General features: G+C 70.2%; 66 protein-coding genes (2 of these 66 cut by a window edge). 52 read left to right on the top strand and 14 right to left on the bottom strand.

Going from position 1 to position 54839, the window contains the following annotated elements; genetic code table 11:
• Positions 1 to 393: the 3' end of a UDP-N-acetylmuramate dehydrogenase gene (locus tag G6N31_RS18510; RefSeq protein ID WP_098000861.1), read on the top strand. The gene continues 657 nt to the left of window position 1, outside the view; only the last 393 of its 1050 coding nucleotides appear in the window; the start codon falls outside the window, past its left edge; it ends in the stop codon at positions 391 to 393.
• Between the two features lie 15 nt (positions 394 to 408).
• Complete coding sequence (locus G6N31_RS18505) at positions 409 to 1698, top strand: L,D-transpeptidase (protein ID WP_098000859.1); 1290 nt, start codon at positions 409 to 411, stop codon at positions 1696 to 1698.
• Here G6N31_RS18505 and G6N31_RS18500 read toward each other — a convergent pair.
• Positions 1695 to 2453 (bottom strand): SDR family oxidoreductase, encoded by a 759-nt coding sequence (locus G6N31_RS18500; protein WP_098000857.1) that lies wholly within the window; start codon positions 2451 to 2453, stop codon positions 1695 to 1697. The two genes, G6N31_RS18505 and G6N31_RS18500, sit on opposite strands and share 4 nt — an antisense overlap.
• A gap of 98 nt (positions 2454 to 2551) precedes the next feature.
• Here G6N31_RS18500 and mshA point away from each other — a divergent pair, with 98 nt between their 5' ends.
• The 5 genes from mshA (at position 2552) to G6N31_RS18475 (ending at position 7200) form a co-directional block, all read left to right on the top strand.
• Positions 2552 to 3877, top strand: coding sequence for a D-inositol-3-phosphate glycosyltransferase (gene mshA, locus G6N31_RS18495; RefSeq protein WP_098000855.1), 1326 nt, complete (start codon positions 2552 to 2554; stop codon positions 3875 to 3877).
• Positions 3874 to 4398, top strand: a complete 525-nt coding sequence (locus G6N31_RS18490) for a type III secretion system chaperone family protein (RefSeq protein WP_098000853.1) — start codon at positions 3874 to 3876, stop codon at positions 4396 to 4398. Before mshA ends, G6N31_RS18490 begins: the two co-directional genes overlap by 4 nt.
• A 26-nt stretch (positions 4399 to 4424) precedes the next feature.
• The gene (locus G6N31_RS18485; RefSeq protein WP_098001097.1) at positions 4425 to 5177 is read left to right on the top strand and encodes a phosphoglyceromutase; all 753 of its coding nucleotides are present in this window, start codon (positions 4425 to 4427) and stop codon (positions 5175 to 5177) included.
• 150 nt (positions 5178 to 5327) lie between these two features.
• Positions 5328 to 6506 (top strand): sensor histidine kinase, encoded by a 1179-nt coding sequence (locus G6N31_RS18480; protein ID WP_098000851.1) that lies wholly within the window; start codon positions 5328 to 5330, stop codon positions 6504 to 6506.
• 7 nt (positions 6507 to 6513) lie between these two features.
• Positions 6514 to 7200 (top strand): winged helix-turn-helix domain-containing protein, encoded by a 687-nt coding sequence (locus G6N31_RS18475; RefSeq protein WP_098000849.1) that lies wholly within the window; start codon positions 6514 to 6516, stop codon positions 7198 to 7200.
• Between the two features lie 4 nt (positions 7201 to 7204).
• Here G6N31_RS18475 and G6N31_RS18470 read toward each other — a convergent pair whose 3' ends face one another.
• Positions 7205 to 8005, bottom strand: coding sequence for a DUF3109 family protein (locus G6N31_RS18470; RefSeq protein ID WP_098000847.1), 801 nt, complete (start codon positions 8003 to 8005; stop codon positions 7205 to 7207).
• A gap of 12 nt (positions 8006 to 8017) precedes the next feature.
• On the opposite strand from G6N31_RS18470, the gene G6N31_RS18465 reads away from it, so the two are divergent.
• The 9 genes from G6N31_RS18465 to G6N31_RS18425 all read left to right on the top strand — a co-directional run bounded on the left by G6N31_RS18465 (position 8018) and on the right by G6N31_RS18425 (position 15712).
• Positions 8018 to 9016: a Ppx/GppA family phosphatase gene (locus G6N31_RS18465; protein WP_163722253.1), complete on the top strand. Its 999-nt coding sequence runs from the start codon at positions 8018 to 8020 to the stop codon at positions 9014 to 9016.
• A gap of 27 nt (positions 9017 to 9043) precedes the next feature.
• Positions 9044 to 10183 (top strand): Rv0497 family membrane protein, encoded by a 1140-nt coding sequence (locus tag G6N31_RS18460; RefSeq protein WP_098000843.1) that lies wholly within the window; start codon positions 9044 to 9046, stop codon positions 10181 to 10183.
• A gap of 24 nt (positions 10184 to 10207) precedes the next feature.
• A complete protein-coding gene (locus tag G6N31_RS18455; RefSeq protein WP_098000841.1) occupies positions 10208 to 11053 on the top strand; it encodes a sugar phosphate isomerase/epimerase family protein in 846 nt (281 codons plus the stop codon).
• A 24-nt stretch (positions 11054 to 11077) separates the two neighbouring features.
• The gene (locus tag G6N31_RS18450; protein WP_098000839.1) at positions 11078 to 11923 is read left to right on the top strand and encodes a thioesterase family protein; all 846 of its coding nucleotides are present in this window, start codon (positions 11078 to 11080) and stop codon (positions 11921 to 11923) included.
• A gap of 25 nt (positions 11924 to 11948) precedes the next feature.
• Positions 11949 to 12833: a pyrroline-5-carboxylate reductase gene (proC, locus tag G6N31_RS18445; RefSeq protein WP_098000837.1), complete on the top strand. Its 885-nt coding sequence runs from the start codon at positions 11949 to 11951 to the stop codon at positions 12831 to 12833.
• A 139-nt stretch (positions 12834 to 12972) separates the two neighbouring features.
• The gene (locus G6N31_RS18440) at positions 12973 to 13239 is read left to right on the top strand and encodes a helix-turn-helix domain-containing protein (RefSeq protein ID WP_098000835.1); all 267 of its coding nucleotides are present in this window, start codon (positions 12973 to 12975) and stop codon (positions 13237 to 13239) included.
• 130 nt (positions 13240 to 13369) lie between these two features.
• Positions 13370 to 13471 carry a 30S ribosomal protein bS22 gene (locus G6N31_RS18435; protein ID WP_003402602.1) on the top strand — a complete coding sequence of 34 codons (102 nt, stop codon included), beginning with the start codon at positions 13370 to 13372 and terminating at the stop codon, positions 13469 to 13471.
• 29 nt (positions 13472 to 13500) lie between these two features.
• Positions 13501 to 14601 (top strand): SDR family oxidoreductase, encoded by a 1101-nt coding sequence (locus tag G6N31_RS18430; RefSeq protein WP_098000833.1) that lies wholly within the window; start codon positions 13501 to 13503, stop codon positions 14599 to 14601.
• A gap of 49 nt (positions 14602 to 14650) precedes the next feature.
• The gene (locus G6N31_RS18425) at positions 14651 to 15712 is read left to right on the top strand and encodes a lysophospholipid acyltransferase family protein (protein ID WP_163722250.1); all 1062 of its coding nucleotides are present in this window, start codon (positions 14651 to 14653) and stop codon (positions 15710 to 15712) included.
• Positions 15713 to 15727: 15 nt separating this feature from the next.
• On the opposite strand, the gene G6N31_RS18420 is transcribed toward G6N31_RS18425, so the two are convergent.
• Together G6N31_RS18420 and G6N31_RS18415 are read right to left on the bottom strand one after the other, a co-directional pair.
• Positions 15728 to 16267 (bottom strand): FAS1-like dehydratase domain-containing protein, encoded by a 540-nt coding sequence (locus G6N31_RS18420; protein ID WP_098000831.1) that lies wholly within the window; start codon positions 16265 to 16267, stop codon positions 15728 to 15730.
• A 90-nt stretch (positions 16268 to 16357) separates the two neighbouring features.
• The gene (locus G6N31_RS18415) at positions 16358 to 17236 is read right to left on the bottom strand and encodes an HAD family hydrolase (RefSeq protein WP_098000829.1); all 879 of its coding nucleotides are present in this window, start codon (positions 17234 to 17236) and stop codon (positions 16358 to 16360) included.
• Positions 17237 to 17293: 57 nt separating this feature from the next.
• Between G6N31_RS18415 and G6N31_RS18410 the strand changes: the two genes are divergently transcribed.
• From G6N31_RS18410 to G6N31_RS18275, 28 genes are all read left to right on the top strand, one after another.
• Positions 17294 to 17548, top strand: coding sequence for a glutaredoxin family protein (locus tag G6N31_RS18410; protein ID WP_098000827.1), 255 nt, complete (start codon positions 17294 to 17296; stop codon positions 17546 to 17548).
• Positions 17549 to 17631: 83 nt separating this feature from the next.
• Complete coding sequence (locus G6N31_RS18405; RefSeq protein ID WP_098001095.1) at positions 17632 to 19020, top strand: glutamyl-tRNA reductase; 1389 nt, start codon at positions 17632 to 17634, stop codon at positions 19018 to 19020.
• A gap of 25 nt (positions 19021 to 19045) precedes the next feature.
• The gene (hemC, locus tag G6N31_RS18400; RefSeq protein WP_098000825.1) at positions 19046 to 19984 is read left to right on the top strand and encodes a hydroxymethylbilane synthase; all 939 of its coding nucleotides are present in this window, start codon (positions 19046 to 19048) and stop codon (positions 19982 to 19984) included.
• A complete protein-coding gene (locus G6N31_RS18395; protein ID WP_098000823.1) occupies positions 19981 to 21654 on the top strand; it encodes a bifunctional uroporphyrinogen-III C-methyltransferase/uroporphyrinogen-III synthase in 1674 nt (557 codons plus the stop codon). The genes hemC and G6N31_RS18395 overlap by 4 nt, the downstream gene beginning before the upstream one ends.
• Positions 21655 to 21665: 11 nt before the next feature.
• On the top strand, positions 21666 to 22646 hold the full coding sequence (gene hemB, locus G6N31_RS18390; RefSeq protein ID WP_098000821.1) for a porphobilinogen synthase: 981 nt from the start codon (positions 21666 to 21668) through the stop codon (positions 22644 to 22646).
• On the top strand, positions 22643 to 23083 hold the full coding sequence (locus G6N31_RS18385) for a hypothetical protein (RefSeq protein ID WP_098000819.1): 441 nt from the start codon (positions 22643 to 22645) through the stop codon (positions 23081 to 23083). Before hemB ends, G6N31_RS18385 begins: the two co-directional genes overlap by 4 nt.
• A gap of 20 nt (positions 23084 to 23103) precedes the next feature.
• Complete coding sequence (locus G6N31_RS18380) at positions 23104 to 23550, top strand: hypothetical protein (protein WP_098000817.1); 447 nt, start codon at positions 23104 to 23106, stop codon at positions 23548 to 23550.
• Positions 23547 to 24038, top strand: a complete 492-nt coding sequence (mce1N, locus tag G6N31_RS18375) for a transport-regulating membrane protein Mce1N (RefSeq protein WP_098000815.1) — start codon at positions 23547 to 23549, stop codon at positions 24036 to 24038. Before G6N31_RS18380 ends, mce1N begins: the two co-directional genes overlap by 4 nt.
• Positions 24035 to 24277 (top strand): hypothetical protein, encoded by a 243-nt coding sequence (locus G6N31_RS18370; protein ID WP_098000813.1) that lies wholly within the window; start codon positions 24035 to 24037, stop codon positions 24275 to 24277. Before mce1N ends, G6N31_RS18370 begins: the two co-directional genes overlap by 4 nt.
• 123 nt (positions 24278 to 24400) lie before the next feature.
• Complete coding sequence (locus G6N31_RS18365; RefSeq protein WP_098000811.1) at positions 24401 to 25258, top strand: SDR family NAD(P)-dependent oxidoreductase; 858 nt, start codon at positions 24401 to 24403, stop codon at positions 25256 to 25258.
• Positions 25259 to 25260: 2 nt separating this feature from the next.
• Complete coding sequence (locus tag G6N31_RS18360) at positions 25261 to 25713, top strand: hypothetical protein (protein WP_098000809.1); 453 nt, start codon at positions 25261 to 25263, stop codon at positions 25711 to 25713.
• Between the two features lie 52 nt (positions 25714 to 25765).
• Positions 25766 to 26638 carry an oxygenase MpaB family protein gene (locus G6N31_RS18355; RefSeq protein WP_098000807.1) on the top strand — a complete coding sequence of 291 codons (873 nt, stop codon included), beginning with the start codon at positions 25766 to 25768 and terminating at the stop codon, positions 26636 to 26638.
• Positions 26625 to 27218, top strand: a complete 594-nt coding sequence (locus tag G6N31_RS18350; RefSeq protein ID WP_098000805.1) for a TetR/AcrR family transcriptional regulator — start codon at positions 26625 to 26627, stop codon at positions 27216 to 27218. The genes G6N31_RS18355 and G6N31_RS18350 overlap by 14 nt, the downstream gene beginning before the upstream one ends.
• A gap of 37 nt (positions 27219 to 27255) precedes the next feature.
• Positions 27256 to 27594 (top strand): hypothetical protein, encoded by a 339-nt coding sequence (locus tag G6N31_RS18345; RefSeq protein WP_098001093.1) that lies wholly within the window; start codon positions 27256 to 27258, stop codon positions 27592 to 27594.
• A 34-nt stretch (positions 27595 to 27628) separates the two neighbouring features.
• Entirely contained in the window at positions 27629 to 28114 is a 486-nt protein-coding gene (locus G6N31_RS18340) for a pyridoxamine 5'-phosphate oxidase family protein (protein WP_234815141.1), read from the top strand.
• Complete coding sequence (locus tag G6N31_RS18335) at positions 28099 to 29475, top strand: cytochrome P450 (RefSeq protein ID WP_098000803.1); 1377 nt, start codon at positions 28099 to 28101, stop codon at positions 29473 to 29475. Before G6N31_RS18340 ends, G6N31_RS18335 begins: the two co-directional genes overlap by 16 nt.
• Before the next feature lie 121 nt (positions 29476 to 29596).
• Positions 29597 to 29980: a nitroreductase/quinone reductase family protein gene (locus G6N31_RS18330; protein ID WP_098001089.1), complete on the top strand. Its 384-nt coding sequence runs from the start codon at positions 29597 to 29599 to the stop codon at positions 29978 to 29980.
• A gap of 55 nt (positions 29981 to 30035) precedes the next feature.
• On the top strand, positions 30036 to 30563 hold the full coding sequence (locus tag G6N31_RS18325; RefSeq protein WP_098000801.1) for a hypothetical protein: 528 nt from the start codon (positions 30036 to 30038) through the stop codon (positions 30561 to 30563).
• A 106-nt stretch (positions 30564 to 30669) separates the two neighbouring features.
• Positions 30670 to 32247: a PepSY-associated TM helix domain-containing protein gene (locus G6N31_RS18320; RefSeq protein WP_098000799.1), complete on the top strand. Its 1578-nt coding sequence runs from the start codon at positions 30670 to 30672 to the stop codon at positions 32245 to 32247.
• A gap of 11 nt (positions 32248 to 32258) precedes the next feature.
• On the top strand, positions 32259 to 32780 hold the full coding sequence (locus G6N31_RS18315) for a copper chaperone PCu(A)C (protein ID WP_098001087.1): 522 nt from the start codon (positions 32259 to 32261) through the stop codon (positions 32778 to 32780).
• Positions 32773 to 33981, top strand: a complete 1209-nt coding sequence (locus tag G6N31_RS18310; RefSeq protein ID WP_098001085.1) for a Dyp-type peroxidase — start codon at positions 32773 to 32775, stop codon at positions 33979 to 33981. The genes G6N31_RS18315 and G6N31_RS18310 overlap by 8 nt, the downstream gene beginning before the upstream one ends.
• A gap of 290 nt (positions 33982 to 34271) precedes the next feature.
• Complete coding sequence (hemL, locus tag G6N31_RS18305) at positions 34272 to 35576, top strand: glutamate-1-semialdehyde 2,1-aminomutase (protein WP_098000797.1); 1305 nt, start codon at positions 34272 to 34274, stop codon at positions 35574 to 35576.
• The gene (locus G6N31_RS18300) at positions 35573 to 36202 is read left to right on the top strand and encodes a histidine phosphatase family protein (RefSeq protein WP_098000795.1); all 630 of its coding nucleotides are present in this window, start codon (positions 35573 to 35575) and stop codon (positions 36200 to 36202) included. The genes hemL and G6N31_RS18300 overlap by 4 nt, the downstream gene beginning before the upstream one ends.
• Positions 36199 to 36801: a TlpA disulfide reductase family protein gene (locus G6N31_RS18295; protein WP_420090000.1), complete on the top strand. Its 603-nt coding sequence runs from the start codon at positions 36199 to 36201 to the stop codon at positions 36799 to 36801. The genes G6N31_RS18300 and G6N31_RS18295 overlap by 4 nt, the downstream gene beginning before the upstream one ends.
• On the top strand, positions 36798 to 37574 hold the full coding sequence (locus G6N31_RS18290) for a cytochrome c biogenesis CcdA family protein (protein WP_234815139.1): 777 nt from the start codon (positions 36798 to 36800) through the stop codon (positions 37572 to 37574). The genes G6N31_RS18295 and G6N31_RS18290 overlap by 4 nt, the downstream gene beginning before the upstream one ends.
• A 2-nt stretch (positions 37575 to 37576) precedes the next feature.
• Entirely contained in the window at positions 37577 to 39250 is a 1674-nt protein-coding gene (locus G6N31_RS18285) for a cytochrome c biogenesis protein ResB (RefSeq protein ID WP_098001079.1), read from the top strand.
• Positions 39247 to 40218, top strand: a complete 972-nt coding sequence (ccsB, locus tag G6N31_RS18280; RefSeq protein ID WP_098000793.1) for a c-type cytochrome biogenesis protein CcsB — start codon at positions 39247 to 39249, stop codon at positions 40216 to 40218. Before G6N31_RS18285 ends, ccsB begins: the two co-directional genes overlap by 4 nt.
• A 102-nt stretch (positions 40219 to 40320) precedes the next feature.
• The gene (locus G6N31_RS18275; protein ID WP_098001077.1) at positions 40321 to 41394 is read left to right on the top strand and encodes a MinD/ParA family ATP-binding protein; all 1074 of its coding nucleotides are present in this window, start codon (positions 40321 to 40323) and stop codon (positions 41392 to 41394) included.
• Here the strand turns inward: G6N31_RS18275 and G6N31_RS27065 are convergent.
• Entirely contained in the window at positions 41379 to 41543 is a 165-nt protein-coding gene (locus tag G6N31_RS27065) for a hypothetical protein (RefSeq protein WP_098000791.1), read from the bottom strand. The genes G6N31_RS18275 and G6N31_RS27065 overlap by 16 nt on opposite strands.
• 48 nt (positions 41544 to 41591) lie before the next feature.
• Here G6N31_RS27065 and G6N31_RS18270 point away from each other — a divergent pair, with 48 nt between their 5' ends.
• Both G6N31_RS18270 and G6N31_RS18265 read left to right on the top strand, forming a co-directional pair.
• Positions 41592 to 41942 (top strand): DUF4229 domain-containing protein, encoded by a 351-nt coding sequence (locus G6N31_RS18270; protein ID WP_098000789.1) that lies wholly within the window; start codon positions 41592 to 41594, stop codon positions 41940 to 41942.
• Positions 41943 to 42170: 228 nt separating this feature from the next.
• Positions 42171 to 42482: a nuclear transport factor 2 family protein gene (locus tag G6N31_RS18265; RefSeq protein ID WP_308207650.1), complete on the top strand. Its 312-nt coding sequence runs from the start codon at positions 42171 to 42173 to the stop codon at positions 42480 to 42482.
• Here the strand turns inward: G6N31_RS18265 and G6N31_RS18260 are convergent.
• From G6N31_RS18260 to G6N31_RS18230, 7 genes are all read right to left on the bottom strand, one after another.
• Positions 42479 to 43186, bottom strand: coding sequence for a hypothetical protein (locus G6N31_RS18260; RefSeq protein WP_163722246.1), 708 nt, complete (start codon positions 43184 to 43186; stop codon positions 42479 to 42481). The two genes, G6N31_RS18265 and G6N31_RS18260, sit on opposite strands and share 4 nt — an antisense overlap.
• A complete protein-coding gene (locus G6N31_RS18255; RefSeq protein WP_098000785.1) occupies positions 43183 to 44103 on the bottom strand; it encodes a vWA domain-containing protein in 921 nt (306 codons plus the stop codon). The genes G6N31_RS18260 and G6N31_RS18255 overlap by 4 nt, the downstream gene beginning before the upstream one ends.
• On the bottom strand, positions 44100 to 45053 hold the full coding sequence (locus tag G6N31_RS18250; protein WP_234815137.1) for a hypothetical protein: 954 nt from the start codon (positions 45051 to 45053) through the stop codon (positions 44100 to 44102). Before G6N31_RS18250 ends, G6N31_RS18255 begins: the two co-directional genes overlap by 4 nt.
• Positions 45053 to 45526 carry a hypothetical protein gene (locus tag G6N31_RS18245; RefSeq protein ID WP_098000781.1) on the bottom strand — a complete coding sequence of 158 codons (474 nt, stop codon included), beginning with the start codon at positions 45524 to 45526 and terminating at the stop codon, positions 45053 to 45055. Before G6N31_RS18245 ends, G6N31_RS18250 begins: the two co-directional genes overlap by 1 nt.
• On the bottom strand, positions 45516 to 46382 hold the full coding sequence (locus G6N31_RS18240) for a DUF58 domain-containing protein (protein WP_098000779.1): 867 nt from the start codon (positions 46380 to 46382) through the stop codon (positions 45516 to 45518). The genes G6N31_RS18245 and G6N31_RS18240 overlap by 11 nt, the downstream gene beginning before the upstream one ends.
• Before the next feature lie 7 nt (positions 46383 to 46389).
• Positions 46390 to 47394 carry an AAA family ATPase gene (locus G6N31_RS18235; protein WP_098000777.1) on the bottom strand — a complete coding sequence of 335 codons (1005 nt, stop codon included), beginning with the start codon at positions 47392 to 47394 and terminating at the stop codon, positions 46390 to 46392.
• A gap of 79 nt (positions 47395 to 47473) precedes the next feature.
• The gene (locus tag G6N31_RS18230) at positions 47474 to 48346 is read right to left on the bottom strand and encodes a 1,4-dihydroxy-2-naphthoate polyprenyltransferase (RefSeq protein WP_098000775.1); all 873 of its coding nucleotides are present in this window, start codon (positions 48344 to 48346) and stop codon (positions 47474 to 47476) included.
• A gap of 42 nt (positions 48347 to 48388) precedes the next feature.
• Between G6N31_RS18230 and G6N31_RS18225 the strand changes: the two genes are divergently transcribed.
• Genes G6N31_RS18225 through G6N31_RS18205 form a run of 5 tightly spaced genes read left to right on the top strand, consistent with a single transcriptional unit; the run spans position 48389 to position 52414 of the window.
• Positions 48389 to 48592 (top strand): hypothetical protein, encoded by a 204-nt coding sequence (locus tag G6N31_RS18225; RefSeq protein ID WP_098000773.1) that lies wholly within the window; start codon positions 48389 to 48391, stop codon positions 48590 to 48592.
• A gap of 3 nt (positions 48593 to 48595) precedes the next feature.
• Entirely contained in the window at positions 48596 to 49372 is a 777-nt protein-coding gene (locus G6N31_RS18220) for an S-methyl-5'-thioadenosine phosphorylase (RefSeq protein WP_098000771.1), read from the top strand.
• Entirely contained in the window at positions 49369 to 50400 is a 1032-nt protein-coding gene (locus tag G6N31_RS18215) for an NAD-dependent epimerase/dehydratase family protein (protein WP_098000769.1), read from the top strand. Before G6N31_RS18220 ends, G6N31_RS18215 begins: the two co-directional genes overlap by 4 nt.
• A 9-nt stretch (positions 50401 to 50409) precedes the next feature.
• Positions 50410 to 51234: an alpha/beta hydrolase gene (locus tag G6N31_RS18210; RefSeq protein WP_420090045.1), complete on the top strand. Its 825-nt coding sequence runs from the start codon at positions 50410 to 50412 to the stop codon at positions 51232 to 51234.
• A gap of 49 nt (positions 51235 to 51283) precedes the next feature.
• Entirely contained in the window at positions 51284 to 52414 is a 1131-nt protein-coding gene (locus tag G6N31_RS18205) for an NAD(P)H-dependent flavin oxidoreductase (protein ID WP_098000765.1), read from the top strand.
• A gap of 79 nt (positions 52415 to 52493) precedes the next feature.
• Here G6N31_RS18205 and G6N31_RS18200 read toward each other — a convergent pair whose 3' ends face one another.
• A complete protein-coding gene (locus tag G6N31_RS18200; protein ID WP_098000763.1) occupies positions 52494 to 53516 on the bottom strand; it encodes a sensor histidine kinase in 1023 nt (340 codons plus the stop codon).
• On the bottom strand, positions 53503 to 54207 hold the full coding sequence (locus G6N31_RS18195) for a response regulator transcription factor (protein ID WP_098001076.1): 705 nt from the start codon (positions 54205 to 54207) through the stop codon (positions 53503 to 53505). Before G6N31_RS18195 ends, G6N31_RS18200 begins: the two co-directional genes overlap by 14 nt.
• 103 nt (positions 54208 to 54310) lie before the next feature.
• Here G6N31_RS18195 and G6N31_RS18190 point away from each other — a divergent pair, with 103 nt between their 5' ends.
• Positions 54311 to 54839 carry the 5' portion of a glycosyltransferase family 2 protein gene (locus tag G6N31_RS18190; RefSeq protein WP_098000761.1) on the top strand. It continues 128 nt past the right edge of the window, so the window shows 529 of its 657 coding nt (coding positions 1-529); its start codon is at positions 54311 to 54313; the stop codon falls past the right edge of the window.

Raw genomic sequence — 54839 nt, 5'->3', positions numbered from 1 at the left:
CTCGCATTGCGCGGCGGCAAGGGCATGGTGCTCGACGAGGCCGACCACGACACGTGGAGCGTCGGATCGTTCTTCACCAACCCGGTGGTGTCGCAGGCCGAATTCGACCGCGTCGCCGCGGCGGCCCGACGACCCGTCCCGCACTATCCGGCCCCGGACGGGGTGAAACTGGCCGCCGGCTGGCTCGTCGAGCAGGCCGGTTTCGGCAAGGGCTACCCCGGCCCCGACGCGCCCGCGCGGCTGTCGACCAAGCACGCCTTGGCGTTGACCAACCGCGGTCACGCCACCAGCGCCGACGTGCTCGCGCTGGCCCGCACCGTCCGGGACGGGGTGTCGGCGGCTTTCGGGATCGAACTCACACCGGAACCAACGCTGATCGGGTGCCGCCTCTAGGTACTGTCGACGGGTGTGAGTTCTGCACACCCGGCGCTGAGCAGGCGCCGCGCGTTGGCCGCACTGGCCGTCGGGGTGGTCGCACCCGGCGCACTGGCGGCCTGCGGGTCCGGCGGCGGGCCGCTCGGCGACGTCGCCGACGATGCCCCCGCGCAGCCGAAGGTCACCTTCGACCCGGCCGACGCGGCGCAGGAGGTCAACCCCACCGCCCGTATCGCGGTGCGCGTCGAGGACGGCACCCTCGCCGACATCCGCCTGACCAACACCAACGGCAAGGTGGTGGCGGGGGAGGTGAACCCGGAGCGGACGTCGTTCACGGTCACCGAGCCACTGGGTTACGGCATGACCTACACCTGGTCGGGCAGGGCACTGGGCGCCGACGGCGCCACCGTGCCGGTGGCGGGCGCATTCACCACCGTCAGCCCGGCCACCCAGGTCAACGGCCGCTTCCAGCTCGCCGACGGCCAGACGGTGGGGGTCGCCGCCCCGATCATCCTGCAGTTCAACGCGTCGATCCCGGAGTCGGCCCGCGCGCAGGTGGAGAAGGCTCTCACGGTCACCACCAGCCCGCAGGTCGAGGGTGGCTGGGCCTGGCTGCCCGACGAGGCCGCCGGATCCCGCGCGCACTGGCGGACCCGCGAGTACTACCCGGCCGGCACCACGGTGCACGTCGACGCGAAGCTCTACGGGGTGCCGTTCGGCGACGGCGCCTACGGCGCGGCCGACTCCACGCTGGACTTCGCCATCGGCCGCCGCCAGGTCGTCAAGGCCGAGGCCGGCAGCCACCGCATCCAGGTGCTCGACGGCGCCGGCGCGGTGATCATGGACTTCCCGTGCAGCTACGGCGAGGGCGACCTGGACCGCAACGTCACCCGCAGCGGCGTGCACGTGGTCACCGAGAAGTACGAGGACTTCTACATGACCAACCCGGCGGCCGGCTACGCCAACGTGCGGGAACGGTTCGCGGTGCGGATCTCCAACAACGGCGAGTTCATCCACGCCAACCCGGCCAGCCTGGGCTCCCAGGGCAACAGCAACGTCACCAACGGTTGCATCAACCTGTCGCTGGAAGACGCCGAGCAGTACTTCCACACCGCGGTCTACGGCGATCCGGTCGAGGTCACCGGCACCCGGCTCCAACTGTCCTACGCCGACGGTGACATCTGGGACTGGGCGGTCCCGTGGGAGGAGTGGGTGGCGATGTCGGCGTTGTCCGACCGGAAGTCGCCGGACACCATTCCCGACACCGCGCCGGTGACGCCGTCGCAGGCGCCCCAGCCGGCCGGGGCCCGACCCGGCGGCTAGGTGACCCGGTGGAAGCGGGAACCGGCCGCGCCGCTGACCTGGTCGCGCGGGCGGACCACGATCAAGTCCAGGTCGACGTGCGAGGGCCGGCTGGCGACGAAGCCGATCACCTCGGCGATGTCCTCGGCCACCAGCGGGGTGACGCCCTCGTAGACCTTCTCGGCGCGTTCGGCGTCGCCGGAGAAGCGGTTCAGCGAGAAGTCGGTCTTGACCATCCCGGGCGCGACCTCGGTCAGCCGCACCGGTTTTCCGAGCAGCTCGCTGCGCAGCGTGCGGTGCAGCACGCCTTGGGCGTGCTTGGCCGAGGTGTATCCGCCGCCGTTGTCGTAGATCTCCACCGCCGCGATGGAGGTGACCGTGACGATCAGGCCGTCGCCGGAGTCGATCAGCTTTCCCAGCAGCGCGCGGGTGACGTGCAGGGTGCCCAGCACGTTGGCCTCCCACATCCACCGCCAGTGGTCGATGTCCGCATCGGCCACCGGCTCCAGCCCGCGGGCCCCGCCGGCGTTGTTGACCAGCACGTCCACCCGGTCCAGCCGGCCGGCCATCGCCGCCACCGCCGTCGCGTCGGTGACGTCGGCCACGATCGCGGTGCCGTCGATCTCCGCGGCCAGCGCCTGGATCGGGGCCTCCCGGCGGGCCACGCAGACCACGTGAAAGCCCTGTGCGGCAAGGGTTCTCGCAGTGGCCGCGCCGATTCCGGCGCTGGCGCCGGTGACCACGGCGACTCGGCGGGTGTCAGTAGGCGTCGTCATGGCCTCAACACTAGGCGGCCCGGTGGAGCCGTCGCGCGGGTCGCGCCGAGGCCGGTGCGTGAGTCCGGTCGCCGCGCGGGCGGTGTAGACATGACGGTGTGTCTCTAGCGACCGATCCGTCCGGACTGCCGCAGCCGCGCCGGGTGGCGGTGCTGTCCGTGCACACCTCGCCACTGGCCCAGCCGGGAACCGGCGACGCGGGCGGCATGAACGTCTACGTGCTGCACACGGCGCTCGAGTTGGCCCGCCGCGGCGTGGACGTGGAGATCTTCACCCGGGCGACGTCCTCGGCCGACCCGCCGGTGGTGAAGGTGGCTCCCGGCGTGCTGGTGCGCAACGTGGTGGCCGGACCGTTCGAGGGGCTGGACAAGAACGACCTGCCGACCCAGCTGTGCGCGTTCACCGCGGGGGTGCTGCGGGCCGAGGCGACGCACGAGCCGGGCTATTACGACGTGGTGCATTCGCACTACTGGCTGTCCGGTCAGGTGGGCTGGCTGGCCGCCGATCGCTGGGCTGTGCCGCTGGTCCACACCGCGCATACCCTGGCCGCGGTCAAGAACGCGTCGCTGGCCGACGGGGACAGTCCCGAACCGCCGATGCGGTCCATCGGGGAGCAACAGGTCGCCGACGAGGCCGACCGGCTCATCGTCAACACCGAACATGAGGCGCAGCAACTGGTCTCGCTGCATCACGCAGACCCGGCCCGCATCGACGTCGTGCACCCCGGCGTCGACCTCGACACGTTCACCCCCGGCGAACGCGCAGTGGCACGGGCCCAGCTGGGGTTGCCCGTCGACGAGCCGATCGTCGCGTTCGTCGGCCGCATCCAGCCGCTCAAAGCTCCCGACGTGTTGCTGCGCGCGGCCGCGCGGTTGCCCGGGGTCCGGGTGGTCATCGCCGGCGGACCGTCGGGAAGCGGACTGGCCACCCCGGAGCGCCTGGTTCACCTGGCCGCCGAGCTGGGTATCACCGAGCGTGTGACTTTCCTTCCCCCGCAGTCCCGAGAGGACCTGGTCCGCGTCTACCGCGCCGCCGACATCGTCGCCGTCCCGAGCTATTCGGAGTCGTTCGGGCTGGTCGCGGTGGAGGCGCAGGCCTGCGGTACGCCGGTCGTCGCCGCGGCGGTGGGCGGGCTACCGGTCGCGGTACGCGACGGCGCCAGCGGAGCCCTGGTCGACGGCCACGACATCGACGACTGGGCCGCCACGCTCGCACGGGTGTTCGCCGGCGACCCGGCCGGGATGACCACGGCCGCGGTCGAGCACGCCGCCACGTTCTCGTGGAGGCACACCGTCGATGCGCTGCTGGACAGCTACGGACGTGCCATGGCCGATCACCGGGACGCGAAGGCGGCCGATGCGACGGCACTCTCCGCGGTGCGCCAGGGCCGCCGCTTCTCGCTGCGGCGCGGGGTGTCGGCATGAGTGCCCCGGCCACTCCCGACACCGTGGTCGCGGTCATCGAGAAGACCCTCCACGAACACGAGCTGCCCTACTTCCATCACAAGGGCGCCCACGGCGGCCTGCCCGGGGTCGTGGTGGAACTGCCCGGCGAGCGGCGCCTGAAGACCAACACCATCCTGTCGGTCGGTGAGCACTCGGTGCGCATCGAGGCGTTCGTCTGCCGACGACCCGACGAGAACCACGAGGGCGTCTACCGCTTCCTGCTCAAGCGCAACCGCAGGCTCTACGGGGTCGCGTACACCCTCGACAACGTCGGCGACATCTACCTCGTCGGCCGGATGGCGCTGGCGTCGGTGACCCCTGACGAGGTCGACCGGGTCCTGGGCCAGGTCCTCGAGGCCGTCGACTCGGACTTCAACACGCTGCTCGAGTTGGGGTTCCGCTCGTCGATCGAAAAAGAGTGGGAATGGCGGGTGTCGCGGGGTGAGTCGCTGCAGAACCTGCGCGCCTTCGAGCACCTCATCAGCGACTCCGACGACTGATCTGCGCGCGTGAGAAGATGCCCTACATGGCAGATACCGCGACGCTGATCCTGCTCCGCCACGGCGAGAGTGAGTGGAACGCGCTGAACCTGTTCACCGGCTGGGTCGACGTCGATCTGACCGACAAGGGCCGCGCCGAGGCCGCCCGCGCCGGCGAGTTGCTCGCCGAGCAGGACCGGCTGCCCGACGTCGTCTACACCTCGCTGCTGCGTCGCGCCATCACCACCGCCAACCTCGCCCTGGACAAGGCCGACCGGCACTGGATCCCGGTGCACCGCGACTGGCGGCTCAACGAGCGCCACTACGGCGCGCTGCAGGGACTCGACAAAGCCGAGACCAAGGCCAAGTACGGCGATGAGCAGTTCATGGCGTGGCGGCGCAGCTACGACACCCCGCCGCCGGCCATCGAGGTTGGGTCGCAGTTCAGCCAGGACGCCGATCCGCGCTACGCCGACGTGCCGGGCGGCCCGCCGCTGACCGAGTGCCTCAAGGACGTGGTGGAGCGCTTCGTCCCGTACTACACCGAGACCATCGTGCCGGACCTGAAAGCGGGGAAGACGGTGCTGATCGCCGCGCACGGCAACTCGCTGCGCGCGCTGGTCAAGTATCTGGACGGCATGAGCGACGACGACGTCGTCGGGCTCAACATCCCGACCGGGATCCCGCTGCGCTACGACTTGGATGAGAACCTGTCGCCGGTCCGCCAGGGCGGCACGTATCTCGACCCCGACGCCGCAGCCGCCGGGGCGGCGGCGGTGGCCGCCCAGGGCGCGAAGTAGCGCAGCGCCGGGGCGGGACCGGCACCGGGGACGAACGTCAGGTGAACAGCGCGCGACGACGCGCCGAACACTCGTCTTTCGCGGTGTGAGTTGTCCCGATCTGGCCGCACGCTGCTGGGATGACGTTCACCCGGTACGTACGATCATCGCGTGAGTGTCGTATCGGCGCTGCTGCTCGCAGCGATCGTGGCACTGCTGGCGATGCCGGTCGGTGTGGCGGTCGGGGCCCGAGTGGCTCCGCGCCTGAACGACCGTCGACAGCGCCGGGCCGCGGCGCAGTCCGGGCTCACCGTCTCCCAGATGCTCGAGCGCATCGCCGCGCAATCACCCAACGGTGTGGTGGTCGTCGACACCTTCCGTGACGTTGTGTACTGCAACGACCGCGCCGAGGAACTCGGGGTGGTGCGCGATCGGCTGCTCGACGACCGGGCGTGGGAGGGCGCGCGGCGCACCCTGGCCACCGGCGCCGACGTCGAGATCGACCTGTCGCGCCCCTCGAGCCGGTCCGGCCGCTCGGGTTTGTCGGTGCGCGGACATGTCCGGCTGCTCACCGAAGCCGACAGGCGGTTCGCGGTGATCTACGTCTTCGACCAGTCCGAGCAGGCGCGGATGGAAGCCACCCGCCGCGATTTCGTGGCCAACGTCAGCCACGAGCTCAAGACCCCGGTCGGGGCGATGAGCGTGCTGGCAGAAGCGGTGCTGGCGTCGGCCGACGACGCCGACACGGTGCGGCATTTCGCCGAGAAGATCGTCGCCGAATCCAACCGACTGGCCGACATGGTGGGTGAACTGATCGAACTGTCCCGGCTGCAGGGCGCCGAGGCGCTGCCTGATCTGGGGGTCGTCGAAGTGGACAGCGTGGTCTCCGAGGCGCTGTCCCGGCACAAGGTGGCCGCCGACAACGCCGACATCGCGATCACCACCGACGCTCCCACCGGCTTCCGGGTGCTGGGTGACCAGACGCTGCTGGTGACCGCGATCGCCAACCTCGTGTCCAACGCCATCGCCTATTCACCGCACGGCTCCTCGGTGTCGATCAGCCGGCGCCGCATCGGCAACACGATCGAGATCGCGGTCACCGACCGCGGGATCGGTATCGCCCCGGCCGACCAGGAGCGGGTGTTCGAACGGTTCTTCCGGGTGGACAAGGCCCGCTCCCGCGCCACCGGCGGCACCGGTCTGGGCCTGGCGATCGTCAAACACGTTGCCGCCAACCACAACGGATCCATCCGGCTGTGGAGTCGGCCGGGAACCGGATCGACGTTCACGTTGTCGATTCCGGCGTATCTGCCTGACGAAGACTCCGAACACGACGAACGAGAGGACTAGTGCATCGATGACCAGTGTGTTGATCGTGGAGGACGAGGAGTCCTTGGCCGATCCCCTGGCGTTCCTGCTGCGCAAGGAGGGCTTCGAGACCACCGTGGTGACCGACGGCCCCTCGGCCCTGGCCGAGTTCGACCGCGCCGGCGCCGACATCGTGCTGCTCGATCTGATGCTGCCCGGGATGAGCGGCACCGACGTGTGCCGGCAGCTGCGGTCCCGCTCGAGTGTGCCGGTCATCATGGTGACCGCCCGGGACAGCGAGATCGACAAGGTGGTCGGCCTGGAACTCGGCGCCGACGACTACGTCACCAAGCCGTACTCCGCGCGCGAACTGATCGCGCGGATCCGGGCGGTGCTGCGGCGCGGCGCCGATCACGAGGAACTCGGGCTCGATGACGGGGTGCTGGAGTCCGGCCCGGTCCGGATGGACGTCGAACGTCACGTGGTCAGCGTCAACGGCAATCCGATCACGTTGCCGCTCAAGGAGTTCGACCTGCTGGAATACCTGATGCGCAACAGCGGACGGGTGCTGACCCGCGGCCAGCTCATCGACCGGGTGTGGGGCGCCGATTACGTCGGAGACACCAAGACCCTCGACGTGCACGTCAAACGGCTGCGCAGCAAGATCGAGGCCGACCCGGCCAACCCGGTGCACCTGGTCACCGTTCGCGGGCTGGGTTACAAGCTCGAGGGGTAGCCGCTCACTCCGCGGCCCGGGTGGCCGGATGCACTGCGATCAGTCCTAATGCGCTGCGGCGCTTGCACATCGCCGCCAGCTCCGCGTAGGCCTTCTCGCCGATCAGTTCGGTCAGCTCGGGAGCGTAGGACTGCCACACCGGCTTCTCGCCGACGTGCGCGTTGGGATCACCGGTGCAGTACCAGGTCAGGTCGAGTCCGCCCTCGCCCCAGCCGCGCCGGTCGTATTCGGTGATCGTCGAGCGCAGGATCTCCGAACCGTCCGGGCGGGTCACCCATTCCTGGGTGCGCCGGATCGGCAACTGCCAGCACACCTCGGGCTTGAGCGTCAGCGGTTCGACGCCCAGCTTGAGCGCCTTGCTGTGCAGGGCGCATCCGATACCGCCGGGCCAGCCCGGGCGGTTCAGGAAGATGCAGGCGCCCTTGTACTTCCGGGTCCGCAAGTTGGGTTCGTCATCGACTTCGTCCCACTCGAGGTACCCCTTCTTGCCCAAACCCTTCTCGCGGTACTGCCAGTCCTCGTCGGTCAGCAACTGCACCGCGTCGTCGAGCTTGGCGCGGTCGTCGTCGTCGGACAGAAACGCGCCGTGCGAACAACATCCGTCGTCGGGGCGGTCGTCGACGGTGCCCTTGCAGGCGGGGGTGCCGAACACGCACGTCCACCGGGACAGCAGCCACGTCATGTCGGCCGCGATCAGATGTGTGGGGTCCTCGGGGTCGTAGAACTCCACCCACTCGCGGGCGAAATCCAGCTCGACCTCACCGGGATGGTCCGATCCGCTCACGGTTTCCCACGGTAGACCCATTAGGTTGGGTGGGTGCGATTAGGCGTGCTCGACGTGGGCAGCAACACCGTCCACCTGTTGGTGGTGGACGCGCGCCGCGGTGGGCACCCGACCCCGATGAGTTCGACCAAGGCGTCGCTGCGCCTGGCCGAGGCCACAGACAGTTCGGGCAAGATCACCCGGCGCGGTGCCGAGAAGCTGATCAGCACGGTCGACGAGTTCGCCAAGATCGCCCGGAGTTCGGGCTGCGCGGAGATGATGGCGTTCGCCACCTCCGCGGTGCGGGACGCGACGAATTCCGACGACGTGCTGGCGCGGGTGCGGGCCGAGACGGGGGTCGCGCTGCAGGTGCTCAGCGGCGTCGACGAGTCGCGGCTGACGTTCCTGGCGGTGCGCCGGTGGTACGGGTGGAGCGCCGGACGCATCATCAATATCGACATCGGCGGCGGCTCGCTGGAGTTGTCGAGCGGGGTCGACGAGGAACCCGACGTCGCGCTGTCGTTGCCGCTGGGCGCCGGTCGCCTGACCCGGGAGTGGCTGCCCGACGACCCGCCCGGCCGGCGCCGGGTCAACATGCTGCGGGACTGGCTGGCCAACGAGCTGGCCGGCACCGGCGGTGCCATCACCGCGGCCGGTCCGGCCGACCTGGCGGTGGCCACCTCGAAGACCTTCCGCTCCCTGGCGCGGCTGACCGGCGCGGCGCCCTCGGGCGCCGGTCCGCGGGTCAAGCGGACGCTGACCGCCACCGGGCTTCGCCAGCTCATAGCGTTCATCTCTAGGATGACCGCGTCTGACCGTGCGGAGCTGGAAGGAGTGAGCGCCGACCGGGCGCCGCAGATCGTTGCGGGCGCGCTGGTGGCGGAGGCCAGTATGAAAGCCCTCGGTATCGAAACGGTGGACATCTGTCCCTGGGCGTTGCGGGAGGGGTTGATTCTGCGGAAACTCGACAGCGAGGCCGACGGCACCGCCCTGGTGGGGGGTGCCGGCGAATCGGGCACGCAGCAGATATCGGTGCGCGATGCTGGACGATGAAGCAGCGAGGCGCAAAGGCGACGGACGATGACCCCCTCTGACGACCAGAGCAGTACGCGGCCGATCTCGGTCGCCGAGCTGCTGGCCCGCAACGGCACGATCGGGTCGCCGCCGGTCGGCGGGCGCCGCCGTCGCCGCCGTGGACGGGCTGACGCCGTGACCGTCGCCGAGCTGACCGGCGAGATCCCGGTGATCCGCGACACCGACACCGACACCGCACCGGCGCCGGTCGAGCAGCCGCAGGTCGAGGAACCGGCCGGCGAGGCCGAGTCCGCCGAGACCGTCGAGCCGGCCGATACCGACGAGACGGTCGAGACCGTCGAAGAAGCCGAGACCGTCGAAGAAGCCGAGACTGTCGAGCCGGCCGAGACCGACGAAGAAGCCGAGGTTGTCGAGACTGATGAAGAAGTCGACTCGGAGGAAGCAGCGCAGCCCGGCGAGGACGCGCTGACCGGTGTCGACCTCGACGAGATCGGCGACGCCGACGCCGACGACTACGACTACGCCGACGCGGTCGCCGAGTACTCGGCGCACGTCGGCCGGCACGATGGCGAAGCCGATGGCGAACCCGATGGTGAATCCGGCGCCGCGGACGAGGGACTGGTCCTGACCGACAGCCCGGAACTCGAGGATCTCGACACCGAGGCCGCGTTCGACGAGGACCTCGACGACCGAGACGCCGACGACACCGACACCGACACCGACACCGACACCGACATCGACGACGAAGCCGAGGTCGAGGCCGACACCGACGACGAACTGCCGTCCTACCTGCGCTCCACCTCCGAACCGCTGTTCGGCGGTCAGACCCTGGCCGAGGACGTCGACCGCGCCTCGAGCGACCGCACCGACGTCGAGGATCTCGAGGAGGACCTCGACGAGGACTACGGCGAACCGCGGCGCATGTCGTCGTTCGTGCACGGGTTGTGGATCGTGGGGCAGAGCATCCTGGCGGTCGTCTTCGGCGCCGGCCTGTTCATCGCGTTCGACCAGCTGTGGAAGTGGAACAACATCGTCGCGCTGGTGCTGTCGGTACTGGTGATCCTCGGTCTGGTCGTCGCGGTCCGGGTGGTGCGCAAGACCGAGGACATCGGCAGCACACTGATCGCCGTCGCCGTCGGCGCCCTGGTCACGTTGGGCCCGCTCGCGTTGTTGCAGTCGGGCTGACGGCGGCCAGGTCCAGCATCCATCGTGCGCCCTGCCATCAAGGTCGGACTGTCGACAGCGTCGGTCTATCCGCTTCGTACCGAAGCCGCGTTCGAGTACGCCGCCACGCTCGGCTACGACGGCGTCGAGCTGATGGTGTGGGCCGAATCGATCAGCCAGGACGTAGATGCCATCGAGGAGATGTCGCGCCGCTACGACGTTCCGGTGCTGTCGGTGCATGCACCGTGCCTGCTGATCTCGCAGCGCGTGTGGGGCGCCAATCCGATCCCGAAACTGGAACGCAGCGTCCGCGCCGCCGAGCAGCTCGGCGCGCAGACCGTGGTGGTGCATCCGCCGTTCCGGTGGCAGCGCCGCTACGCCGAGGGGTTCAGCGCCCAGGTCGCCGAATTGGAGGCCGGCAGCGACGTGATGGTGGCCGTGGAGAACATGTTCCCGTTCCGCGCCGACCGGTTCTTCGGCGCCGGCCAGACGTCGATCGAGCGGATGCGCAAACGCGGCGGCCGGCCCGGTCCGGGGCTGTCGGCGTTCGCCCCGTCCTATGATCCGCTTGAGGGTGGGCACGCCCACTACACCCTGGATCTTTCCCATACCGCCACAGCGGGGACCGACGCCGTCGAGATGGCGCAGCGGATGGGTGAGGGGCTGGTGCACCTGCACCTGTGCGACGGCAGCGGCGCGTCGACCGACGAGCACCTGGTCCCCGGCCGGGGCACCCAACCGACGGTCCAGATCTGCGAGATGCTGGCCGCGAGCGACTTCTCCGGCCATGTCATCCTCGAGGTGACCACCTCCGGTGCGCGCACCGCCGCCGAACGCGAGGACCTTCTGACCGAGTCGCTGCAGTTCGCCCGGGCGCATCTGCTGCGCTGAGCCGATACCGCCGAGGATCCGATCATGACCAGCTCGACCCTGTTCACCGACGCGATGGCGCTCACCCCGGCCGGTGAGGGCGTGTATCACGGAGTGCTCAACGAGCATTGGACGATCGGCCCGAAGGTGCACGGCGGGGCGATGCTGGCGCTGTGCGCCAACGCGGCCCGTCACGAGATGCCCGGCGTCGAGCCGATCGCGGTGTCCGGCAACTTCCTGTGGGCGCCCGACCCGGGTGCGATGCAGGTGGTCACGACGGTGCGCAAGCGTGGCCGCCGGGTGAGCCTGGTCGACGTCGAGCTGCGCCAGGGCGATCGGGTGGGCGATGAGCGCTCGCGCGAAGAGCATCGGGTAGCCGTGCGGGCCGCGATCACGATGGGCATCCCCGAACACCATGTGCCGCCGCTGCTGTCGGTGAACCCGGTGCTGCCGCTGATGATGCCCGAGCCGCCGCCGGGGTTGGAGCCGATCGGACCCGGCCACCCGATGGCCGACATCGTCCACCTGTGCCGCGGCTGCGACATCCGGCCGTCGCTGACGACGTTCGCCCCGCGCACCGACGGTGGCCCGCCGATGATCGAGTACTGGGTCCGGCCCAAAGGAGTGGAACCGGACCTGTTGTTCGCGCTGCTGTGCGGCGACGTGTCGGCTCCGGTGACGTACGGAGTCAACAGGTTCGGCTGGGCTCCCACCGTTCAGCTGACCGCCTATCTCCGGGCGCTGCCGGCCGACGGGTGGCTGCGGGTGATGTGCACGACGACCCAGATCGGTCAGGACTGGTTCGACGAGGACCACATCGTGGTCGATTCGCAGGGACACATCGTCGTCCAGACCCGCCAGCTGGCGATGGTGCCCGCAGCTCAGGCCTGACCTGTGCGCGTGGGATGCTGACGGCATGCCCAGAATCGCGATCATCGGCGGCGGAAACATCGGCGAAGCCCTGCTGGCGGGACTGCTGCGGGCGGGTAGGCAGGTCAAGGACCTGGTGGTGGCGGAGAAAAGCCCGGGGCGCGCGGACTACCTGTCCAAGAAGTACTCGGTGCTCGTCACGACGGTTTCCGAGGCCGTCGACACCGCCCACTACGTGGTCATCGCGGTCAAACCTGGGGACATCACCCACGTCATCGGCGACATCGCCGACACCGCCGCGCGGGCCGAGAGCAACGCCGCCGAGCAGGTCTTCGTCAGTGTGGCCGCCGGGGTCAGCACCGAGTTCTACGAGAACAAGCTGCCCGCCGGGTCGCCGGTGGTGCGCGTCATGCCCAACGCTCCGATGCTCGTCGGAGGCGGTGTCAGCGCGCTGGCGCCGGGCCGGTTCGCGACCGATGAACACCTCAAGCAGGTGTCGACGTTGTTCGACGCGGTCGGCGGGGTGCTGACCGTCACCGAGGCCCAGATGGACGCTGTCACGGCGGTGTCGGGTTCAGGCCCGGCGTACTTCTTTCTCATGGTGGAGGCGCTCGTCGACGCCGCGGTCGACGCCGGACTCTCCCGGGCGGTGGCCACCGATCTGGCGGTGCAGACCATGGCGGGTTCGGCGGCCATGTTGCTGGAGCGGCTGGACCAGTCCGCACCGGACGGCGAGGCCGCGCCGGCCGGGCCGATCGCCGCGGTGCTGGACACCTCGCCCGCGGAGCTGCGGGCCACAGTCACGTCCCCCGGCGGCACTACCGCCGCTGGTCTGCGGGAACTCGAGCGCGGGGGCCTCCGGGCCGCTGTCGCCAATGCGGTGGCCGCGGCGAAAACCCGGTCTGAGCAGCTCGGAATTACATCCGAGTAGTTCAGTATTTTCGAACTGAATACCCCACACCCGTCGCAGTAACCCCACCTGCCACGCTATTCTCCCAGTGGTAAGCATGGGTCGGTGCCAGCGGTGGGGAAGCCGCTGGAACTGCCCGTGCCTGATGGATTGGGTTGCGATGACGTCTACGAACGGGCCGTCGGCGCGGGATTCGTCCGGCGGAGGTAAGCCGGCACGAGAAACCGGCCAGGGGGACGGCCAGGCGCCGCGGGCGCAGTTCCTCACTGTCGCCGAGGTGGCCAGCCTGATGCGGGTCAGCAAGATGACGGTGTACCGGCTGGTGCACAACGGCGAGCTGCCGGCGGTCCGGGTCGGGCGGTCGTTTCGTGTGCACGCCAAAGCCGTTCACGACATGTTGGAGAGCTCGTACTTCGACGCCGGGTAGCCGCAGCGCGCGGTTGTTGACGACGCCCGTTTTTCGTTTGACTCGGGGGCCCGGGTAAAGTGGCCGGTCGGGACTGGCGCCGTCGGTCGACGGTGTCTGAATGTCAACACAACTTTAGGTAGCGGAGTTCATGGGTTCTGTCATCAAGAAGCGGCGCAAGCGCATGTCGAAGAAGAAGCACCGCAAGCTGCTGCGTCGCACCCGGGTCCAGCGCAGAAAACTGGGCAAGTAGGTCGATCGCCCGGCCGCTAGGCTGTCCGGATGGATTCGGGAGCCGGCACCGGCGACAGGGGTGACCACTCCGGCACCCGCGACGAGCTCAACTACCCGAAGGTGGTCCTCGTCACGGGTGCCTGTCGTTTTCTCGGCGGGTACCTGACTGCGCGGCTGGCGCAGAATCCCCTCATCAACCAGGTGATCGCCGTCGACGCGGTCGCGCCGAGCAAGGACCTGTTGCGCCGGATGGGGCGCGCCGAGTTCGTACGCGCCGACATCCGCAACCCGTTCATCGCCAAGGTCATCCGCAACGGCGACGTCGATACCGTGGTGCACGCCGCCGCGGCGTCCTACGCGCCGCGTTCGGGCGGACGCGCCGCGCTCAAGGAACTCAACGTGATGGGCGCGATCCAGCTGTTCGCCGCCTGCCAGAAGGCGCCGTCGGTGCGTCGGGTCATCCTGAAGTCCACCTCGGAGGTGTACGGGTCCAGTTCTCGAGATCCGGTCCTGTTCGACGAGAGCAGCAGCCGACGGCGGCCGCCGGGGGAGGGCTTCGCGCGCGACAGCATCGACATCGAGGGGTACGCGCGCGGCCTCGGCCGTCGGCGCCCCGACATCGCGGTGACGATTCTGCGGCTGGCCAACATGATCGGTCCGGCGATGGAGACCGCGCTGTCGCGCTATCTGGCACAGCCCGTGGTGCCGACGGTGATCGGACACGACCCGCGGGTGCAGCTGCTGCACGAGCAGGACGCACTGGGGGCCCTGGAGCGCGCCACGGTGGCCGGGAAACCGGGCACCTACAACATCGGTGCCTCGGGGGTCATCATGATGAGCCAGGCGATCCGCCGGGCCGGCCGCATCGCGCTGCCGCTGCCGCGCTCGGCGCTGGTGCTGGTGGATTCGCTGTGGCGGGCCACCCGCCTCACCGAGCTCGATCGCGAGCAGCTCGACTATCTCAGTTACGGGCGCGTGATGGACACCTCCCGGATGCGCCATGAACTCGGCTATTCCCCGAAGTGGACGACGGCCGAAGCTTTCGACGATTACGTGCGGGGACGGGCGTTGAAACCCATCGTCGACCCGCAGTGGGTACGCTCGGTCGAGGAACGCGCCGTCGCTGCGGCGCAGCGCTGGGGGCGATAGACTCAGTTCCCAGATTTCCGGTCGGGGGTCTGGGGGAGAGGGAACGACGTTGGCGGGCGAGCCGAAGGCCAAAGTGATTCCGCTGCACTCGAATTCGAGTCGCAGCACGGCTGCGCGACGAAGCGCGACACAGCGCGCGGAGAGTTCGCGCCGACATCCGTCCTTCGTGACCGATCGTGACGGCGGCGCCACGGCCGAGGAACTCGACGCCGTCATCCGCGAGATCGACCAACACCGCGCCGGCGCCGACGGCGCCGACGCGACCCCCAACGAGCTCGCCAGAAACATCGCCGCGGTCGCCGACTTCGTCCGCAAGAGGATGACCGGTGACTACACCGTCGACGAGTTCGGCTTCGACCCCCATCTCAACGAAGCTATCTTCCTTCCTTTGCTGAGAGTGTTCTTCAACTCGTGGTTCCGGGTCGAGGTCAGTGGCATCGAGAACCTCCCTGAGTCCGGCGCGGGCCTCGTGGTGGCCAACCACGCGGGCGTGCTGCCGTTCGACGGTCTGATGGCCTCGGTCGCGGTGCGCGACCACCATCCGGCGCAGCGCAACCTGCGGCTGCTGGCCGCGGACATGGTGTTCGACATGCCGGCGGTGGGCCAGGCCGCCCGGAAGGCCGGCCACACCATGGCCTGCACCGACGACGCCCACCGGCTGCTCGTCGCCGGCGAGCTGACCGCGGTGTTCCCCGAGGGCTACAAGGGGCTGGGCAAGCGCTTCAAAGACCGCTACAAGCTGCAGCGCTTCGGCCGTGGAGGGTTCGTCTCGGCGGCGCTGCGCACGAAGGCGCCGATCGTGCCGTGCTCGATCGTCGGGTCCGAGGAGATCTATCCGATGGTCGCCGACGTCAAGCTGCTGGCGCGGCTGTTCGGCCTGCCCTACTTCCCGGTGACGCCGTTGTTCCCGCTGGCCGGCCCGTTGGGTGTGATGCCGCTGCCGTCGAAGTGGTACATCGAGTTCGGCGAGCCGATCCCGACCGCCGACTGGGACGAGTCCGCCGCGGACGACCCGATGATCACCTTCGAGCTGACCGACCAGGTGCGCGAAACCATTCAGCAGACGCTCTACCGGCTGCTGGCCAACCGGCGCAACACCTTCTTCGGCTGACCCCGGCGGCGCCGGTCAGTCGGCCTGCGCAGTTTGCTTGGCAACCATCTTCCGCAGCGCTTCGTCGCGCGCGGAGGCGATCCGGTCGCTGATCTCGTCGGCCTCGGTGTCGGACTGGGCCTCTCCCATCACCGTGACGATGCTGGTGAGGACGGGCTCGCCGTGCTCGTCGGTGACCTCACCTCGGACCTCGGTCACGATGGCGCCGTGGCTCTCGGTCACCGAGTCCAGGTAGGAGTCGAAGAACAGCTTGTCGCCCGCCAGGATCGGTCGGTGGAACCTGATCTTCTGGTCGCGGTGGAGCACCCGTTCCATGTTGATGGGCACGTCGAACTGGTTGAAGATCTCCAGCTGCACCCGCCGCCCGGCGACCGCGAGGAACGTCAGCGAGGCGATCAGGGCGTCGTGACCGCACTCCTCGGCGGCGGCCTCGTCGTAGTGCGCCGGGTGGTCGTCTTTGACCGCGCGGGCGAACTCGCGGATCTTCTCGCGGTCGACCTCGAAGTAGTCCGGGTACCGGTAGTGGGTCCCGATGATGTTCGCGGCGATGCTCATGCCGGCACGCTCTTCCGTCTCTTTCGCAGGTAGCGGCGCGAGCCTATCAGCGGAAAGGGGCCGGCCTGTGCGGCCGAGCCGCCCGGCCGGTCAGTGGCGGTCGCGCCGGGACACCGCGGCGGCCAGCGCCCCGCCCGCAGCGCCGAGGGCGAGCGCCGAGGGCACCCCGATCCGCGCGGCCTTGCGCGCGGTGCGGAAGTCGCGGATCTCCCAGCCGCGCTGACGGGCCAGGTCGCGAAGGTGGGCGTCGGGATTGATGGCCACCGCGGTGCCGACCAGCGACAGCATCGGCACGTCGTTGAAACTGTCGGAGTAGGCGGTGCAGCGGCGCAGGTTCAATCCCTCGCGGATGGCCAGGGAGCGAACCGCGTGTGCCTTGCCCACACCGTGCAGGATGTCGCCGACCAGGCGACCGGTGAACACCCCGTCGACCGACTCGGCCACGGTGCCCAGGGCACCGGTCAGCCCGAGCCGCCGCGCGATGGTCTCCGCCAGCTCATAGGGCGTCGCCGTCACCAACCACACCTGCTGGCCCGCGTCGAGGTGCATCTGCGCCAGCGCCCGGGTGCCGGGCCAGATCTTGTCGGCGATGATCTCGTCGTAGATCTCCTCACCGAGAGCGACCAGCTCGGCGGTCGATCGGCCCTCGATGAACGCCAGCGCCTTGCGCCGGCCGGCAGCCACGTCGTCGCTGTTCTCGCGGCCGGTGAGCTGGAATTTCGCCTGCGCGAGGGCGAACCGGGCGAGATCGGAGTAGGTGAAGAACTCGCGCGCCGCCAGTCCGCGGGCGAAGTGCACCAGCGACGACCCGTGCACCAGGGTGTTGTCGACGTCGAAGAACGCCGCGGCGGTCAGATCGGGGGGCGGGGGCGGCGGGCCCGCGGCCTCCTCGGCCAGCCCGAGAACAGCAGCCTCGGCACTGGCCTGACCGGCCAATTCCTGCGCCCGGTCGACGATCCCGCCCTCCATTTCCCCGGTATCGGACACGGTGACAACACTAAGGCACCTGGGCGCGATACTGGCGGAGTGGATCGGCGCGTGCAGTTGCTCACCCGGCAGGGGTGTCCGATGTGCGCGGCCGCCGCCGCGCGGCTGGCGGAACTGGCCGGCGAGCTGGGCTTCACCCTGACCGTCACCGACGTCGACGACGCCGCCGCGGCCGGTCAGACCGCGCTGCGCGCGGAGTTCGGTGATCGGCTGCCGGTGGTGCTGCTCGACGGAGCCGAACACAGCTACTGGGAGATCGACGAGCCCCGGCTGCGGGCGGATCTGGGCTGCTGACCCCAAGCGCTTAGCTGAACGAATTTGGTGGCCCGACCCTCAGCGACTACCGTGGAATGCGTGGTGAGCGCGGTGATGAAGCCATGAGCGTACTGCTTTTCGGGGTGTCGCACCGCAGCGCGCCGGTGTCCGTGCTCGAGCAGATGAGCACCGACGAGGCCGATCAGGCCAAGATCATCGACGAGATCCTGCGGTCGGCGCTGGTCACCGAGGCGATGGTGCTGTCCACCTGCAACCGCATCGAGGTCTACGCGGTCGTGGAGGCGTTCCACGGCGGCCTGTCGGTGATCGGGCAGGTGCTCGCCGAACACTCGGGCATGTCGCTGCAGGACCTGACCAAGTACGCCTATGTGCGCTACGCCGAGGCCGCCGTCGAGCACTTGTTCGCGGTCGCCAGCGGGCTGGACTCCGCGGTCATCGGCGAACAGCAGGTGCTGGGCCAGGTGCGGCGCGCCTACGCCACCGCCGAGTCCAACCACACCGTGGGACGCACCCTCCACGAGCTGTCGCAGCGTGCACTGTCGGTGGGCAAACGCGTGCACACCGAGACCGGTATCGATGCGGCCGGCGCCTCGGTGGTGTCGGTCGCACTCGACATCGCCGAACGCAAGCTGGGCTCGCTGACCGGCCGCCGCGCCGTGGTGGTGGGTGCCGGTTCGATGGGCGCGCTGGCCGCCAAGCAGCTGCTGCGCGCCGGGGTCGAGCGCATCCATGTCGTCAACCGCACGCTGCCACGGGCCAAGCGGCTGGCCGAGAACATCAACGAGCAGGGCATCGCCGCGGAAGCCTTCCCGTTCGACCACCTGCCGCCGCTGCTGACCGACGCCGACGTCATCGTCAGCTGCACCGGAGCGGTGCGGCCGGTGGTGTCGCTGGCCGACGTGCACCGCGGTCTCGCGCACAGCGCCGAGCGCAAGCAACTGGTGTTCTGCGACCTGGGGATGCCCCGCGACGTCGACCCCACCGTCGCCGGCCTTCCCGACGTGCACGTCATCGACATGGAGCGCATCCAGCGCGAGCCCTCCGCGCGGGCGGCCGCGTCGGACGCCGAAGCCGCCCGCACCATCGTCGCCGCCGAGGTGGCCCTCTACCTGGCCGGACAGCGCATGGCCGAGGTCACCCCGACGGTCACGGCCTTGCGTCAACGCGCCGCCGACGTCGTCGAGGCCGAGTTGCTGCGGTTGGACAACCGGCTCCCCGGGCTGGATGCGGCCCACCGCGACGAGGTCGCCAAGACGGTGCGCCGCGTGGTCGACAAGCTCTTGCACGCCCCGACGGTGCGCGTCAAACAACTGGCCAGCGCCCCCGGCGGGGACAGCTACGCCGAGGCGCTGCGCGAACTCTTCGAACTCGACCAGCAGGCGGTCGACGCCGTGGCCGCCGGCGAGCTGCCGCTCGACGGCCTGGACATCAATGCCGTCAACGGCAGCGAAATATCGGTGGTGACAACAGATTTCGACACGTCCGAGTGACTCCGCACCTGCCGCGAATCGCCCCGTGATCCGTCTGGGAACCCGCGGTAGCCTGCTGGCCACCACCCAGGCCGGAACCGTGCGTGACGCGCTGATCGCGGCCGGCCATCCCGCCGAACTGGTGATCGTCTCCACCGAAGGGGACCGGCGCGCCACCGAGGCGATCGCCGACATCGGCGTCGGGGTGTTCACCGCGGCGCTGCGCGAGGCCATCGCCGACGGCACCGTCGACGCGGCTGTGCACTCCTACAAGGACCTGCCCACCGCGGCCGACCCGCGGTTCACCATCGCCGCGGTTCCCCCGCGTGAGGACGCCCGAGATGCACTGGTGGCCCGCGACGGAATGGTGCTGGGAGAACTGCCGGTGGGGTCGGTGATCGGCACGTCCTCCCCGCGGCGGGCGGCACAGCTTAGAGCACTGGGTCTCGGTTTGGAAATCCGCCCCCTACGAGGCAACCTAGATACCAGGTTGAGCAGGGTAAGCCGCGGTGAACTCGACGCGATCGTGGTGGCCCGTGCGGGGCTGTCCCGCATTGGCCGCGTCAACGTCATCACTGAGACGTTGGAGCCGGTCCAGATGTTGCCGGCGCCGGCGCAGGGAGCGTTGGCCGTCGAGTGCCGTGCCGGCGACACCGACCTGGTGAAGGTGTTGGCGCAGTTGGACGATGCCGACACCCGCGCCGCGGTCACCGCCGAGCGAACCCTGCTGGCCGAACTGGAGGCGGGATGTTCCGCACCGGTGGGCGCGATCGCCGAGGTGGTCGAGTCGATCGATGAGGAGGGTCGCGTCTTCGAAGAGCTGTCGCTGCGCGGCTGCGTGGCGACGCTGGACGGATCCGACGTGATCCGCGCGTCCGGAATCGGGACCGCCGATCGGGCACGGGAGCTGGGGCTCTCGGTGGCCGAGGAGTTGTTCGAGCTGGGGGCACGCGATCTGTTGGACGAAGGCGGGAGAGACACATGAGCTTGCGAGGACGCAAGGGCAAGCCCGGCCGCATCACGTTCGTCGGCTCCGGGCCCGGTGATCCGGGCCTGTTGACCACACGAGCCCGCGCGGTGCTGGCCAACGCCGCCCTGGTGTTCACCGATCCCGACGTGCCCGAGGCGGTCCTGGGGCTGGTGGGCACCGAATTGCCGCCGCCGTCGGGCCCGCTGCCCGACGTGGCCGCCGGTGCGACCAAGACCGACGACGCCGACGGCGCCAAGGGCGCCGCCGAGCCGATGATTCCCGGTGGCCCCGATGTGCGCCCGGCCCTGGGCGACCCCACCGAGGTCGCCAAGACGCTGGCCACCGAAGCCCGTACCGGGGTCGACGTGGTGCGCCTGGTCGCCGGTGATCCGCTGTCGGTGGATTCGGTGATCACCGAGGTCAACGCGCTGGCGCGGACCCAACTGGCTTTCGAGATCGTGCCCGGCCTGCCCGGCACCACCGCAGTGCCCACCTACGCGGGTCTGCCGCTGGGTTCCTCGCACACGGTCGCCGACGTGCGGGATCCCGACGTGGACTGGGCGGCGCTGGCCGCCGCTCCCGGCCCGCTGATCCTGCACGCCACCGCATCGCATCTGCCCGAGGCGGCGCGCACCCTGATCGAATACGGATTGGCCGAGTCCACCCCGGCGGTGGTGACCGGCAACGGCACCACCTGCCAGCAGCGGTCGGTGGAGACCACGCTGGCCGGTCTGCTCGACAAGGCGGTGCTCGACAAGCCGGCGCTGGCCGAGCCCGCCGGTCCGCTGACCGGAACGCTGGTGGTCACCATCGGGCGCACCGTCTCCCACCGGGCGAAGCTCAACTGGTGGGAGAGCCGCGCGCTGTACGGCTGGACCGTGTTGGTGCCGCGCACCAAGGATCAGGCCGGGGAGATGAGCGACCGGCTGGTCACCCACGGCGCGCTGCCCATCGAGGTGCCCACCATCGCCGTGGAACCCCCGCGCAGCCCGGCCCAGATGGAAAGAGCCGTCAAGGGTTTGGTGGACGGCCGGTTCCAGTGGGTGGTGTTCACCTCCACCAACGCGGTGCGTGCGGTGTGGGAGAAGTTCAACGAGTTCGGTCTGGATGCCCGCGCGTTCTCCGGTGTGAAGATCGCCTGCGTCGGTCAGGCGACTGCCGATCGGGTCCGCGCCTTCGGCATCAACCCCGAGCTGGTGCCCAGCGGCGAACAGTCCTCGCTCGGGCTGCTCGACGACTTCCCGCCCTACGACGACGTTTTCGATCCGGTGAACCGGGTGCTGCTGCCCCGCGCCGACATCGCCACCGAGACCCTGGCCGAGGGCCTGCGGGAACGCGGCTGGGAGATCGAGGATGTCACCGCCTACCGGACGGTGCGTGCGGCCCCGCCGCCGGCGCACACCCGCGAGATGATCAAGACGGGCGGCTTCGACGCGGTCTGCTTCACGTCCAGCTCGACGGTGCGCAATCTCGTCGGCATCGCCGGAAAGCCGCACGCCCGCACCATCGTTGCGTGCATCGGGCCCAAGACCGCCGAGACGGCTGCGGAATTCGGCCTGCGCGTCGATGTGCAGCCCGAGGTGGCCGCGGTCGGTCCGCTGGTCGAGGCGCTCGCCGAGCACGCCGCCCGGTTGCGGGCCGAAGGGGCCCTGCCCCCGCCGCGCAAGAAGAGCCGTCGCCGCTAGCGGGATTGTCGATGAGCTTTCCGAGCCACCGCCCCCGGAGGCTGCGGACCACGGCGGCCATGCGCCGCCTGGTCAGCGAGACCACCGTGCAGCCGAGGCATCTCGTGTTGCCGATGTTCGTGGCCGACGGACTGGACGAACCGCGGCCGATCGAGTCCATGCCCGGGGTGGTGCAGCACACCCGCGACTCGCTGCGCCGCGCCGCCGACGAGGCGGTCCGCCTCGGGGTCGGTGGGCTGATGCTATTCGGAGTGCCGCGCGAGTCCGACAAGGACGGTGACGGGTCGGTCGGAGTGCGCCCCGACGGCATCCTCAACGTCGCGCTGCGCGACCTGGCCGCCGATCTCGGGGATACCACGGTGCTGATGGCCGACACGTGCCTCGACGAGTTCACCGATCACGGGCACTGCGGGATCGTGGACGCCTCAGGACGCGTCGACAATGACGCGACCAACCGCCGCTACATCGAACTAGCTGTGGCGCAGGCGGATTCAGGTGCCCACGTGGTGGGGCCGAGCGGGATGATGGACGGTCAGGTCGCCGCGATCCGGGAGGGTCTGGACGCGGCCGGGTTCACCGACACCGCGATCCTGGCCTACGCGGCGAAGTTCGCATCCGGCTTCTACGGCCCGTTCCGCGAGGCGGTGGCCTCGAGCCTGCAGGGCGATCGCCGTACCTACCAACAAGATCCGGGCAACACCCGCGAGGCGATCCGGGAGATCGAGCTCGATCTCGCCGAGGGTGCGGACTTCGTGATGGTCAAACCCGCGATGGCCTACCTCGACGTGGTGCGGGCGGCCGCCGAGATCTCCACGGTTCCGGTGGCGGCCTACCAGGTCTCCGGCGAGTACTCGATGATCTGCGCCGCCGCGGCCAAAGGCTGGATCGACCTGGACACCGTGGTGGCCGAATCGCTGACCTCGATCCGGCGCGCCGGTGCGGACATCGTGCTGACGTACTGGGCCGCCGACGTGGCCCGCCGGCTGTCGTGACCGAACCACAGCACACCCCCGGCGGGCCCGACGAAGCGCCGACGGGGCGGCCGCCGGATGTCGACACCGGGTTCTGGCTGTGGCTGGTGGCGCTGCCGTTGATGGTGGCCGGGTATCTGGTCGACCTGTTCACCGCCGGCCAGGGGGAAGGCGGGCTGTTCCTGGCGATCAACGGGGTCTTCGTCGCGGCGCTCGCGGCGGTCGTCGTGACCTTCCTGTACCTGCTGCGACAGGGCTACCGGTGGGCCCGCACCGCGCTGACCGCCGGGGCGATCGCGGCGGTGGTCTACTCGGTGAGCAACCTGTTCGGCGTAGACCGGCCGTCGGCCGCGGCAGCGCTGGGGTACGCCGCGCCGGTGATCGTCGGATCGGTGCTGATCGTGGGCGGGATGTATCTGCTGCACCGCAAGGAAGCCCATGAATTCTTCACCCGGTGATTGGTTACGCTGACCCGACCATGACCACGTCTGCACCGGGTGACCGCCCCCGTATCGTCGACGTGGCGTTCTGGTGCGTCATCGCCGGCGCTGTGGTGCTCATCGTCGGCGGGCTGATGGCCTCCACCGCCACCTACGAGGCTGCCCGTGCGGCGATCCCGGACAGCGTCTCCGACGACGACGTCCGCACCTACCTGACCGTCTACCGGACCACCGGCATCGGCGCGGTCCTCATCGGCGGTGCACTGGCGTTCCTGGCCGGACGGGCCCGCCGCGGGGACGACCGGTTCCGCCGTGCGCTGCTGGGGCTGACGCTGGCCTGCGTCCTGGTGGTCCTGCTGCTGGCCATCGGCGTCAAGGTCGCCCAGCCGTTGATCCTGATGGCGCTGCTGCCGCTGATGGTCGGCGGGGCTCTCTTGCTGCGGCCCGCCGCGAGCCACTGGTACGACCGGGAGGGACAGCGATGACCGAGACCACCGGCCAGACCGAGGTGCTGTTCTACGAGCAAGGCGCGAGCTGGCTGTGGGTGCTGGCCGGACCGGGCGCCGGTGCGGCGATGGCGCTGATCCAGTTGTCGGCCGGTTACGGCATCCAGTGGGTGGTGCCCGGGCTGTTCTTCGTGCTGGTGACCCTCTTCCTGAGCATCCAGGTCAAGGCGGCGCGGATTCACACCTCGGTCGAACTCACCCCCGAGAAACTGCGGCAGGGCACCGAGGTGACCCTGGTCGACGAGATCGTGCGCGTCTACCCGGAAGCCACCGGTTCGGAGACGCCGAAGTGGCAGTACGCCCGGGCCCTCGGTGAGCTCACCGGTGTGCCGCGGGGGCGCACCGGCATCGGGCTGCGGCTGACCAACGACCGGACCGCCCAGGCCTGGGCCCGCAAGCACGCGCAGCTCCGCGCGGCGCTGACCAACCTGCTCGAGGAGCGCATCCCGCCGGAGTCTGCCCCGTGAGACGACGCGCCATCGGCGAGCTGGTGGTGGCCGTCCTGGCCGCGGCCGGTGCCGTCGTCAGCTGGATCTCGGCCTCGTCGCCGGTCGTGGTCGCTCCGATCCTCGACGGGGAGCCCGCCACGACGTCACAGGTGTACTACACGCCGCTGCTGACGTTGTCGCTGTTGCTGGCCACCGCCGCCGGCGTGCTGGCAGTGCTCGGTGTCGCGCACCTGCGCCGGCGGCGCGGCACGCGCTGAGGTCGGGGACCATTGCCCCTACCCGAGCGGGGCTGGGTCGTCTTTCATCAAAGGCGTGTTCCGGTTCGACGATCCCCTTTGGTATCTGATGCCGGTGCCGGTCGATCACGCACGGGAGTCGGCATGACCAACTACTTCCGCGGCAAGGTCAGCGTCGTGACCGGTGCGGCGTCGGGGATCGGGCAGGCGATCGCCGAGGCACTGCTCGACCACGGTGCCATCGTGGTCCTGACCGACTTCGACGCCGACCGGCTCGCGGCCGTCGCCGAGGGGTTGGGCATGCACGACGGCCGGGTGCATGCGGCCGTGGTCGACGTCACCGACCAGCACCAGGTGCAGGTGACCGTCGAGCATGCGGCCGAGGAACACGGTTCCCTCGATTTCCTATTCAACAACGCCGGTGTGGGCGCCACGATGCCCATCGGTGCGGCGACGCTCGAACACTGGCGGCGCATCGTCGACCTGAACCTGTGGGGCGTCATCTACGGCGTGCACGCCGCGGTGCCGATCATGGCACGTCAGGGCAGCGGCCACATCGTCAACACCGCCTCGCTGGCCGGCCTGGTCCCATTTCCCTACCAATCGCTTTACTGCACAACAAAATACGGCGTCGTAGGACTGTCGGAGTCGTTGCGCTACGAACTGGCCGCCGATGGGATCCGGGTCTCGGTGGTGTGCCCGGGCAACGTGATCAGCCGGATCTTCGGCACGCCGGTCATCGGTCAGCCGTTCGAGGCCGAACCGCCCGAGGACTCGATCCCGGCCGAGGAGGCCGCGCGACTCATCCTGGCCGGGGTCGCCGCCGGGGACGGCATCATCGCGTTTCCGGAGAAGCCGCGCGATCTGTGGCGGTTGTACGCGTCGGACCCGGACAGGGCAGAGAGGTATCTGCAGGAGGTGGCCAGGCAGCGGCGGGCCGCGTTTGCGGCCGGCGACGCCGGGGCGGTCTTCCGTGCGACGCAGACCGCCGGCGGTAGTTGAGCATGGCCGCGCCCTCCACGACCGTCGGCGGTTACGCGCGCACGCAGGCCACCGTCGCCGGAGTGGTCAACATGGTGCTCAACCCCGCCATCGACTGGCTGACCAACCGAGGTAAACCCGCCCAGCCGGTCTGGGGTCTCGACGGTCTGGTGGTCAATTTCGTCATCACGTCCTTGATCCTGTCGACGCTGGTCGGTGCATTCGCCGCCTGGGGCGTGCGCCGCGAGGCGCGCGCGGGGCGCCTCGATCTCACCGGTGCGCCGCGACCGGGGTGGCTGACCGGACTCGGGCTCGGAACGATGGCCGCCGCCCTGACGGTCGCGGTGGCGTGGCTGCTGCACAGCGTCGGCGTCACCACGGCGTCACTGTGGTGGCTGCTGGCAATCAAGGCCGTGTTCGCCGGGACGCTCGGCTTCGTCGTCGCGCGCCGCGTCATCCAGGCGCACCTGCCGTGAGCCCGCTCACAACACGTTGGTACAGAGTGCAGAATTTGTAACACTGTTGCGCATGACGGAGTTGGCGGAGAACACCGAACACCTCGAAGACGCGCTGCCGCTGGGGCCGGAGTCACTGGTCTGGCGCTACTTCGGCGACAACCGGATGTACCTGATCGGCCCGCGCCCGGCCGTGCTGCAGAACATGCTCGCCGAGCTCGGGCAGGGCGTGTACGACCATTCGACGTTCTTCGCCGACACCGCCGAGCGCCTCAAGCGGACCATCCCGCCGATCTTCAACACCGTCTACGGCACCGACGAGCACAACGCCGGCACCCAGGTTCGGGACTTCCACGTCACGGTCAAGGGCGACATGCCCGGCCCCGACGGGCAACCGGCCGGCCGCTACCACGCGCTGGATCCCGACACCTACTTCTGGGCGCACGCGACCTTCGTCGAGCAGATCTACTACTTCGCCGACACGTTCGTGAAGCGGCTCACCGACGCCGAGCGGGAACAGATCTGGCAGGAGTCCAAGACGTGGTATCGCCGCTACGGCGTCAGCGACCGGCCGATGCCGGCCACCTACCACGAGTTCGAGCGGTATTGGGACCGGATGATGAACGAGGTCGTGGTCGCCCACCAGACCGCCCGCTACGGCGTCGGCTACGTCACCAAGGGCTTCCCGAAACCCAAGGCCGTGCACCCGCTGGTGTGGAAGCTCGTCGCCCCGGTGTTCAACCCGCTGGCGGCGTTCCTGACCACCGGCGGGCTGCCGCCGCGGGCACGCACTCTGCTGGAACTGCCCTGGACTGACCGGCAGGAGCGGCGCTATCAGCGCTTCGCGGCGTTCTGGCGGTCGCGGCCGGTGAACTGGCTGTGGGACCGGCTGCCGATGAAGGTGCGCTACAACGGATACGCCGTCCGAGCCTATGAGCGGGGCTGACCGGGCCGCGACCGAGATCCTCGACGCGGCCATTCTGGAGTTCGAGCGGCACGGCTTCCGCCGGGTCGCCCTCGACGACGTTGCGCGCCGTGCCGGAGTCAGCCGCACCACGATCTACCGCCGCTTCGCCAACAAAGACGAGCTCGTCGGCGCGGTGATCGAACGCGAGAACGTCCGCCTGTTCGCCGACATCGCCGCCGAGCTCAAGCAGGCCGAGCCGCAGTCCAACGTCTACGTCGAGGCCTTCACGCTCTCGATCCTGAAGTTTCGGCGCCACCGGGTGCTCAACCAGATGTTCACCGATGAACCTGGTTTGGTGCTCGAACTGGCGGGCCGCTACCACCGTGCCGCGATCGACCGGATGGCCGAGGCGCTGCGGATGATCTTCCCGGCGGGCTTCGCCGAGCGCATCGGCGCCGAGGCCGTCGACGAGCTGGCCGACTGCATCCTGCGCTACGCGGCGATGGTGCTGTTGCTGCCCAGCGCCCAGCCCCTGGAGACCGCCGAGGACATCCGCGCCTTCGCCCGCCAGCACTTTCTGCCCAGCCTCCCGGTGGCGCTGCGCACCGTTGTCGTCTGAAGTTTCGTAGATCACAGTTGTGGTCATCCCGAAGCGCATGGACGACAACACGCCCCAGAACCAGCAAACCAGCGACAAACAGCCGAACGTGCAGATGGACCACGTGACCGAGACGCCCGACCCGAACGACGAGTCGCGGCTCACCCCGAAACCTGAGATCACCGACGAGCATCGGGAGAAGGCCCGGGAGATGGCGAAGGCGAATGCCGACGACCTGCAGACCACGACGCTGCCGGGCAGTGGCGGCACCGTCTCGGGTACGTCGGTCACCGACTGGGTGGACGACGAGCACAAGGGAAAAATCGAGACCACCGCCGAGGAAGGCAACGTCGAGTACCGCAACACCGAGGAGTTCCGCAAGAAGCTCGAGGGGTGACGCACCCGGCGGTGCTTGCCTAGGCTGCTCACCTGTGACACCGCTGGCACAGATCGCCCCCGCCTTCGTGGCCATGGCCCATTCGATCGTGTGGGCGTCGGTGGCCACCGTGGACGCCGACGGCAAGCCCCGAACGCGCGTTCTGCACCCGATCTGGGAGTGGGACGGCACCGACCTGTTCGGTTGGGTCGCCACCGTGCCGACGCCGATCAAGCGCGCGCATCTGGCGGTGCACCCGGACGTGTCGGTGAACTACTGGACCCCCAGTCACGACACCTGTTCGGCGGAATGCCTCGTCGAGTGGTATCGCGACGACGAAACCCGCACCGCGGTCTGGGAGAAATTCGCGACCGGGCCGGAGCCGGTCGGCTACGACCCGGCGATCATCCCGATGTGGGCCGACGGTCCGACCTCCGACGCCTTCGCCGTGTTACGGCTCGCGCCCTACCGGCTGCGGGTCATGCCCGGCACCGTCATGATGCAGGGCCGCGGCGAGGTGCTGCGGTGGCACGCATCGTGACCGCCACCGAGGCGCCCCCGGTCGCATCGTTGCCGCTGGCGCCGCGCAACCCCCTTCCGCCGTGGCAGCTGGCCGGGCTGGTCCGCAGACTGGACACCGGGCAGGAGGTCATCCGCGACGCCGGCGGTCCCGTCACCCGCATCCAGTTCGGCCCGCGCACGCTGATCCCGCCGATCGTGGCGGTGATGTCGCCGGAGGGGATGCGGGACGTGCTGGGCCGCAGCGACGCCGCCTCCGAACGGTGCATCATCCACGAAGAAGTGCAGCATGCGGCCGGTGACAGCCTGTTCGTACTGCCCAACGAGCAGTGGCGGCCCCGCAAACGCGCGTTGCAGCCGGTCTTCACCAAGCACAGCGTGCGCGATTTCGGTGGTCACATGTCCAGGGCTGCACAAGCTTTCGTCGACCGGTGGCCGGCCGGCGGTGAGGTCGACCTGGACGCGGAATGCCGCCGGGTGGCGATGCAGTCGCTGGGCCGGTCGGTACTCGGTGTCGATCTCAACGAGCGTGCCGACACCATCGCCCGCTGTATGCACGTGGCGTCGTCCTACACCGCCGACCGCGCCCTGCGGCCGCTGCGGGCCCCGCGCTGGTTGCCGACGCCGGCGCGGCGCCGTACCCGCGCCGCGGTGGCGGCCATGCGCGCGATCACCGACGACATGGTGCGCGCCTGCCGAGCCGACCCGGCGCGGGACGCGCCGCTCGTGCAGGCCCTGATCGCCGCGACCGACCCGCAGACCGGGCGGCCGCTCTCCGACGCCGACATCTCCAACGACCTCTTGATCTTCATGCTGGCCGGCCACGACACCACCGCGACCGCGCTGACGTACTCGCTGTGGGTGCTCGGGCGCCACCCCGAGGTGCAGCGCCGCGTCGCCGCCGAAGCGGCCGGGATCGGGGACGGCGAACTGACGCCCGACGACGTGCCCCGGCTCGGTTACACCCAGCAGGTGCTGCACGAGGCGCTGCGGTTGTGCCCGCCCGCGGCCGGGGTGGCCCGGCTGGCCACCCGCGACATCGCCGTGGCCGGCTACCGGGTACAGGCCGGCAGCCTCATCGCGCTGGGACTGTATGCGCTGCACCATGATCCGCAGCTGTGGCCGGAGCCGATGGTGTTCGACCCGGACCGGTTCAGCCCGGAGAACGTCAAGAATCGCGACCGGTGGCAGTTCCTGCCGTTCCTCGGTGGTGGCCGCCCGTGCATCGGCGAGCACTTCGCGCGCCTGGAGACGACGCTCGCGCTGGCCACCATCGTGCGGGCCGCGGAGATCGAGTCGGTCGACGACGACTTCCGCTGCGAGGTGCCGTTCACCACCGTGGCCAAAGGCCCGATCCGGGCCAGGCTGCGCCCGCGCGGTTGATCCGGCCGCGCGGCCAACCGCCCAGAATGCGCTGGCGGCGATGAACAAGCCGGTTTGCCGCCCTCACCCCACTGCCGCCGAAGCGTTGCAGTCGGCCGTCGGCGCGGTGACACTTGTCGTCATGGCCTACCTCAAGCCGCCGTGGTTCGTGCGCGCGATCTTCAACCGGGTGGCCATGGCGACCGGGGTCGGCCACAGTCAGACGTTGACGGTGACCAGGCGCGTGAGCAAACAGCCACAGCGAATCCCCGTTGTCGTGCCCGAGGTGGGCGGGGTCAAGTACCTGGTGTCAACGCGCGGCGAGGCCGAGTGGGTGAAGAACGTCCGCGCCGACCCCCGTGTGCGCCTCGGCGACACCGAGTACGTCGCCACCGAGGTGCCCGTCGCCGAGCGCGCGCCGATCATCGCCGCTTACCGGCCGCTGGCCGGCAAAGTCGTCGAAGGCTACTGGAAACAGTTGCCGGCGGACGCGGATCACCCCACGTTCGCGCTCAGGCCGGAGTGAATCCGCCTCCCTGCTCTACTAGGCGTTGTAGTAGATGCGGGGGTAGGGTCCAGACGTGACCACACCCCGAACACGCGCGCGCGGGCTACGCGGCGCGCTGGTGGGTGGGTGCTCGGCCGTGATCACCAGCGGCGCGCACGCCGCGGCCGGCGGCACGCTTCCCGCGGGGTCGGCACTGTTGCTGGTAGGGCTCGTCTGCGCCGTGGTCGGTGCGATCCTCGCCGGCGCCGTCCTGGACGGCCGCGGTGCCCGGTTCACCGCCATCACCGGCGGCCTGCTCACCGCGCAGGCGCTCGGTCACCTCACCTTGGTGGTGGCCGCGGGTCATCACCACGGTGGACTCGGCGTGACCTGGTCGATGGCCGCCGCGCACCTGGCCGGTGCCGTGCTGCTGGGTGCCGCGATCAGCGTCGTCGAATACCTCTACCTGGTCTGCGTCTCGGTGCTGTGCTGGCTGCGGCTGTTCGCCACGGCCCGGCGGCAACCGGCCGCGCCGCGGCGCCCCGCCGAGCCCCGGCAGTCCTTCGCGCAGTCGGTGCTGTGGGCTTCCGGCCTCGGTATGCGCGCGCCGCCGCTCGCGTAGCGGTCCGAACCACTTCCCTCACACCGCGCGGTGACCCCGCGCGGCGCTCGCGCGTCGACCTGTCGAGTCCGCGCCCTTTTGCCTTCCGTCGAAAGAACACGCCACTGTGGCCACATCTGAATCAACTCCTGTCCCCGTCAACCGCCGCGGCAATGCCGCCGTCCTCCGCCGGATCTGGCGGATCCACTTCTGGGTCGCGCTGTTCACCGCGCCGGCCCTGGTGATCCTCGCCTGTTCGGGCCTGGTCATCCTCTACAGCCAACCGCTGGACAACTGGCTGAACCGCTCACTGTTCATCGTCGAGCCACGCGGCGACACCGTCGGGCTCGACGAACAGGTCGCCACAGCCCGAGAGCACGTCGCCGTCGACTACACCGTCGACGCGGTGACCCCGCCGCCAGAGCCGGGACGTTCGACCCGGGTGGACTTCCTGCCGCCCGACGCGGCGGCGTACCCGGCCGCCGAAGGCAACGTCACGCAGGTGTTCGTCGACCCGTACACCGGCGACTACCTCGGGCAGCGCAGCGAGCTGTCCGGGCTGGTGGGCTGGGCCAACCAGGTACACCGGATGTTCGGCAACGACGCCCCCCAGGCGCAACTGCCCTCGCTCGGACATCTCATCGACCCGTCGGCCTATCCGGACGCCACCATCCCGGTGGGGATCGGCAACCTCTGGATGGAGCTGACCGCGGTCTGGATCCTGGTCCTGCTGGCCAGCGGGATCTATCTGTGGTGGCCCCGCGCGATCGAAGCGGCCAAACCGCTGCTGACGGTGCGGTGGCGGCGCGGCGGTCGGGTCCGGTGGCGGGACGTGCACGCGTTGACCGGCGTCGTCATCGCCGTCGTCCTCGTCGGCTACGTGCTGTCGGGGATGACGTGGTCGAGGTACTGGGGCGAGAATTGGCGGGCCTTCTCATCCACCGTCGCGCCGTCGACGCAGATCGACGCGCCGTCGACCCCGGCGGCGATGGGCGACCACGACCGGTTGGGCCGGCGCATCGCGTGGACGGCCGCCGACGACCCCGTCTACGCCTCGGTGCCCGACGGCTCGGTCCCGCAACGACTCTCATTCGCCGATGTCGACCGGATCGCCAAGGGGGAGCACATGGTCCCCGGTTACGCCATCATTCCGCCGTCGGACTCGAGCGTCGACGGGGACACGGTGTACGGCAGCTACACCGTGGTCAACGCGTGGCCGCAGAAGGTTTCCGAGCAGCGCACCCTCTACCTCAACCAGTTCACCGGTCAGACGATCACCAACGCGACCGCAACACAAGACGGCGCCCTGTCGCGGCTGACCAGTTTCGGCATCGCGATGCACATGGGCCACCAGTACGGGGTCCTGACCCGCATCCTCGCGACGGTCGCCTGTCTGGCCGTGCTGCTCAGCGTGCTCACCGGTGTCTTGATGTGGTGGAAACGGCGTCCGGCGGGCGGGACCGGTCTGCCGGCCCCGACCGGCTCGGCCGACCGAGTCGAAACACCCCGCCGTGCAGTTCTTCTCGTCGTCACACTCGCGCTCGGCCTAAGCGTGCTCTTCCCCGTCTTCGGTGTCTCACTGCTCGTGGTGCTGGCGCTCGAGGCGCTGCTCGCCCGTAGACGCCGGATCCGCGAATCCGAATCCCCAGACATCGACGAGTCCGTGACGCTCGTCGATGCACAACTGTCAGGAGACAAGAAATGAAGGTGCGCAGCATGATTCGTAGTTCTGTTGCCGGACTGGCTTTTTCAGCCGTGCTGCTGACGTCGGCGTGCACGTCGCAGGATCAGCCGTCGGCACCGATGGCGGACAACGTGGCGGTGAGCAATCAGTGGGCCGGGGCGGCCGAGCGCGGCGCGATGACCGCGGTGTTCGGCAGTGTCGGCAACGACGGCCCGGGGGAGGCGCGTGTGGTCGGCGGCAGTTCCCCGCAGGCCGCGCGTGTCGAGGTCCACGAGGTGGTGCCCGACGCCGCGGGAACGATGACCATGCAGCCGAAGGACGGCGGTCTGACCGTGCCCGCAGGGCAGACGCGGGAGCTGATCCCCGGCGGGGACCACCTGATGCTGATGGACCTGACCCAGCCGCTGCTGCCGGGTGCCGACGTCGAGGTGATCCTGGAGTTCGCCGATGGATCGACGTTGCCATTCACCGCTCAGGTGCGTGACTTCGCCGGTGGGCACGAGGACTACCGTCCCGATGCCGGTGCCGAGGGGGCGCCGCACCACCATGGCTGAGCGGCCACGACGGGCGGCGGTGAACCGGCGGCACTTCGTCGCCGGGAGTGCCGCCGCCCTGACCGGCGTGAGCCTGGCCGGGTGCGCGACCGCGTCGCCGTCCCGCCGCGTCGAGGACGTCGGCGCCTCCGTGGAGCCGTTCTACGGACGGCATCAGGGCGGTGTCGCGACGGTGCCGCAGGCGCACGCCCAGTTCGTCGGGTTGGATCTGGTGCCTCCGCCGGGTCGCAACGCGCGCGACGCCCTCGGCGCGGTCCTGCGGCTGTGGACCTCCGACGCGGAGCGCCTGACGCAGGGCCGGCCGGCGCTGGCGGACACCGAGCCCGAGCTCGCCGCGCAGCCGGCCCGGCTGACCGTCACCGTCGGGTTGGGCGCATCCGCGTTCGACCGGGCCGGTCTGAACCACACGCGGCCCGCGACGCTGTCGGAGCTGCCGCCGTTCGGTACCGACGAACTCGACCCCCGGTGGTGCGGCGGCGACCTGCTGCTGCAACTGTGCGCCGACGACCCCGTCGCCCTCGCGCACGCCGGCCGGGTCATGCTCAAGAGCGTTCGCTCGATGACCCGGCAGCGGTGGCGGCAGCGGGGCTTCCGCAACGCCCACGGTGTCGGTCGCCCCGGCGGAAGCATGCGCAACCTGATGGGCCAGGTCGACGGCACCGCCAACCTGCGCGAGGACGCCGAGTTCGAGCGGTTGGTGTGGGATGACGGGGCGGATCAGCGGTGGTTCGCCGGCGGGACGGTCCTGGTGCTGCGCCGCATCCGGGCGGAGATGGACACCTGGGACGAGCTCAGCCGAGACGCCAAGGAGCTCGTCGTCGGGCGGCGGCTGGACACCGGCGCGCCGCTGACCGGACAGAAGGAGACCGACGCACCCGACTTCGGTGCCCAGGTGGGCGGCATCCCGGTCATCGCGCCCAACTCCCACATCGCGCTCGCGCATCCCCGCAGCGACGGGGAGCGGTTCCTGCGGCGGCCGTACAACTACGACGACCCGCCGGCGGCCGGTGCGACCACCGACAGCGGACTGCTCTTCGCCACCTATCAGAGGAACCCGGCCACGCAGTTCGTGCCGGTGCAGGAGCGCCTCGCCGCCGCCGACGGGCTCAATCCGTGGATCACCACGATCGGCTCGGCGAGCTTTGCCATCCTGCCCGGTGTGCAGCCGGGCCAGACGCTCGGGGAGGCGCTGCTGGCCTGATGGAGAGGAACTTCGGCCCTTCTCCGGCCGGGCCGCGGCGGTCAGGATGGACACTGACAAACCCGATGACGGAGGTGTCCGATGGCCCGAGGTGCCGGCGAGCGATACGAGTGCAAGGAATGCGGCGCGGTGCTCGTCTACGAGAAAGCGTGTCCCTGTCCGCCCGAGATGGAACACCGGGAGATCTGCTGCGAAAAGCAGATGACGCAGGTGCAGCCCGCATAACCCACGTGAGCGGTACCACTACACCCTGTAGTTGACGCCTTTGTCCCGGCTGGGACACTGGTCGCATGAGCAGAACCGAGGCGTCCGCGAAGCTGTTCGCCGACGCGTCCGCCCTCATCCCGGGCGGGGTGAACTCCCCGGTGCGCGCATTCTCCTCGGTCGGCGGCACCCCGCGGTTCATCACGTCGGCCAAGGGCTGCGAGCTGACCGACGCCGACGGTAACCGCTACGTCGACCTGGTGTGCTCCTGGGGGCCGATGATCCTGGGCCACGCGCACCCCGCCGTCGTCGAGGCGGTGCAGCGGGCCGCCGCCGACGGGTTGAGCTTCGGCGCGCCGACGCCGTCGGAGTCCGAGCTGGCCGCCGAGATCATCGACCGAGTTGCCCCCGTCGAGCGGTTGCGGCTGGTGAACTCAGGTACCGAGGCCACCATGAGCGCGATCCGGCTGGCCCGCGGGTACACCGGCCGGCCCAAGATCGTGAAGTTCTCGGGCTGCTACCACGGACACAGCGACGCGCTGCTGGCCGACGCCGGCTCCGGGGTCGCGACGCTGGGTCTGCCGTCCTCGCCGGGCGTCACGGGCGCGGCCGCGGCCGACACCATCGTGCTGCCCTACAACGACGAAGCCGCCGTCGCCGAGGTCTTCGACCGGGCCGGGGCGGACATCGCGTGCGTCATCACCGAGGCCAGCCCCGGCAACATGGGCGTGGTGCCGCCGCTGCCCGGCTTCAACGCCGCGTTACGCCGTATCACCGCCGCGCACGGGGCCCTGTTGATCGTCGACGAGGTGATGACCGGGTTCCGGGTCAGCCGGTCGGGCTGGTACGGCGTGGATCCGGTCGACGCCGACCTGTTCACCTTCGGCAAGGTGATGAGTGGCGGGCTGCCGGCCGCCGCGTTCGGCGGCTCGGCCGAGGTGATGGGCCGGCTCGCGCCGCTGGGCCCGGTGTACCAGGCGGGCACGCTGTCGGGGAACCCGGTGGCGATGGCCGCCGGGCTGGCCACGCTGCGCGCCGCCGACGACGACGCGTACGCCCTACTGGACGCCAACGCCGACCGGCTGGTCACGCTGATCGGTGCCGCTCTGACCGAAGCGGGTGTGGCATATCAGATTCCGCGGGCCGGCAACATGTTCAGCGTGTTCTTCGGTGATCAACCGGTCACCGATTACGCGGCCGCGCGGGCCACCGACACGTGGCGGTTCCCCGCGTTCTTCCACAGCCTGCTCGACGCCGGGGTGTATCCGCCGCCGAGTGCTTACGAAGCCTGGTTCGTCTCGACCGCGCTCGACGACGGTGCGTTCGACCGCATCGCCGCGGCGCTGCCCGGCGCCGCGCGTGCCGCCGCGGAGGTGCAGAAACCCGCATGACCGAAACTTCCGACACCGCAGTGGCCAAGACTGTGGTCCACGTGATGCGCCACGGCGAGGTGCACAACCCCGACCAGATCCTCTACGGCCGGCTGCCGGACTATCACCTGTCCGAACGGGGCCAGGCGCAGGCCGCCGCGGTCGCCGACTGGCTGGCCCACCGCGACATCGCCCACGTGGTGGCCTCCCCGCTGGAGCGGGCCCAGGAGACCGCGGCGCCCATCGCCCGTCGACACGGCCTGGACATCGCCACCGACGACGAGCTCATCGAATCGCTGAACGTGTTCCAGGGGCAACGGGTTTCGCCCGGCGACGGGGCGCTGCGCGATCCACGCAACTGGTGGCATCTGCGCAATCCCCGCAGCCCGTCGTGGGGGGAGCCCTACACCGATATCGCCGCGCGGATGCGGCGCGCGGTGGGCCGCGCGCGTCAGGCCGCCGCCGGCCACGAGGCGGTGTGTGTCAGCCACCAGCTTCCGGTCGAGACGCTGCGGCGGGCGATGACCGGTGCTCCGCTGCACCACTTCCCGACGCGGCGGCTGTGCAACCTGGCCTCGGTGACGTCGTTCTACTTCCACGGGGATGTCTACGTCGGCTGGGGGTACGCGGAGTTGGCCGGCCGGTGAGCCGGCTGGGGGTGCTACGGCGCGCGCTGGTCACGGTGTGCGTGGCCACTCTCGTGCTGACCGGATGTTCCACCGGCACCGACGCCGTCGCCCAGGGCGGCACCTTCGAGTTCGTCGCCCCCGGCGGCAAGACCGACATCTTCTACGACCCGCCGGCCGACCGCGGCACACCGGGTCCGCTGTCGGGACCCGACCTGATGGACACCGACCGGACCATCTCCCTCGACGACTTCGCCGGCCAGGTGGTGGTGATCAACATCTGGGGGCAGTGGTGCGGGCCGTGCCGCACCGAGATCACCGAACTGCAGCAGGTCTATCAGGCCACCCGCGACCAGGGTGTCGCGTTCCTCGGAATCGACGTGCGCGACAACAACATCGACGCCCCGCGTGACTTCATCGTCGACCGCGGCGTGACGTTCCCGTCGATCTACGACCCGCCGATGCGCACGCTCATCGCGTTCGGCGGGCGATATCCGACCACCGTCATCCCGTCGACGGTGGTGCTCGACCGCTCCCACCGGGTCGCGGCGGTCTTCCTGCGGGAGCTGCTGGCCGAAGACCTGCAGCCGGTCGTCGAACGGGTGGCCGCGGAGCAGTGAACCTCGATCAGCTCGACCAACTGACCGCCACCGGGCCGGTGCTGCTGGCGATGGCGGTCAGCGTGCTGGCCGGGCTGGTGTCGTTCGCGTCGCCGTGCGTGGTGCCGCTGGTGCCCGGCTATCTGTCCTACCTGGCCGCGGTGGTCGGGGTGCAGGAGCACCCCGGCGCCGTCGCGGTGCGCCGCAGCCGGTTGCGGGTGGCCGGTGCGGCGGCGTTGTTCGTCGCCGGGTTCACGGTGGTGTTCGTGATGGGCACCGTCGCGGTGCTGGGGATGACGACCACGCTGATCACCAACCAGTTGCTGCTGCAACGCATCGGCGGGGTGGTCACCATCTTCATGGGGCTGGTGTTCATCGGCCTGGTCCCGGTGCTGCAGCGCGACACCCGCTTCGTGCCGCGGCAGATCTCCACGCTGGCCGGCGCGCCGCTGCTGGGAGCGGTGTTCGCGCTGGGCTGGACGCCGTGTCTGGGGCCCACACTGACCGGCGTCATCGCGGTGGCGTCGGCCACCGAGGGCGCCAACGTGGCCCGCGGTGTGGTTCTGGTGCTGGCCTACTGTTTGGGGCTGGGTATCCCGTTCGTGCTGCTGGCGTTCGGCTCGTCGCGGGCGGTCACCGGGCTGGGCTGGTTGCGCCGCCACACCCGCACCATCCAGATCTTCGGCGGCATCCTGCTCATCGTGGTGGGCACCGCGCTGGTGACGGGGCTGTGGAACGAGTTCGTGTCCTGGATCCGCGACGCCTTCGTCAGCGACGTGAGGCTGCCGATCTGATGATGGTCACTTCCCCGGCGCGAGCAGACGCGGGCACCCCTGGAAAGGACCCGAAATGGGGGCTTGCGCGTCTGTTCGCGGGGGTGCGCAACACCTGGCGGACGCTGACGTCGATGGGCACCGCGCTGGTGCTGCTGTTCCTGCTGGCGCTGGCAGCCATCCCCGGCGCACTGCTGCCCCAGCGCAACCTCAACGAGGCCAAGGTCGCCGAGTACATCGCCGAACACCCGACGCTGGGTCCGTGGCTGGACCGCGTGCAGGCTTTCGACGTCTTCTCCAGTTTCTGGTTCACCGCGATCTACGTGCTGCTGTTCATCTCGCTGGTGGGGTGTCTGACGCCGCGGCTGGCCGAGCATGTCCGCAGCCTGCGGGCGACCCCGGTGGCCGCCCCGCGCAACCTCGCCCGGCTGCCCAAGCACCACCAGACGCAGGTGACCGGCGCCGAGGTGGACGCGGTCGCGTCCGCGGTCGACGGGCGGCTGCGCGGATGGCGGCGCACCACCCGCAGAACCGGAGAGACGACCGAGATCTCCGCCGAGAAGGGCTATCTGCGCGAGTTCGGCAACATCGTGTTCCACTTCTCGCTGCTCGGGCTGCTCGTCGCGATCGCCGCGGGCAAGATGTTCAGTTACGAGGGCAACGTCATCGTCATCGCGGACGGCGGGCCCGGGTTCTGCTCGGCCTCCCCGGCGGCGTTCGACTCGTTTCGCGCGGGCAACACCGTCGACGGCACCTCCCTGTACCCGATCTGCGTGCGGGTCAACGACTTCGAAGCCACCTACCTGGAGAACGGACAGGCCATCGGCTTTCAGGCCGACATCGAGTACCAGGCCGGCGAGGACCTGACCTCGGGCACCTGGCAGCCCTACCGGCTGCAGGTCAACGAGCCGTTGCGCGTCGGCGGAGACCGGGTCTACCTCCAAGGTCACGGGTATGCGCCGACGCTGACGGTGACCTTCCCCGACGGCCAGACCCGCACCCAGACGCTGCAATGGCGGCCTGACGACCAGACCACGCTGCTGTCGTCGGGGGCGATGCGGTTCGACCCGCCGGGTGGCATCTACTCCGACGAGCGGGAACGCCGCCGCAACCAGATCGCCATCCAGGGGCTGTTCGCGCCGACCGCGCAGCTCGACGGCGCGCTGCTGTCGTCGAGCTTCCCCGAACTCAACGACCCGGCTGTCGCGATCGACATCTACAAGGGCGACACCGGGCTGGACACCGGCCGGCCGCAGTCGCTGTTCACGCTCGACGAGCGGATGATCGGCCAGGGCCGGCTCACCAAGATGGCGCGCGTCAACCTGAAGGCCGGCGAGGACACCCGCCTCGAGGACGGCACCGTGGTGCGCTTCGACGGCGCAACCCCGTTCGTCAACCTGCAGGTCTCACACGACCCCGCCCAGATCTGGGTGCTGGTCTTCTCGATGACCATGATGGCCGGGCTGTTGGTGTCGCTGATCGTGCGGCGCCGACGCATCTGGGTTCGGTTGACGCCGGGGGCGCCGGGTACCGTGAACGTCGAGCTGGGCGGGCTGGCCCGCACCGACAACTCCGGCTGGGGTGACGAGTTCGAGCGGCTGACCGAGCGGTTGCTGGCTGACGTCAGCACCTCGGGCGGCGCGACGTCCGAGGTCTCGGCCCGGCAGCACGAAGAGAAGAAGGCAGATCGCGCATGAGCACCACCGTCGACATCGGGTTGGCCCGCTATTCCGACTGGGCGTTCACGTCGTCGGTGCTGGTTCTGCTCGGGGCGCTGCTGCTGCTGGCCATCGAGCTGGCCTACAGCCGCAGCCGCAAGGCCGAGAGCCGGGAGCTGGTCCACGCCGGCGTGACCGCCGACAGTGCCCGCCCCGGCGTCGTCGTCGACGCCCCGCGCCGCCCGTTCGACGAGCGCATCGGCACCTCCGGAGTCGCGCTGGTCTACGTCGGCATCGTGCTGCTGCTGGCCTGCATCGTGCTGCGCGGGCTGTCCACGTCGCGGGTGCCCTGGGGCAACATGTACGAGTTCATCAACCTCACCTGCTGGTGCGGTCTGGTGGCCGCGGCCGTGGTGCTGCGGCGGCCGGGACTGCGCTCGTTGTGGGTGTTCGTGCTGGTGCCCGTGCTGATCCTGCTGACCGTGTCGGGCAAGTGGTTGTACTCGCACGCCGCGCCGGTGATGCCCGCGCTGCAGTCCTACTGGCTGCCCATCCACGTCTCGGTCGTCAGCCTGGGATCCGGCGTGTTCCTGGTCGCGGGCGTGGCCAGCATCCTCTTCCTGCTCAAGATGTCGCGATTCGGGCAGCCGGAGCGCTCGGATGCGCTGAGCCGTGTGGTGGCCAAGCTTCCCGACGCGCAGCTGCTCGACCGCATCGCCTACCGCACCACCATCTTCGCGTTCCCGGTGTTCGGGTTCGGGGTGATCTTCGGCGCCATCTGGGCCGAGGAGGCCTGGGGCCGGTACTGGGGCTGGGACCCCAAGGAGACGGTGTCGTTCATCGCGTGGGTGGTCTACGCGGCTTACCTGCATGCCCGCTCCACCGCCGGCTGGCGGGACCGCAAGGCGGCCTGGATCAACGTGGTCGGCTTCGTGGCGATGGTGTTCAACCTGTTCTTCATCAACCTGGTGACCGTCGGCCTGCACTCGTATGCGGGCGTCGGCTGAGCCGACAAATAGGGCACAGTCGGCTGAGCCGACCGGAAAGGGGGTCGACCGTTGACCGACGTGCCGACGAGTTTTCGCGCGCAACAACGGTTCACCGACCCGATGGCCGCCGTCCCCGCCGAGTGGACCGCGCCGACCCCGCCCGAGGGATTGCCGGCCACGCCGCCGTTCGGGCAGCCCAGCGCACCGCCGCCCGGTGCACCGCAACCCCAGGAGTTGTCGACCGTCGCGCTGCTCGGGCAGACCCGGCGGGGCCCGTCGGCGGGCTGGCGGAAGTGGCTGTACCGGGCGTCGGGCGGCCTGATCGACCTCGGTGAGAGTCCGAAGGTGCTGCGACACGACGCGCTGGTCACCGACGCCGCGCGGCCGCTGCGGGGCTGCTACCGCATCGCGATGCTGTCCCAGAAGGGCGGGGTGGGGAAGACGACGATCACCGCGACGCTGGGGGCGACGTTCGCAGCGCTGCGGGGTGACCGCGTCATCGCCGTCGACGCCAACCCCGACCGTGGCACGCTCAGCCAGAAGGTGCCGGTCGAAACCCCGGCCACCATCCGGCACCTGCTGCGCGACGCCGAGGGCGTCAGCTCGTACAGCGACGTCCGGCAGTACACCTCGCAGGGGGACAGCCGGCTGGAAGTGCTGGCCTCGGAAAGTGATCCGTCGGTGTCGGAGGCGTTCAGCGCGCAGGACTACAGCCGCGCGGTCGAGCTGCTCGAGCAGTACTACAGCCTTGTGCTCACCGATTGCGGTACCGGCATGGTGCATTCGGTGATGTCGGCCGTGCTCGATCGGGCCGACGTACTGCTCGTGGTCAGCTCGGGTTCGGTGGACGGGGCCCGCAGCGCCTCGGCGACGCTGGACTGGCTCGACGCCCACGGCCACGACGACATGGTGCGCAACTCGATCGCGGTGATCAACGGGGTGCGGCCGCGGCGCGGCCGCGGCGGCGGGAAGGTTGACCTCAAGAAGGTCGAGGACCACTTCGCCCGGCGCTGTCGCGCGGTGCTCATGGTGCCGTTCGATCCGCACCTGGAGGAAGGCGCCGAGATCGCGCTGGACCGGTTACGTCCCGACACCCGAGACGCACTGCTGGAATTGGCCGCAGCGGTCGCCGCCGGCTTTCCGAATCTGGACCAGGCCGGCGCGCCGGAGAAACCGGCTCAGGACCGCGGCTGATCGTCGCGCGGGGTGATCCGGCGCAGGAATTCCGGATCGTCGTCCGGACCGATCACCCGGGTGCGCGGTCTGTTCGCGGCCATCCGGGTGGCTCGCCACCCGACGTAAACGACGGCGGCCACGACGAGCATCAAGACCAAGTACGCCACCAAAAACCTCCTTGGTGTCAATATACGCGCCCTCGGTAGGCTCGAACCGTGTCCGAGGACCCGCGCCCGACAGCCCGCCTGCTCGCCGACGTGCTCGCTTACACGGCGGCCCGGCTCTTGCTGGTCGCCGCGCTCGCAGCGGTCATCGTCGGCGGCGGCCACGTCCTCGGCATCCGCGAATTCCCGGTGGTCCTGGCCCTGCTGTTCGCCATCGTCATCGCGCTGCCGCTGGGGATCTGGCTGTTCACGCCGCTGCGGCGGCGCGCCACCGAGAGCATTGCGGTGTGGGACGAACGTCGTCGCCGGGACCGCGAGCAACTGCGGGCTCGGCTGCGCGGCGAGACGGCGCCGCAACCCGCCGACAGCGACATCGAAGGCCGCACCGACGACCGGTCTTGACCGCGAAATATCTGTGCGGCACGGGGTTTGGCAAACCGGCATTGGCGTCGATGGTCCGATCGTTGTTTGCTGGGCAACATCACGGTTGCATAACAGCGCGCCCGGCCGGGTAACCGACGTCACATGAGGGAACAGCAGGTGATCCACCGACCGACAGTTCTCGGTGGTCACAGAAATGTCAGCAGTCCGCGACCGGGCACAGTGCACCGTGCCCTGTACCGGCGGTGGGTGACCGGTCTGTGGAGTGGCCGGTACCGCGCCGAGGACGTGGTCTCCGGCGACTTCGTCGGGCACTGGCCCACCCGTGACGTGCACGGGCCGGCCGAGTTGCAGGCGGTCATCGACGACGTCCGCCGGACTTTCCGGGATCTGCAGTTCGTGATCGATGTCGGTCCGCTGCACGACGGCGACCTGGTCGCCGGACGATGGATCGGGACCGGGGCCACCAGAGACGGCCCGGTGCGATACACCGGCAACGACATCATCCGTATCGCCAACGGCGCGATCGTCGAGTACTGGAACGGTGCGGCGCGCGCCTAACTGCCTGCCGCGTCGCGCAACAGCCGGCGCAGAGTGTCGAGTGGGTCGGCACCGTCCGGATCGAGGAGACGCTGCTGCGGGTCGTCCGGGGCGTCGGGGGCCCCCGCGGGGGGAGCGGGAGCGGAGGCGGCCGGGGGCGGCGGCGACGGTGGCGGGAGGGGTGCCACCGTACCGAGCCCCCGGATCTTGGCCTCGATGCGGGCCGCGGCATCCGCGCGCACCGCCCGCCGTTGCGGATCGGGGTCGTCGTTGCCGGCGAAACACTGCGGCGGCGCGGCGCCGATCACGGCCAGGGCACTCTCGTACCGGGCCCGCGCGGCGTCGCGTCGAGCCTCCCAGGCGTCGATGTCGCCGCGGCGCTCGCGGACCAGCGTGAGGTTGATCCGTACCGCACAGGACTCGGGGTGTTGCAGACCCGCCAGCGCTTCCGAGAAGTGTTGATCCGCCGCGTCGAGCCGCTGCTCGAGCACCGCGAGACTGCCGGCGGCGAAGGCGGTGGTGTTCGGTTCGACCAGGTCGAGCACCTGCAGCACCGCCACATCGGCGGCCATCGCGTCGGCGCGGCCGGCGGCGAAATCACGCTGGGCCGAGCCGCCCGCGAGCACCACCGAGATCAGCTTGGCGGCCACCACGACTACCACCAGCGCCGGCAGCGCCGACCCGAGCACAAGTCGCCGGCGTAACCGCAGCCGCGCGGGGGTCATGACCGCACCTGCCGCTGGGTGGCCCGGGCCCGGCGCAGGTCACGCACCGACAGATAGATCTCACCGAGCAGCAACACCGCCGCAACCGTGGTCAACAGCCAGTAGAACTCGGTGCGCCGCGGGGTGGCCGACGCGTCGGTGGCCACGGCATCGGCCGAATTCGACTGCGCCTGGGGCACTTCGGTGGCTGGGGAGCGCTGGAAGTAGGACACCCCGAGCTGCTCGCCGATCTCACCGAGACCGGCCCGGTCGGGGCCGTAGCCGAACACCGCGCCGTCGTCGACCCCGCTGGACTCGAACGCCACCTGGGGCAGGTCGGGTGGCGTGGTCCCCGAGCCGAAGTAGTAGACCAGGTTCTCCGCGGCCGGGTACTGCTGGCCCGCGGCAATCAGTTGGTAGCGCAGCACATTGGCCGCTGCACCGGGATTCACCTGGTCCTCCGTCGACTCGCCGCCGGCGGTGGGGTACGGGTTCATCGCCGCCACCACCGGATCCAGACTCCAGACGTCGCTGGACAGCGGCCACTCGATCGCCGGCCGCGACGCGAAGCTGATCATCGCGAATCGGGCATCCGGGTGCAGTCGCATCAACGCGGCCATGTCCTCGCGCATCCCCGCGATTCGCGGGGCGCCGCCGTAGTCGGGAGTCGCCGCCGCCGCGGAGCGGTCCACCACGAAGAACACGTTCTCGCCGCCGCCCGCAGCCGCGGCCGACGTCTGCGTGTCGGGCACCTCACCGAGGCCGGGGCGGAACGCGGCCAGCAGCACCAGCACGGACGCGGCCGTCATCGTCGCCCAGCGCAGCACCGACTCCCGGCCGGCGGCGACGGCGGGACGCAGCGTCACCAGTCGCAGGACGACCAGCACCGCGGCGAGCACCGCCAGCGCCGGCGCCGGCACGACGGGATCGAAGGTCATCGCCGCACCGCCATCAGTGCGACCCCCAACAGCGCGGTGACCGCCGCCGCCACCGCCAACAGCACGGCCGGTGCGTCCCTGCGTTCGGCGGTCTCGTCGGATTCCCGCAGATCGGTGAGGATTCCGTCGAGCTGCGCGGGCAACCGGGCCGGGTCGAGCCGGGCGAACTGCCCGCCGGTGGCCGCCGTCACGGAGCTCAGCACCGCGGTGGAACGGCCAGGTGTGGCGACCGCGTCGATGCGCGCCCCAGCCTGCCGCGCCATCTCGGCGACCTCGTCGGCGCTGTAGAGCGAGACCCCGTCGTCCCCGTCGTCCCCGAGCTCACCGGGGCCCAGGTAGACCACCGACCGCTGGGTGTCGCCGCGGGTCTCGAAGTCCGGAAAACCGGTCAGGCACAACGCGAGAACATCGGCGACGCTGGGCGAGTAGTCCCCGTACTCCACGGCGGGCGAGAACGCGGGTCGCTGGTTGCCCGCCGCGGACGGTTGGGCGTAATCGCCGAGGCGACCCGCGGCGAACTGGTAATCGCGGGTCAGCGGGATCACGCGGCGATTCGTCGACGTCAGTCCGATGCGTTCCGCGTCGTACGCGCTGACCCGGTCGGCGAAGTAGCTCAGGAAGGTTCCGGTGGACTCGTCGGTGACGGGTGCTGCGACGCAGAGCATGATGTCGGCGCGTCGCTGCGATCCTGTTGCGTCGAGCACGGGTTCGGTCGGTCGGGCGCCGGCCAGGACGGCAGCCACGAACAACGGGATCGCCAACACCAGCACCAGCACCGTTGCCTGCAGTTGCCTGCGGACCACGCTGCGGTACTCGGGGAGCCGGGTCAACCGGATCGTGTTGGCCAGCTGAAGACGTTGTCGATCCGTCCCTTTCGTGCGCACCAGCGCAGCCACGGCTATGGCCGCGACCAACAGGGTCACGCCCACCACCGCGACGGGCCACCACATCAGCGCCACGTGCGGATCAATTCCTCGGTGTCACGGCCCAGCCGGCCGACGTCGACGGTCGACGAACGATCGAAGCGCGCCGTGCCCAGCGCGTCGAGGAGCGGTGCCGCGGCGCGCAATTCGGAGTCGGCGACGGCGCGGACGTGCATGTACTGGGCACGCTGCCCGGTGGCTTGGTGCAGGAAGCTGCGCAGGGTACGGCTCAGGGCGGCGCCGGCCTGCTCGTCGGTCAACTCGGCGTCGCGGTGCCGGCGGTTGATCGACGCGACCGTCCGCGCGAAGCGGTACCGCAGTACCCGGGCGTGCAGATCGCGGACCGCCGGGATGGCGCGCAGCCGCGCCGACGGCATCGTCGCCACGAAAACCGCGACGTACCAGAAGATCACCGACAACAGCAGGGCCAGTCCCAGCACCAGCCACCACGGTGAGTAACCGGGCGGCCCGCTGACGAAGCGCAGCAGGTCATCCGGCACGGGTGTAGACCCTGGTCATGTCGGCCAGCCGGGAGCGGATGTCGTCGCCGGCGGTGATGGTGGTGTGCGCGATGCCGCGGCGGGTCAGCATCTCGTCGATCCGGGCCGCGCGTTGCTGCTCGGCGCGCCGGTAGGCGGCGACGACGCGCGGGTCGGTCGCTGCTACTCCCAGCACCGGCCGGCCGGTGGCCACATCGAGGCCCCCGTCCGGGCCGACAGCCACCGCCGGCAGGTCGGCCACCATCGCCCACATCATGTCGTGCCGGGCGGCCAATCGGGTCAGCAGGTCCTCGAGGGTGGGGTCGGGCTCGGGCTCGTCGGACACCACCACGATGAGCATGGGGTGGCGGTAATGCTCTGCGACGTAGGTCAATTGGCATGCGATGTCGCTGGGGTTGCGCTGCTGCGCGCTGTGGTCGTGGTAGCGCTGCAGAAGCCTCTCGACGTGGCTCTCGCCGCGGCGCAACCGCACGTTGCTGCTGCCGCGGGCGTCGCCGTAGACCATGCCGACCTCGTCGGAGCGGCCCAGGGTGATCAACCCGATCGCACCCAGGATGTGGGTCGCGATGTCGCACTTGCGTTCTCCGCTGGGGGCCAGCGCGGCCATGTTGGTGCCGGCGTCGGCGACCAGCAGCACCTTGTGGTGTTTGTCGGAGACGAACCGCTTGATCAGCACGTCACCCGAGCGCGCCGACGCCTTCCAGTCGATGTCACGGACGTCGTCACCGGGGACGTAGGGACGCAGCTCGTCGAACTCCAGGCTGCGGGTGTGCAGCAGCGCGTGGCGGCCACCCTCGAGCATGCCGCGGGTGTCGGAGCCGAAGACCGAGCGGGCCCGGTTGAGGTGCTTGCCCACCGCGGCCTCAGGGCACCCGCACTGCCCGCAGGGCCGCGTCGATCACCACGTCGGCGGTGACGCCGGCGCTGGCGGCTTCGAAGCCGAGGATCAGCCGGTGCTGCAGCACCCGGTGGGCGACGTCGGCGACATCGCTGGGCAGCACATGGTCGCGCCCGGCCAGCACGGCCAGTGCGCGCGCCGCGGTGCACAGCGCGATCGTCGCCCGCGGGCTGGCGCCGTAGTCGACCATCCGCGCGACCTGTGCCGGCAGGTACTTCGCCGGCTCCCGGGTCACGGCCACCAACTGACCGGCGTAGAGCATCAGCTCGCGGCTCATGTAGACGTCGCGGGCCACCCGTTGCAGTCGGCGGACCTGCTCCACGGTGGCTACCGGCCGGGTGCGGTGGTCCTTGTCGTAGAGGCCGGCGTCGCGGCGGATCATCACCTCCACCTCCTGCTCGGGAGAGGGATAGCGGACGATCTCTTTGATCAGGAACCGGTCGGTCTGGGCTTCGGAGAGGGCGTAGGTCCCCTCCTGGTCGACCGGGTTCTGGGTGGCCACGACCAGGAACGGTTCCGGGATCGGATACACGGTCCCGGCGATGGTGGTCTGGCGCTCCTCCATCGCCTCGAGCATCGCGCTCTGGGTCTTGGCGCTGGAGCGGTTGATCTCGTCGAGCAGCACGACGTTGGCGTGCACGGGGCCGAGCTGGGTGACGAACGACCCGCTGGACGCGTCGTAGATCTGGGTGCCGACGATGTCGCTGGGCAGCAGATCCGGGGTGCACTGAATGCGGCGGAACTGCCCGTCGATCGACTCGGCGATCACCCGGGCCGCGGTGGTCTTGGCCAGCCCCGGCACGCTCTCGAGCAGCACGTGCCCGCCGGTGAGCAGGCCGATCAGCAGCGATTCCCGCAGGTGTTCCTGCCCGACCACCTTTTCGGAGAACGCCGCGGACAGCGCCGCGACCACCCGGTGGGCGTCGCGGACGTCCTCCGCGGACTCGCGGGGCATCGGGGCAGCGTTCATCCCGCGCTATGTACCACGCCCATCCCGCCCGCAAACCGCCCGCGATTTCGGCGTGCTCATCGTCGCGCAGCGACGGCAATCACGCCGAAATCACCAGGGCGAGGGCTACCGCGACGGCCCACACCAGCATCGTCAGCCCGGTGTCCCGCAGCACCGGGATCAGTTCCTTGCCGCCCTGCCCGCGGCGCACCGGCTTGGCGGCGCGCACGGCCAGCGGCAGCGCGATCAGGCCGACTGCACACCACGGCGTCGCGAGCATGAGCAGCAGCGTCGACGCCAGAGCGACCGCCAGCAGCGTCTGGAACAGCACCCGGGTACGGGCGTCGCCGAGCCGGACCGCCAGCGTGATCTTGCCGGTCTGCGCGTCGGTCGGGATGTCGCGCAGGTTGTTGGCGACCAGCACCGCCGAGGACAGGGCGCCCGTCGCCACCGCCAGCGTCAGCCCCACCCAGTCGACGCGCAGCGCCTGGGTGTACTGCGTGCCCAGCACCGCGACCAGCCCGAAGAACACGAACACCGCGACCTCGCCGAAGCCGCGGTAACCGTAGGGCGTGGAACCGCCGGTGTAGAGCCACGCACCCGCGATGCAGACCGCGCCGACGGCAATCAGCCACGGCGCCGACACCCACGCCAGCACCACACCGGCCGCCGCGGCCACCGTCAGGCTCACCACCGCGGCGGCGAGCACCGCGCGCGGGGTCGCCAGCCGCGAGCCGACCAGGCGCAGCGGCCCGGCGCGCACGTCGTCGGTGCCGCGGATCCCGTCGGAGTAGTCGTTGGCGTAGTTGACGCCGATGATCATCCCGAGCGCGACCAGCAGCGCCAGCGACGCCCGCCACCACGAGGCGGCGTCCAGCGCCGCGGCGGCGCCGGTGCCCGCGACGACGGGGGCGACGGCGTTGGGCAGCGTGCGGGGACGCGCGCCCTCGACCCATTGGGCGAAAGTGGCCACGACGGTCAGTCTTGCAGGTGCAGCCCGTGGCAGACTGAGTGCATGGACGAGCGACTGAGCAAGACCGAGATCGGCAAGGACGCGGTCCAGGAGATCGTGACGGCGGGTGCGTCGGCAGTCGGTGAGGTCACCTCGATCATCACCACCGCGGTCAAGGACGTCGCGAACGCCATCGGCGGATTCGCCACCGATGTGTTCGAGATCCGCGACAGCGCGCGGCGCGCCGCCCAGCAGCCCGACGAGTAATCGGTGCTCGGGGTCATCGGCGGCAGCGGCTTCTACTCGTTCTTCGGGTCCGACGCCCGCGCGGTCAGCCTGGACACGCCGTACGGGCCGCCGAGTGCGCCGATCACGGTCGGCGCCGTCGGCGGCCATGAGGTCGCGTTCCTGCCGCGCCACGGGGTCGACCACGAGTTCTCCCCGCATTCGGTGCCCTACCGCGCCAACATGTGGGCGTTGCGTGCGCTCGGGGTGCGCCGGGTGTTCGGGCCGTGCGCGGTGGGCAGTCTCGACCCCGAGCTCGGTCCCGGCGCGATCGTGGTGCCGGATCAGCTGGTCGACCGCACCTCCGGGCGCGCCGACACCTATTTCGATTCCGGCGGCATCCACGTCGACTTCGCCGACCCGTACTGTCCGTCGCTGCGCGACGCGGTCACCGGCCTGCCCGACGTCGTCGCCGGCGGCGCGATGGTCGTGATCCAGGGGCCCCGCTTCTCGACGCGTGCCGAGAGTCAATGGTTCGCGGCGCAGGGGTTCCGGTTGGTCAACATGACCGGCTACCCAGAGGCGGTGCTGGCCCGAGAACTCGAGATGTGTTATGCCGCAATAGCGTTGGTGACCGATCTGGATGCCGGTATCGACGCCGGCCAGGGGGTTCGCGCGGTAGACGTCTTCGCCGAGTTCCAGCGCAATCTGGTGCCGTTCAAGAAGCTGGTGCACGAGGCCATTGACGCGGTCGACGCCGAGCGCACCTGCACCCACTGCCTGCCGCACCACGGGGTGAAGCTGCCGATCGAGTTGCCGTGAGGGTGCTGCTGACCGGCGCGGCCGGGTTCATCGGTGCGCGGGTGCACACGGCGTTGGCCGCGGCCGGGCACGACGTGGTGGCCGTGGACGCGATGCTGCCCGCCGCGCACGGCCAGGACGCCGCGCCGCCGGCGAAGGTGCATCGCATCGACGTGCGCGACGCCGGGGCGGTCGCCGACGTGCTCGACGGTGTCGACGTGGTCTGCCATCAGGCCGCGGTGGTGGGCGCGGGCGTCGATGCCGCCGACGCGCCGAGATACGCGTCGCACAACGACTTCGGCACCGCGGTGCTGCTGGCGCAGATGTTCGCCGCCGGGTGCCGCCGGCTGGTGCTGGCCTCGTCGATGGTGGTGTACGGGCAGGGCCGCTTCGTCTGCGCCGAGCACGGTGAGGTCGACCCACTGCCGCGGCGCCGCGCGGATCTCGACGCCGGGGTGTTCGACCACCGCTGCCCGGTCGGCGGCGAGCCGGTCGACTGGGCGTTGGTCGGAGAGGACGCCCCGCTGCGGCCGCGCAGCCTGTACGCGGCCAGCAAGGCGGCGCAGGAGCATTACGCGCTGGCCTGGAGCGAAGCGTCCGGGGGTGCGGTCACGGCGCTGCGCTACCACAACGTCTACGGGCCCGGCATGCCCCGCGACACCCCGTACTCGGGCGTCGCGGCCATCTTTCGCTCTGCGCTCGAAAGAGGCGATCCACCAAAGGTTTTCGAAGACGGCGGGCAGATGCGTGACTTTGTCCACGTCGACGACGTCGCGGCGGCCAACGTGGCGGCCGTCGAATCCGGCTTGACCGGCTTCGCCGCGTTCAACGTGTGCTCGGGCCGGCCGGTGACCATCCTCGAGGTGGCGACCGCGCTGTGCCGCGCGCGGGGTGATCTGACCCCGCAGATCACCGGGGCCTACCGCGACGGCGACGTCCGCCATATCGTCGCCGATCCGGCAAAGGCCGCGCAGGAACTGAATTTTCGCGCGGCCGTGGATCCGGCCGACGGGCTGGCCGAGTTCGCCGACGCGCCGCTGCGCGGGTAGGGGCAGGCCCTGCGCCGCACCCTGCTCCGCGCCGTCGCTATCGTCACGTTGGTGGCGACGGGACTGCTCGGGGTGTTGTTCTCCGCGCAGCGCCGCCTGATCTATTTCCCGTCGACCGGGCCGGTACCGTCGGCGGCCTCTGTGCTTCCCGGAGCCCGCGATGTCGTCGTACACACCAGCGACGGACTGGCTTTGGGCGCCTGGTTCCTGCCCGGTGCGCCGGGTCCGGCGACCCTTGTGCTCAGTGGCAACGGCGGCGACCGGACCATGCGGGCTCCGCTGGCCGCCGCGCTGCACGGCATGGGGATGTCGGTGTTGCTGCTGGACTATCGCGGCTACGGCGGCAATCCCGGCCGGCCCACCGAGGAGGGCCTGGCCGCCGACGCACGCGCCGCGCAGGACTGGCTGGCCCGGCAGCCGCAGGTCGACCCGGCGCGCATTGCCTACTTCGGTGAGTCCCTGGGCGGCGCGGTCGCGATCGGTCTGGCGGTCGAGACGCCACCCGCGGCACTGGTGCTGCGGTCCCCGTTCACGTCGCTGACCGACGTCGCCGCCGAGCACTACCCGTGGCTGCCGGCGCGTCGGCTGCTGCTCGACCGCTACCCGAGCATCGAGCGGATCCCGGCGCTGAACGCCGCGCTGCTGGTCGTCGCCGGCGACAGCGACGACATCGTGCCGGCGACACTGTCCCGCCGCCTCTACGACGCCGCACCCGAACCCAAGCAGTACGTGTCGATCCCCGGTGCCGGACACAACGACCGGGCGCTGCTCGACGGAAAACAGATGATCAGCGCCGTCGAGCGGTTCCTCCAGCGGACCCCGGTGCTGGGCTGAAGTCGGGGTCCCGGCCCCACTTTGACACCCGTCAAGTCATACTGGGCCCATGACGTCCACAGCGCTGTGTGAGCAGTACGGCATCGACTTCCCGCTCTTCGCGTTCAGCCACTGCCGCGACGTGGTGGCCGCGGTCACCAATGCGGGCGGGTTCGGCGTGCTCGGCGCCACCGCCTACAGCCCTGAGCAACTCGACCAGGAGCTGGCGTGGATCGACGACGCGGTCGCCGGCAAGCCTTACGGGGTCGACCTGATCGTGCCCGCCAAATTCGAGGGCAAGGGCGAGAAGCTCTCCAGCGACGATCTCGCCGGACGTATCCCGCAGGCCTATCGCGATCTGGTCGACGACCTGCTGCGCCGACACGGAATCGAACCCGAGCCGCAACGCCGGCTGGGCAAGCCGATGCTGTCGGGCAACACCGGCCAGGACCTGCTCGATGTGGCGCTGTCACACCCGATCCGGCTGATCGCCAACGCCCTCGGCGTGCCGCCGGACTACATGATCGACGCCGGTAAAGAACGTGGGATCCCGGTCGCGGCGCTGGTCGGCGCCAAGGAGCACGCGGTCAAGCAGGCCGCCGCCGGGGTGGACCTGATCGTCGCGCAGGGCACCGAGGCCGGCGGCCACTGCGGCGAGGTCAGCACGCTGGTGGTGGTCCCCGAGGTCTTGGAAGCGCTCGAGTCGCTCGGCAGCTCGACGCCCGTCCTCGCCGCCGGCGGCATCGTCACCGGCCGGCAGATGGCCGGCATGGTGGCCATCGGCGCGGCCGGCGCCTGGACCGGTTCGGTGTGGCTGACCACCGAGGAGGCCGAGACCGCGCCGCACACCGTGGCCAAGATGCTGGCCGCCTCCTCCCGGGACACCGTGCGCTCGGCCGGGCGCACCGGCAAGCCGTCGCGGCAGTTGCGCTCGGACTGGACCGACGCGTGGAAGCCCGCCAAGGACGGTCAGCAGCCGCTGCCGTTGCCGCTGCAGTCGATGCTGTGCGAGCCGGTGATCCGCCGCATCGATGTGCTGGCCTCCCAGGGGCACGAGGGGGCGCAGGCGCTGGCTACCTATTTCGTCGGCCAGGGCGTCGGGCTGATGAACAAGGTCAAGCCGGCGCGGGAAGTGGTGCGCGAGTTCATCGAGGACTACCTGGCCGCCGCCGAACGGCTGAGCAACTCGCTGCCGGGCTGATTCTCCGCGGAAGTGCACCCACGGTAGCCGGCATCGTGGCAGTGCTACCCAGAGTGCACCCTCGCGAGCCGCGGGCAAGCTAGTCGGCCAGGGGCAGGCGCACCTCGAAGCGGGCGCCGTGGGCCAGGTTGCGCGCCGTCAGCGTGCCGCGATGTGCCTGCACCAGGCCCGCGGCGATCGCCAGACCCAGCCCGGACCCGCTCGGCAGCGACGAATCCGCCCGCGGCACCCGGTTGTTCGAGCCGCGGTAGGCCACGTCGAACACCCGTGGGAGGTCGGCTTCGTCGATGCCGACGCCGGTGTCGTCGACGCGTGCCCAGGCGCTGTCGCCGTCCGAGCCCAGCGACAGCTCGACCCGGCCACCGGTCGGGGTGTGGGCGATCGCGTTGGCCACCAGGTTCGACAGCACCCGCACCAGCGCCCTGTCGCTGCCCCGCACCCGCACCGGCTGCGCGGGCAGATCGGCGCGCAGCTGCACGCCCGCCCGCTCGGCGGCGATGCGATGCGCGGCCAGAACGTCGTCGACCACCTCGTCGAGCGCGACCTTGTCGAAGGACGGCGTCATGGCCCCGGCATTGATCTTCGACATCTCGAACAGGTCGTCGACCATCTCGCTCAACCGCACCGATTCGTGCTCGATCTGTTTGGCGTGCACCGCCACCTCGTCGGCCGGGACCAGACCGTCGGCCAGCGCCTCCGACACGGCCCGGATCCCGGCCAGCGGGGTCCGCAGGTCATGGCTGACGAACGCCACCAGCTGGCGGCGCGACTGCTCGGCGGCGCGTTCGGAGTCGCGGATCTCGGCTTCCCACACCGTGCGCCGGGCCTGGTAGCGGCCCAGCATGACCGCGGCGGGGATGGTCACGATCGACACCACCACCAGCACCACCGCGGTGCGTTCGAAGGCGCCCGGGGCCATGGAGCCGCTGGCGCCCAGCACGCCGGTGAACGTCGCGAGCACCGGGATCAGCACCAGCGCCACCATGCTGACCGCAAGCGACCAGGAGCGGGCCAGCCGGATCACCGCGGCGCCGACGATGACCACCGGAACCGAGCACGCCAGTGCCCAGCCGACGATCTCGAAAAGCTCAGCTGGCGGCATCCGTGTGTCCGGAGCCGGACTCATCGGACGCCCACATGTAGCCCCGGCCCCACACCGTCTGCACCCGGTGCCGGTCACCGAGCTTGGAGCGCAGCCGCTTGACGTGCACGGTCACCGTCGACAGGTCGCCGAAGTCCCAATGCCACACCTGCTTGAGCAGGTCGTCGCGGGTGAAGACGGTGTCGGTATGGGTGAGGAAGAACAGCAGCAGGTCGAACTCCCGGTTCGTCAGGTTCACCGGGGCACCCGCGACGGTCACCGTGCGCGACGCCGCCGAGACCGACAGGTCACCGGACTGGATCTGGACCGGAGCGGTCCCGTTCGACGGCGCCCGGCGCAGCACCGAACGCACCCGCAGCGCCAGCTCGCGGGGACTGAACGGCTTGGTCAGGTAGTCGTCGGCGCCGGCTTCCAGGCCGGCGATGCGGTCGTCCTCCTCGCCGAGCGCGGTCAGCAGGATGACCGGTATCGAGAAGTCGCCGCCGCGGCGCAGGCTGCGGCACAACGACAGTCCGCTGGGGCCGGGCATCATCACGTCGAGGATGGCCACGTCGATGCGCTGCGAGCGCAGGAGCCGCAGGGCTTCGGCGCCGTCGTGTGCGGTCGACACCTCCAGACCGTCGCGCTCCAGGTAGCGACGCACGACGTTACGCACCACGTCGTCATCGTCGGCGATCAGCACACGGGTCACCACACCGAGGTTAGCGCGCAGCGGCGGCCACCTGCGTGGATGTCACGATTTTGTCAGTCATCTGTCTCGCGTCGGGGACCGGCCTGGCCTAGCGTCGACAGCTATGCCCGACTGTTCCGTCACGGTGGTGCTGCCGTGCCTGAACGAGGCGGAGTCGCTGCCGGGGGTGCTGGCCGCCATCCCGAGCGGGTATCAGGCCCTGGTGGTCGACAACAACAGCACCGACGGCACCGCTGAGGTGGCGCGGGCGCACGGCGCGACGGTGGTCTCCGAGCCCCGGCCGGGGTACGGGTCCGCGGTGCATGCCGGCGTGGTCGCGGCGACGACGCCGGTGGTGGCGGTCATCGACGCCGACGGTTCGCTGGATCCCGGGGAGCTGCCGGCCCTGGTCGCCGAGCTCGATCGCGGTGCCGACATGGTCGTGGGCCGGCGGCGTGCGGAGCCGGGCCTGCGGTGGCCGTGGCACGCGCGGCTGGGGACTGCCGCGGTGTGCTGGCGGCTGCGTCAGCGCCACCGGCTCCCGGTGCACGACATCGCGCCGATGCGGGTGACGCGCAGGCAGGCGTTGCTGGACCTCGGCGTCGCCGACCGGCGGTCGGGGTATCCGCTCGAATTGCTGGTCCGCGCGGCCG

The sequence above is a fragment of the Mycolicibacterium duvalii genome (assembly GCF_010726645.1).
GTDB lineage: Bacteria > Actinomycetota > Actinomycetes > Mycobacteriales > Mycobacteriaceae > Mycobacterium > Mycobacterium duvalii.
The sequence above is the reverse complement of the archived record's forward strand: the minus strand, read 5'-3'. Positions and strand labels throughout refer to the sequence as shown.

What these genes read in the sequence shown, in the direction of transcription:
- G6N31_RS18500 (WP_098000857.1), bottom strand. Translation starts at nt 2,453, where the DNA reads ATGACGACGCCTACTGACACCCGCCGAGTCGCCGTGGTCACCGGCGCC.
- G6N31_RS18490 (WP_098000853.1), top strand. Translation starts at nt 3,874, where the DNA reads ATGAGTGCCCCGGCCACTCCCGACACCGTGGTCGCGGTCATCGAGAAG.
- G6N31_RS18485 (WP_098001097.1), top strand. Translation starts at nt 4,425, where the DNA reads ATGGCAGATACCGCGACGCTGATCCTGCTCCGCCACGGCGAGAGTGAG.
- G6N31_RS18475 (WP_098000849.1), top strand. Translation starts at nt 6,514, where the DNA reads ATGACCAGTGTGTTGATCGTGGAGGACGAGGAGTCCTTGGCCGATCCC.
- G6N31_RS18470 (WP_098000847.1), bottom strand. Translation starts at nt 8,005, where the DNA reads ATGGGTCTACCGTGGGAAACCGTGAGCGGATCGGACCATCCCGGTGAG.
- G6N31_RS18460 (WP_098000843.1), top strand. Translation starts at nt 9,044, where the DNA reads ATGACCCCCTCTGACGACCAGAGCAGTACGCGGCCGATCTCGGTCGCC.
- G6N31_RS18450 (WP_098000839.1), top strand. Translation starts at nt 11,078, where the DNA reads ATGACCAGCTCGACCCTGTTCACCGACGCGATGGCGCTCACCCCGGCC.
- proC (WP_098000837.1), top strand. Translation starts at nt 11,949, where the DNA reads ATGCCCAGAATCGCGATCATCGGCGGCGGAAACATCGGCGAAGCCCTG.
- G6N31_RS18440 (WP_098000835.1), top strand. Translation starts at nt 12,973, where the DNA reads ATGACGTCTACGAACGGGCCGTCGGCGCGGGATTCGTCCGGCGGAGGT.
- G6N31_RS18435 (WP_003402602.1), top strand. Translation starts at nt 13,370, where the DNA reads ATGGGTTCTGTCATCAAGAAGCGGCGCAAGCGCATGTCGAAGAAGAAG.
- G6N31_RS18430 (WP_098000833.1), top strand. Translation starts at nt 13,501, where the DNA reads ATGGATTCGGGAGCCGGCACCGGCGACAGGGGTGACCACTCCGGCACC.
- G6N31_RS18420 (WP_098000831.1), bottom strand. Translation starts at nt 16,267, where the DNA reads ATGAGCATCGCCGCGAACATCATCGGGACCCACTACCGGTACCCGGAC.
- G6N31_RS18415 (WP_098000829.1), bottom strand. Translation starts at nt 17,236, where the DNA reads ATGGAGGGCGGGATCGTCGACCGGGCGCAGGAATTGGCCGGTCAGGCC.
- G6N31_RS18405 (WP_098001095.1), top strand. Translation starts at nt 17,632, where the DNA reads ATGAGCGTACTGCTTTTCGGGGTGTCGCACCGCAGCGCGCCGGTGTCC.
- G6N31_RS18395 (WP_098000823.1), top strand. Translation starts at nt 19,981, where the DNA reads ATGAGCTTGCGAGGACGCAAGGGCAAGCCCGGCCGCATCACGTTCGTC.
- hemB (WP_098000821.1), top strand. Translation starts at nt 21,666, where the DNA reads ATGAGCTTTCCGAGCCACCGCCCCCGGAGGCTGCGGACCACGGCGGCC.
- G6N31_RS18380 (WP_098000817.1), top strand. Translation starts at nt 23,104, where the DNA reads ATGACCACGTCTGCACCGGGTGACCGCCCCCGTATCGTCGACGTGGCG.
- mce1N (WP_098000815.1), top strand. Translation starts at nt 23,547, where the DNA reads ATGACCGAGACCACCGGCCAGACCGAGGTGCTGTTCTACGAGCAAGGC.
- G6N31_RS18365 (WP_098000811.1), top strand. Translation starts at nt 24,401, where the DNA reads ATGACCAACTACTTCCGCGGCAAGGTCAGCGTCGTGACCGGTGCGGCG.
- G6N31_RS18360 (WP_098000809.1), top strand. Translation starts at nt 25,261, where the DNA reads ATGGCCGCGCCCTCCACGACCGTCGGCGGTTACGCGCGCACGCAGGCC.
- G6N31_RS18355 (WP_098000807.1), top strand. Translation starts at nt 25,766, where the DNA reads ATGACGGAGTTGGCGGAGAACACCGAACACCTCGAAGACGCGCTGCCG.
- G6N31_RS18350 (WP_098000805.1), top strand. Translation starts at nt 26,625, where the DNA reads ATGAGCGGGGCTGACCGGGCCGCGACCGAGATCCTCGACGCGGCCATT.
- G6N31_RS18345 (WP_098001093.1), top strand. Translation starts at nt 27,256, where the DNA reads ATGGACGACAACACGCCCCAGAACCAGCAAACCAGCGACAAACAGCCG.
- G6N31_RS18330 (WP_098001089.1), top strand. Translation starts at nt 29,597, where the DNA reads ATGGCCTACCTCAAGCCGCCGTGGTTCGTGCGCGCGATCTTCAACCGG.
- G6N31_RS18315 (WP_098001087.1), top strand. Translation starts at nt 32,259, where the DNA reads ATGATTCGTAGTTCTGTTGCCGGACTGGCTTTTTCAGCCGTGCTGCTG.
- G6N31_RS18310 (WP_098001085.1), top strand. Translation starts at nt 32,773, where the DNA reads ATGGCTGAGCGGCCACGACGGGCGGCGGTGAACCGGCGGCACTTCGTC.
- hemL (WP_098000797.1), top strand. Translation starts at nt 34,272, where the DNA reads ATGAGCAGAACCGAGGCGTCCGCGAAGCTGTTCGCCGACGCGTCCGCC.
- G6N31_RS18300 (WP_098000795.1), top strand. Translation starts at nt 35,573, where the DNA reads ATGACCGAAACTTCCGACACCGCAGTGGCCAAGACTGTGGTCCACGTG.
- G6N31_RS18285 (WP_098001079.1), top strand. Translation starts at nt 37,577, where the DNA reads ATGGTCACTTCCCCGGCGCGAGCAGACGCGGGCACCCCTGGAAAGGAC.
- ccsB (WP_098000793.1), top strand. Translation starts at nt 39,247, where the DNA reads ATGAGCACCACCGTCGACATCGGGTTGGCCCGCTATTCCGACTGGGCG.
- G6N31_RS18275 (WP_098001077.1), top strand. Translation starts at nt 40,321, where the DNA reads ATGGCCGCCGTCCCCGCCGAGTGGACCGCGCCGACCCCGCCCGAGGGA.
- G6N31_RS18260 (WP_163722246.1), bottom strand. Translation starts at nt 43,186, where the DNA reads ATGACCCCCGCGCGGCTGCGGTTACGCCGGCGACTTGTGCTCGGGTCG.
- G6N31_RS18255 (WP_098000785.1), bottom strand. Translation starts at nt 44,103, where the DNA reads ATGACCTTCGATCCCGTCGTGCCGGCGCCGGCGCTGGCGGTGCTCGCC.
- G6N31_RS18250 (WP_234815137.1), bottom strand. Translation starts at nt 45,053, where the DNA reads ATGTGGTGGCCCGTCGCGGTGGTGGGCGTGACCCTGTTGGTCGCGGCC.
- G6N31_RS18235 (WP_098000777.1), bottom strand. Translation starts at nt 47,394, where the DNA reads ATGAACGCTGCCCCGATGCCCCGCGAGTCCGCGGAGGACGTCCGCGAC.
- G6N31_RS18225 (WP_098000773.1), top strand. Translation starts at nt 48,389, where the DNA reads ATGGACGAGCGACTGAGCAAGACCGAGATCGGCAAGGACGCGGTCCAG.
- G6N31_RS18205 (WP_098000765.1), top strand. Translation starts at nt 51,284, where the DNA reads ATGACGTCCACAGCGCTGTGTGAGCAGTACGGCATCGACTTCCCGCTC.
- G6N31_RS18200 (WP_098000763.1), bottom strand. Translation starts at nt 53,516, where the DNA reads ATGCCGCCAGCTGAGCTTTTCGAGATCGTCGGCTGGGCACTGGCGTGC.